The organism is Micromonospora sp. NPDC006766 (genome assembly GCF_040636055.1).
Classification (GTDB): Bacteria; Actinomycetota; Actinomycetes; order Mycobacteriales; family Micromonosporaceae; genus Micromonospora.
Genome location: NZ_JBEYIX010000024.1, coordinates 5,523 through 62,254 on the forward strand (window position 1 = coordinate 5,523; position 56,732 = coordinate 62,254).

Below are 56,732 nucleotides of genomic sequence, written 5' to 3' on the forward strand. Positions count from 1 at the left end.
GTTGGTGTGGCCGGTGAGGGTGGCGATCGGCTGGCCTGTGGCGGCGTTCCACGTCCGCGCCGTCTTGTCGCTGCTGGCGGTGGCGATGGTCTTGCCGTCCGGGCTGAACACCACCGTCTGCACGGTGCGGGTGTGGCCGGTTAGGGTGGCGATCGGCTGGCCTGTGGCGGCGTCCCACGTCCGCGCCGTCCCGTCGTCGCTGGCGGTGGCGATGGTCTTGCCGTCCGGGCTGAACACCACCGTCTGCACGTTGTTGGTGTGGCCGGTGAGGGTGGCGATCGGCTGGCCTGTGGCGGCGTCCCATGTCCGCGCCGTCTTGTCGCTGCTGGCGGTGGCGATGGTCTTGCCGTCCGGGCTGAACACCACCGTCTGCACGTTGTTGGTGTGGCCGGTGAGGGTGGCGATCGGCTGGCCTGTGGCGGCGTTCCACGTCCGCGCCGTCTTGTCGCCGCTGGCGGTGGCGATGGTCTTGCCGTCCGGGCTGAACACCACCGACCACACGGTGTTGGTGTGGCCGGTTAGGGTGGCGATCGGCTGGCCTGTGGCGGCGTCCCATGTCCGCGCCGTCTTGTCGCTGCTGGCGGTGGCGATGGTCTTGCCGTCCGGGCTGAACACCACCGTATGCACATCGTTGGTGTGGCCGGTGAGGGTGGCGATCGGGTTCCCCGTGACGGCGTCCCACGTGCGCGCCGTCCCGTCGTCGCTGCCAGCGGTGGCGATGGTCTTGCCGTCCGCGCTGAACACCACCTTATTCACCCAGCTGGTGTGGCCGGTGAGGGTGGCGATCGGCCGGCCTGTGGCGGCGTCCCACGTCCGCGCCGTCGTGTCGTTGGCGGTGGCGATGGTCTTGCCGTCCGGGCTGAACACCACCTGATTCACCCAGCCGGTGTAGCCGGTGTGGCCGGTGAGGGTGGCGATCGGCCGGCCTGTGGCGGCGTCCCACGTCCGCGCCGTCTTGTCCCTGCTGGCGGTGGCGATGGTCTTGCCGTCCGGGCTGAACACCACCGACAGCACGGTTTCGGTGTGGCCGAGGATTTGGCGTCCTGGGCGGAGCTGGGTGGCGGTCACTGCTGCTTGCGTGTCGGCGTTGTGGTCGAGGCGCCAGCCGATGGCAGCGAGGGTTCGGGAAAGTTGCGGATTGCTGTCGCCGATGTTCTGGCTCTGCGCGGCGAGTTGTCGGGCGGTGGCGATCCGGCGTTGGTCGTTGGCGTCGATGGTGGCGCGGGATGCCATGACCGCTGTGATCATCGCGGTCACGGTGAGCAAGGCGAGTGCACCTGCGGCGGTGCGGCGTGTCCAGGTGCTGCGGGTGGAGGCCCGGTGGGCGTGGGCCAGGAAGTCTGTCGCGACGGGGGGAAGTGCGGGGTAGTCGGCGGGGTAGCGGTGCCAGGTGGTGCCGGCGGTGGCGGTGATGGTGAGGCGGGCGCCGCGGTAGAGGAACGACGGGTCCCGGCCGTGGCTGTCCCATTCGGTGGCGTCGTGGACGAGCTGGCTGTAGAGGACCCGGTCGGTGAGGTGGTCCTGCAGCCAGGCGCGCAGCCGTGGCCATGCCTGCAGGAGGGTGTCGTGGGCGATCTCGATCCCGTGGTCGCCGCGCACGATCAGTCGTCGCGAGGTGAACTCCTCCACGACCACGGCCGCGTCCTTCGCGTTGGTGCCCGCGCCGAGCTCGGTGGTGGGGATCGGGCGGCGGGACAGTTGCCCGTCGTGTGACACGAGGGTCAGGCGGCGGAACACGTCGCGGGCGGTGTCCTGCTGGGCAGGGGAGAGGCTGGAATAGGCGTCCTCGGCGCTGGCCCGAACCGCGTCGGTGACACCGCCGCTGGCGGCGTAACTGCGCCGGGTGAGCCGGTCGCCTTCGCGGTGTTGCCAGGTCCGCAGCATCGCCTGCGACAGCAGCGGCAGCGCGCCGACGCCGAACTGGGCGTCGCGGGCGCGAAGCTCGGCCAGGATGTCGTCGGCCAGCCCGTGCTCTATGTCCAGGCCGGTGGCATGGGCGGGCCCGGTGATCGCGAGCCGCAGATCGTGCTCGCCCATCGGCCCGACGATGAACTGCTGCCGCTGCAGTACCGCCACCAGAGCGGGGAACCCGGCACACCGGTCCACGAAGTCGCCCCGGACCCCGAGCACCACCACCCCCGGTGCCCGGCCACCGGCTGGGCCGGTGGCGATCGCTGTCAGCGCGGCCAGGAACGGCTGTTGCTCCTCACCGTCATCGGCGAGGGTGAACAGGTCCTCGAATTGGTCCACAACCAGCACCAGCCGCCCCTGCTCACGCACCTGCCGGGCGGCGGTGCCCGGGAGCCGGGCGGCGTGCGCCAGAACGACCTGCCGCGCGAGGTCCCCGGCGGCGGCCGGATCGGCGGACACAGACCGGATCACCGACGCGGTGTCCGCCCCCGCCAGCGCCGCGAGGTGGACCGCCAGCTCCCGCACCGGCCGCCCGGTCGGGGTCAACACCAGTGTCGGCCACTCCGCCGACCCGTCCACCGCGATCTGCCCCGTGCTGATCGCGGGCAGCAGCCCCGCCCGCAGCAACGACGACTTCCCCGCCCCTGACGCACCCGTGACCACCACCATCGACACGCCGGTCAGGGACTGCTCCACCACCTCGACCAGCTGCGCGCACACCCGTTCCCGGCCGTAGAACACCCCGGCTTGGTCCTCCTGAAACGGCCACAACCCCCGATAGGGCACCTGCCCCAAACCACCAGGTTCTCTGTCACCGCTGCCGGCACGTGCGTGACCGGCCTGGGCCCGGGTCAACGCTTCGACCGTACGTAGTTGATCGCGGAGGAGGCGGAGCTGGACCCCCTGCCGCCGCGACACCTCATCGCGTGCGCGCTGCTCCGCGCTTTGCACCCGCATTTCGCCCTGCATCTGACCGATGACCGTGTGGACCTGCGCAAGCAAGACACTGAACTCCGCGAACTCCGCACCCAGCCGACCGAACCCCACGGCCAGGGCCTGCAGAAGCTCTTCATCGCCTGACGCGACCGCTGCCTCGACCGCGACCCGAGCCGCTCCGACGTCAGCCAACACCGCCGCGATCTCCGATCGCAGCACGGCCCCATCCGCGCCGCCGTCGGCGAGAACAGCCTCCAGCCGCTGCGACAGCTCAGCGACGACTCCGCTCTCGGTCACCTCGCCGGCGCCGCGAGCGCGCAGGGCGTCTACCGCAGCGGCGACGGCGTCGGTCAAGATGTTGGCCCCTACCGAACCCAGGACCCCGATTCCGGCCGCTACCACCACACCGCTACCCGCAGCCGCTGCTGCCACCGGCGCCAAGGCCGACGCACACAGCATCGCCAGCAACGCACCTCGTGACGCCCCTCGCAGCCCTCCCACCCGCGACACCGCGTTCCGGATACCTCCACGCATCCGATCCAACTGCTGACTGTGACGCCCCAGTCCATCCACGACCACCACTATTGGTTATCGCGGCAACACTCAACATGAACAGAACGGCCACAACAGTCCACCCGGACCGATGCCGGAAGCTTCCTAACGTCCCCGCACCGAGCCGTATAGATCAACTAATTGGCGGCCGGTAGCGAGAGCCTCGCTAACACCTCAGACCAAGATCAAAAATCTGTAGTGTCGGGTCGCATGCGCAAGCGCCGGACCTTCAAACGGCACAAGATCACATCCTTGGCGCTAATTCGCGCAGGTACGACTGGGCTGTTGCTGCGCGCGAAACGTACGAGCTGCAGCCGCACCCTCTGTGTCAGCCTTGGGAAGGCAGGTTAACCTGCTGAAACGTTGACCCGTGAGGGCGAGCAAGGAGCACCGCCCCCGTGACATCGCATGATCCGGTACCCGACCCTGAGGTGCCGGCGAAGCCCCGGACCAGGACGTACACCGCCGCCTACAAGGAGCGGATCCTGGCCGAGTACGAGACCCTGGACAAAGCCGGCAAGGGCGCGTTGCTGCGCCGCGAGGGCCTGTACACGTCGTTGATCGCGGCGTGGAAGCACCAGCGTGACGCGGGCGCGCGTGAGGCCCTGGCCAAGCCCGCCGGTCGGCCGAAGACCGACCCCGCCGTACGGGAGGCCGCCCGGCTGCGGGCGGAGAACGAGCGGCTACGCGCCGAACTGGACAAGGCCCGCAAGGTGATCGAGGTTCAGGGAAAACTCTCCGCGCTGCTGGGTCAACTCGCCACCGACAGCGCGACCGATCAGGGCGAGCCGAGATGATCGACGCTGCTGTCGAGGCGGCGATCGCCGAGTTGGCGCCGCTGGTCGGGGTCCGGGCGGCGTGCCGGGCTACCGGCCGGCCGCAGGCCAACCACTACCGCCGCCACCGCCAGTCCCCGCTACCACCACGCCCGCAACGCCAGCCGAGGCCCCAGCCCCGCGCGTTGAGCGTGACAGGGTGCGGGCGCTGCTCAACAGTCCCGACTTCGTCGACATGGCCCCGGCCGTCGTCTACCACACCCTCCTCGACGAGGGCGTGTACGTGGCGTCGGTGTCGAGCATGTACCGGATCCTGCGTGAACACGGCGAAGTCCGGGAACGCCGCCGCCAAGCCGTCCATCCGCCGAGGATCAAACCGGAGCTGGTCGCCGACGCCCCGAACCGCGTGTGGTCCTGGGACATCATCAAACTGCGCGGGGCGGCCAAGCACGAGTTCTACCACCTGTACGCAGTGATCGACATCTGCAGCCGCTACACCGTGGCATGGTTGATCGCCGAACGTGAGGACGCCGCCCTGGCCGAGCGGCTCCTCGCCGACGCCATCAACAAGCAGGGCATCAGCCGCCAGCAGCTGACCATCCACGCCGACCGCGGCACCTCCATGGCGTCCAAGACCGTCGCGCAGATGCTGGCCGACCTCGGCGTCACCAAGTCCCACTCCCGGCCGAGGTGCAGCAACGACAATCCGTTCTCCGAGGCCCAGTTCAAGACGCTGAAATGCCGGCCGGACTTCCCCGACCGCTTCGGCTCGATCCAGCACGCCCGAGCCCACTGCCGGACCTTCTTCACCTGGTACAACACGATCCACCGCCACTCAGGCATCGGCTGGCACACCCCGCACGACGTCCACCACGGCCACGCCGAACGCATCCGGGACGTCCGCGCCGAGGTCCTGGCCACCGCCTACACCGGCAACCCCGAACGGTTCGTCCGCGGCAACCCCGCAACCACCCGCCCTGCCCGAAACCGCATGGGTCAACAAGCCCCAGGAGAACACAGCTCAGTCAACGAATCCCTGAACCAACCGCCCCGAACTGGTTGACATCTTCCGGGATGAGGCAGGGATCGGGGCGACGCCGCCATGGCGAACGCGGCCTCGGAGGTCAGCCGGTCGTGGTTCTCGCCGGCGCTGACCAGCAGCTGGCCGGCGACCTCGGCGCCGACTCCGTTGGCAGCCAGCAAGGCAGGGTTGATCGCGGCGACGAGAGGCTCGAGCAGCTCGTCGAGGTCGGTGATCTCGGTGGATAGTTGCTGGTGGCGGCGGGCCAGACTGCGCAGGGCGAGCTTGACGGCAGTGACCGGGGCAGCGGCGTCGGCCGGGTCGGGTCGTAGGTTCGCGCAGGTGGCGACCAGCTGCTTGGCGCTCAGGCCGCGCAGTCGGACGCGCAGCTCGTCCGGGGCGGTCACGATCAGGGTCTTGATCTGCCGCTGGGTGTCGGCACGCTGAGCGACCGCGCTGCGCCGGGCCACCCGCAAGTTACGCAGCGCTTCGACCCGGCCGTCGCGCTGTTTGGGGATCCCGGTACGTTCCCCGGCCAGGGCGGTCCTGGCAGCCTGAATCGCATCGATCGGATCGGATTTCCCCTGGAACCGGCGGGTCTTACGGTCCGGCCGGTCGACCTCGATCACGGCGACGTGCTCATCGCGTAGCAGCCGGGCCAGTCCCGCGCCGTAGGCACCGGCGCCCTCGACCCCCACCCGGCCCAGCCGGCCGTGTCCGCGTATCCAGGCCAGCAGGTCGCCGTATCCGGCCGCGGTGGCCGGGAACTGCTGGGTGCCCAGCACCCGCCCGACCGAATCGATCACCGCCGCGGTGTGGGTGTCCTGGTGGGTGTCGACCCCACCGGCGACCTTGATCGCGGGCGTATCTGCCGCACGACCTGCCCCCGAAGTCGGCGACGTACTACTACTTCGCCCTGTGGCGTGACGACGGCACCGACCAGGCGATCCATGACCTGCTGCGCTGCCAGGCCAGGAAGAAGGCCGGCCGCCGGGAGGACCCGACCGCAGTCGCGTTGGACACCCAGTCGATCCGCGCTGCCAACCACGTCCCGGCCGCCACGACCGGCAAGGACGCCGCGAAGAGGGTGCCGGGGCGTAAGCGGGGCTTGGCGGTGGACGCTCTCGGCCTGATCATCGCGGTGGTGGTGACCGCGGCGTCGGTCACCGACAACGCGATCGGCATTCGACTGCTCGACAAGGTCACCGAACACACTCCGACGGTCACCCGCGCCTGGGTCGACGCCGGGTTCAAACAGGACGTCGCGGTCCACGGCGCCGTCCTGGGGTGTCGACGTCGAGATTGTCAAACGCTCCGACACCCGCCAGGGGTTCGTGCCGGTCCGCAAGCGGTGGGTCGTCGAGCAGGTCAACGGCACCCTGATGCTGCACCGCCGTCTCGTGCGTGAGTACGAGAGCCGGCCGGAGTCATCGGTGTCGCGCACCCTGTGGGCGTCGATGGCGAACATGGTCCGGCGGCTGACCGGGACCAGCACCCCGTCCTGGCGGCACCGGTGAACCTTCCGGCGATCCTCGACCTCATCGCCGAACGCGAGGCCACCGCGAGTCAGACCGCCAACCGGCTGCGGGAGCAAATCACCACGCTTACCGCTGAACTCGCCCAGACCGACGTGAGCTGGCCAACCTGGCGACCACCCGCACCACCCTGCGCGGGCTCACCGCAGCCGAGTTCACCGCTGATGATCCGACCATCGCCAGCGCCCCGTACCAGCAGATCCTGACCGTTCTCGACACTGCGGCCACCGGCATGCGAGCCAAGGACACGGCGAGAAACGCGCGATCGGTAGGGGCGAACCGGGTTTTCTCGCCGTGCAGGTGCCGTTCGAGCACTGTGATCTGGTGGCGGAGGGCCAGGATCTCCGCATCCTTGGCGCTGTCGCTCATGGGTAGCAGCCGCAGCAGCGTGAGCGCGTTGGTCACGCCGAGGTAGGCCAAGCAGCACGGCCAGGCATCATCGCCCAGTCGACGCCGACAATCCGATGCATGTCGCAGAATTCGACCAGCGCAACATCCTGCCCCGGTGGTCAGAGTAGCCGTGACCAGAGCGGACGACATTATCGGCACCCGCAGCCGTGCTGCGGGCGCTGGAGCAGCAGGGATTCGAACCTCGCCGCGAAGGTGCCGAGGTTCTGCTCGCCAACTGTCCGATTCATACCCTCGCGCAGCAGCACGCCGAACTCCTGTGTGGCATGAATCTGTTCCTGGTCAGCGGTCTGCTCAACGGCCTCGCCGACACCGGCCTGATCGCCAGACTCGACCCGACGCCGGGCCACTGCTGCGTACGCCTCGGTCAGCGCCCCGACCCCGACCAGCCGGACGCGTGACGGCGCGCTGGCAGCCCCGTCGGAGTGGTACCCCAAGGTGTCCGGGCAGTCTTCACGCGCTTTCGTACATGATCCATGGCCGCACCCCTGCTTCTGTCACGCGGAGGCGTGGGGCGTCAGCCGCGCGCGTTCAGGCCGAGGCCGACCTGGCGGGCCCGGACGATGGCCTGGGCCCGGTCGGTGACCTGGAGCTTCGCGAAGATGTTCGACACGTGGTTGCGGACGGTCTTGTCGGAAAGCGTGAGCCTTCGGGCGATGTCGCTGTTGCTCTTCCCCTCCGCGATGAGATCGAGCACCTCCCGCTCCCGGTCCGTAAGCGCGGGAAACGGATGGCTACCGCGGTCGCCGCGGCGGCCGGCAGCAAGCACCCGCAGCACCCCGACGGCGACATCGGCACCGAAAACCGCTTCGCTGGCCGCGACCGCGCGGATCGCACCCACGATCCGATCACCGCCGGCACCCTTCACCAGATAGCCGCGCGCGCCGGCGCGTAGGGCGGCCACCACCGACTCGTCGTCATCGAACATGGTCAGGACGAGTACCGCCACCCCGGGTAACGCACCGGCGAGCTGCCGGGTTGCCTCGACGCCGTTGACACCCGGCATGTGCAGATCCATCAGCACGAGGTCGGGCTGCAGACTCATGGCCAGGTCGAGGATGTCGGCACCGTTGTCGACCTCGGCGACGACCTCGATGTCGGGTGCGTCGTCGAGCACCGCGGTCAGGCCGGCGCGGAAAACCGGATGGTCGTCGGCGATGAGAACGCGGATCATGACGCCATCACCGGAAGAACCGCCTCCATGCTGGTTCCCTCCCCCTGCCGGAACGTCACGGTGCACGAGCCGCCCAGTTCCTCGGCGCGTTCGCGCATGGAGGCAAGGCCAAGTCCGACCCTGGCCGGCGGAGTCCCGGTCCCGTCGTCGTGGACGGTGATCCGCAGCCCGTCGCGGCTGCTGACGCACACCCGGCAGGTCCGGCCGCCGGAGTGGCGTATGGCATTGGTCATCGCCTCCAGCGCGATCCGGTACGCCGCGACCTCCACCGCGGCGGGCAGCGGCGGCAACCCGTCGTCCTGCCCCTCGACCAGCACCACCGGCGACTCGGCGGGGGCGTTGAGCACGTCCGCGTGCCGCCGCAACGCGTCGACCAGGCGGCCCTGGTCGAGCGCGGGAGGACGCAGGTCGGTCACGATCCGGCGGATCTCCTCCACGCACGCGGCACACTCGTCGTGAAGCCGGGCCAGCAGAGCCACTGCCGGCCCGTCCTGTCCGATACGTCGCACCGCCGTCTCCAGGCCGAGCGTGATGCCGGCCAGTGCCGGCCCCACGCCGTCGTGCAGGTCGCGGCGGATGCGCAGGCGCTCCTCCTCGCGGGCGAGGATGACGCGCTCGCGGGAACGACGCAGGTCGAGCGTCACCCGAACCGCGTGTACGGCGACGCCGGCCTGGCGGGCGAACGAACGCGATGAGCAGGATCGCGGCCAGCCGCGGCAGCAACGGTGACCGCCACATCGCCACCGCCAGCAGCACCGACCCGATCAGGACACCGCCCATGAACATCGCCATGAGCACCGCGCCGGGAATCCCGAAGTCCTTGCTGGCCAGCACGCCGGTCGCGCCCGGTAGGTCGTTCTCCAGCATTCGCCAGTACGCCCCGAGCTCGATCCCGAGCACTGTGGCCAGACCGGTCAGCCCGATGACCATGCAGCCGCCGCCGGTCCACGCGAGCCGCCGCGACGAGCGCCGGGTCAGCGCGACGAGCGCGGCAACCGCGCCGATGAGCAGCGGTACGGACACCAGCCAGAGCGACGTGGTGATTCCCGTAGCGGTGACGTGCGAGGCCCAGTAGGCGACCCGGGTGGCGGGATCTTCTTGCTTGGGCTCCAGCAGTTGCGCCACAAGCTGGGTGAGACCGCCGGCGAGGAAAATGGCGGCGACGCCGTACCGGACTCCGCCGGTGAACACCGGCGCGGGACGCGACGGCGACGCGGGCGCCTCGACCACGATTGACGATGACATGACAGCTCCTCTCGGTGAGCTTTGCTTATGTCTGCAGCCTGCGCGCGTTCGTGTCCCGGATTACAGGGAGCGCGGTCCCGATCTATGGCCGGGACGTCTGCCGGACGGCCCCTGGCGGCGCGGCAGTTCCTCATCGACCTGCCCAGCCAGATCATCGAGGCCGGCATCCGTGCCGAGCCGCTGCGCAGTCATGCCCTATTAGCTAGGGCCCTTCGCGCTGGGCGGCTCCGAGGAAGGCGTAAGTTAGGAGGCCCGTGACCGCCAGGATGGCTGCGATCGCCGCCGCAGGCCGGCTGGTGTGGGGCTGGCCCTGCCACGTGGCGAGGGCGCTCCACGTGCTCGACTGGGGAAACAGGGCGGCGACGACCGTCCAGCCCAGCGGGAGGAACCAGGCGCGGGCCGCGCCGACGACCGTCGCGCACATGGCGGTCAGGCCCAGCAGGCCGGCGGCGTCGCGGAGCACCAGCGCGGCCGGGCCGAAACGGGCGCCAGTGGGCAGGGTGGCGAGCAGCACGACGAGCACGAGCGCCAGCGCGGCCAGCAGGTGCAGGACCCGCCACCAGGGCCAGCGTAACGAAGCTGCGCGTTCCAGGTCCTCGTCCGGGGCGGCCAGTGTGGTCGACAGGACCGCCACCATCAGCACGACCGTCAGCACGACGATCAGGGCCCCGGCGTCGCGGTCGTCGGAGAGGGCCAGCCACAGGGCCCAGATCAGGGCTGCGGCGCCGACGGACGCGGCCAGGGCCAGTGGTACGCGCCGCGCGCGCAGGTAGAGGGTCACCGTGACAGCAATCCGGTGCTGTCCTGGCAGGCCAGGATCGCTTTGCGCACTGCCGCCACGCGGGACAGCGCCTCCGACGACGGCAGCTTCTGCAGGCCCTGCCAGAGCGCGACCGCCTCGGCGTTGAGCTCAGGATCCTCTTCGATCGTCTCGTCGGGTGTGACGCCCACGTCGGGGACCGGCTGGCGGCCGAGCAGGTAGTAGGCGGCTGCCCGTTCCACCGCGCCGCCGCGCTGGCACTGGCCGGTGTTGTCGACGCCGAGGCCGAGGACGATCTCGGGGACCACGGCGGCGGGATAGGCCAGGCCGCCGTGGGCGTCGATCCGTATGGTGATCGTGACGACGTCGCCGTCGCGAGTGGTGGGAAGCGGTTCCCACGCAGCCCACCGTTCCTGGTGCACCTCGGTCGGCGCGTCCGGCAGCTTGGCGAGGACGGCCAGACCCTCGCGGGCGAGCGGGGTCAGCGTGTCGAGCACGTTGGCGTTGACTCGGGTGACGCAGATTTTCGGCACGTCGTAGGTGCAGACGAGCTCGCGGGCGACCGGGTCGATTGGCGCGACGAGGGCGGCCTCGGCGCGGGGGACGATCGCCGCCGCGGCGCCGAAGCCGAGCAGTGCCGGCAGCACGGCGGCCATCCGGACGTGCCGGCTGCGGGCGATCAGCAGCACCGCCCCGGACAGCGCGAGCGCGCCCATCCAGATCGCGAGCGCGCCGGTCACCCGGGGGGCGATGGTCTGGAAGGGGTAGAAGTAGCCGCTGCCGTAGACCGGGGACAGGACCGCGCCCATCCAGTGCGGCCGCATGATCGCGGTGAAGAAGACCAGCAGTACGCCGGCCACGGCGAGCGCGGGGGCGGTCACCAGGGCCGGCAGGAGCCGCCCGATGCCCAGGCCGAGCCAGGCCGCCGCGACCATGGAGAGCACGCCGGTCAGCACGATGACGACGATGTCCGGCGGGAAGTAGGCGGCGGTCGGGGCGATCCGCATCCCGCCCGCGACGATCACGAGCAGATAGGCGAGCCCGAGCGTGGCTCCCATCGCGACGAGGACCGGTAGCATCCGCCGCGCGCGGGACCGAGGTGTGGTGGCGAACAGCTCACCGACCTTGGCCCGGTGCTCGCGGCGGCCCTGCCAGGCGCCGGCGGCCAGGGCGAGCGGCCACAGCAGGATGGTGTATTCCTTCGCGGTCAGCACGAGGGGCATCCAGCCCTCCGACCAGCGTCCCGGATCGATGTAGAGGGCGGCGACGCCGACCGTCAACGCGAGCAGGGCGGCGCCGGCCGCGGCGGAGCGGCGCAGCTCGAGTCCTAGGGTGCTCATCGGACGGCCTCCGCGCGGTGGCGGCGCAGCAGGGCCGAGTAGCCGCGTTCAGCGGGGCTGTCGCCTGTATGGCCGTCGTCGCCGAGCGCGACCAGCGCAGCGGGCGTGCCCTGCCACACCAGCCGGCCGTCGTTGATCAGCACCACCTCGGTGCAGGCGGCGACCACGTCCTCGACCAGGTGGGTGGAGACCAGCACGCAGGCATCCACGCCCAAGTCGCGCAGCAGCTCGCGCAGGTCGAGGCGCTGCTCGGGGTCCAGACCGACGGTCGGCTCGTCCAGCAGCAGCACCTGTGGGTCGTTGACGATGGCCTGGGCGATGCCGGCCCGGCGCAGCATGCCACCGGATAGTGTTCTGAGCCGGGCATCGGCCTTGGCGCTGAGCCCGACGCGGTCGATCGCACGCTGCGTGGCCGCCGGGATGCCGGCCTTCGGCATCTCCTTCAACCAGGCCATGTACGCCACGAACTCGCGCACCGTGAATCGCGGGTAGAAGCCGAAGTGCTGCGGCAGGTAGCCCAGCGCGCGCCGGGCGGGGCGCAGGTCGGCGCGAGCGTCGACCGGGGTGCCGAGCAGGGTCAGCCGGCCGTCGGATGGCTTGAGTACCGTCGCGAAGGCGCGCATCAGCGTGGTCTTGCCCGCGCCGTTGGGTCCCAGCAGGCCGTGGACACCGGTAGCCAGTTTCAGATCGAGCCCGTCGACGGCCAGGTGGCGTCCGGCGCGTACCTTCAGCGCCTCGGCGTGGATGGCCCAGGGATGGGTGGTGGCGACCGTCTCGGCTGTGCTCACCGCTCGCATGGTGGTCCTTTCAGAACGAGGTCAGGCGCCGGAAACTGCCGGCGCGGAGGAGGGTCAGGGCGGCCAGCACGACCGTGGCAAGGGCCCACGGGCCGGTGGCGGCGGGCTCGAGCAGCGCGGGCAGCTCGGCGGTGGCGAGGCTGGGGGCGACCACGGCGGCGGCCCAGGCTGCCATCAGGCCGATCGCGGCGCGGTGTACGCCGACGGCGGAGCCGAGCAGCAGCGTGGCGCCGGTGAAGGCCAGGCAGGGCAGCAGCATCAGCGCGAGATTCGTCCGATTCGCGCTGGCGGTGGCGAACACGGCGAGCACCGGGATGACGAGGACCAGCACCACGGCGGTGCGCCGCAGCAGCATCGTCAGACCGGCCGACGGGGTGCCGGCGATCAGCTCCCAGGCCGGGTCGGCGCGCCTGCTCCAGGCGGCCGCGATCCCGGGCAGCGGCGCCAGGGGCGCGAGCAGCAGCACCAATGAGGGCAGCTCGGGCAGATAGTGCGTGAGCAGGGCGGCGCTGCCGAGTACGGCGGCCGTCATGGCGATCCAGGGCAGCAGCGCCGCCACCAACCAGCGCTGCCGCGCCGGCGTACGGAAAAGGACCCTGGGTTCCGGGACGGGGTTGGCGGTGATCGCGCGGTCGACGGCGATCGCGACCTCGGCGATCAGGGCACGCGAGTCGGTCGTGGTGCTGCCGGCCAGGCGGGCGCGGCAATCCGCGCAGGCCTCCAGGTGCACCTCGATCGACCAGACGGTCACCTCGTCCAGGCCGCTGTCGCCCTGGGCGTAGCGGTGGATTTTGTCGAGGGTGGGATGCGTGCTCATGACAGGGCCTCCCGCAGGGCGATCCGGGCGCGGCGTACCCGGGACTTGACGGTGTTCTCCGGCACGCCCAGCAGCACGGACGTTTCGCGGACGGAGAGGCCGTCGAGAACGGTGGCGCGAAGCGCCTCGCGGACCTCGATCGGCAGGGCGGCCAGGGCCTGTTCGAGCTCCTGCCCCACCCGGCCGGCCATCACCTCGTCCTCGGCGGCGGGCACGACCGTGTCGGCCGGGTGTACCTGCGGCACCGGGGCCTGCCGGGAGCGGCGCCGGAACGCGTCGACCAGGCGGTGTGCGGCGATGGTCCACAACCAGCCGACGGCGCTGCCCTTGACGGAGTCGCCGGCGAAACTGCCGGCCGCCCGCCAGACCGCCAGGTAGGTCTCCTGAAGCACGTCGGCGACCACGTCCGGGTCAGCGCACCGGCGGCGCAGCCGCACCTCCAGCCATGGCGCCGTGCGCCGGTAGAGTTCGTCGAAGGCCCGCCGGTCACCGTGGGCCACGCGGTGTACGAGCTCCTGCTCGTCGGCCCCGTCCAGGCTTTGTCTCACACCGGGTAAGACGACGGTCTCCTCATGGTCCGGTCCGCACAACGGTGTGATCGCCGCCACTGCCGTCGATCAGCCGAACGGCGCACAGTCGTGCAGGCGGCGGATCTGGTCGACGTCGTCGCGCACCAGAAAGGTGTTGCGGCGCGTTCCGCAGGCTGGCCCACCTACCCTACCGGCAGTGCCGAGACGGTCGAGGACGCCGTGCAGAGCCGCGCACCACGTCATGCCGGGCAGGTTCCCGGCTGGCGAGGATCAAGGAGGTGGCGGCAACAGCCGAGCTGGCTGTTGCCGGTGAGGCCGAGGGTGGCGAGCCGGGCCAGGTTGGTGGCGGCGGCCAGGAGTTTGAAGTCGGCGGCGACGCGGTGCAGGGCGCGACGGCCGCCGTGGCGGCGGCGCGCGAGGTGGGCGATCTTGCGTTCGACTTTGGGGCGGGTGGCGCGGTAGTCGGCCCGCCAGCCGGGGTCGGTCTGGCGGGTCCGGGCGGCCGTGAGGTGGGTTTCCCAGCGGCTGATGGTGATCTGCCGGCCGGTCTTCGACTCGGTGCACTGCGCCTGCATGGACGTGGCTGAGGGGTAAGGGCGCGACACCGACCACCAACGAACCACCTGAACTCAGGCGCTACGCAAAGTCATCCATCGTTACGCGGAACGGCTCACTGGCCGTCGTGGTGGATCCCAACGCGGAGGACGTGCTCGATCACGCCGTCGAGCTTGTCCCTGGCCGCAGCCAGCTCCCTGATGCGCTGATCGATGGCGTCACGCTCGTGACGGATCTTGTCGTACATGCTGCCGGTGACCATCCCAGTCGACACGCAAGGCAGAAGATCGACGATGGCGTGGCTGGGCAACCCCGCGGCGTACAACTGCTGGATCAGCTGTACCCGCTCCACAGCGCCCTCCTCATAGATGCGCTGCCCACCCGGCGTACGGGTCGAGTCCAACAACCCCTGCTGCTCGTAATAGCGCAGCGACCGCACGCTCACACCCGCCTGGTCTGCGAGCTCCCCGATACGCATCGTGTCTCTCCCATCACATTCGCACGGTGCAACTTGTCTCTGACGCCAATGTCAGGTTCTAGCGTAGGCGACGGCTTCAGAAGGACGAGGAACCGAACACCGGGCCCGGTCTTCTGATACCGACGGAAGGCACATGCCGGAGTCGGAAGAGAGCAGATCCGCCTGAGGAGGCACATACATCATGAGCAGCGACATCAACGGCACCGACAGCACTGAGGACAGGATCGACCTGAGCGGAAAGAGCGAGCGGTACAAGAAGGGCATCGCCTACTACGAGGCGATCCACGGTGCGGCGGGCGCGAAGTCCTTCGATGCCCTGGAAGCAATCGCTCCGGGGTTCGCGGACCTGCTCATCGAGTTCACCCTCGGTGACATTCACTCCCGCCCCGGCCTGGACGTGAAGACCCGCGAGCTCATCACCGTAGCGGCGTTGACCGCCATGGGCACCGCGAACCTCCAGCTCAAGACCCACGTCGACAGCGCCATGAACGCCGGGTGGACCAAGGAGGAGATCATCGAGACCATCACCCAGATGGCCATCTACGCCGGCTTCCCCGCCGCGCTGAACGGGTTCTTCGCCGCCGCCGAGGTCTTCGCCGCCCGCGAGGCAGCGGCGGCCAGCCAGGAGGCCTGACATGCGTCTCGCAGGACAGACCGCTCTGGTCACCGGCGCGAACAGGGGCATCGGCCGCCGGTTCGTCACCGAACTCCTGAACCGTGACGTGCGCAAGGTCTACGCCGGCATCCGCAACCCGGACACTGCCGACCAAGAGCTGCAGGAGGACCCGCGTGTGGAGATCCTGATCCTGGATATCACCGACACCGCCACTGTTACGGCCGCAGCCGGGCACGCTGGTGACGTCTCGGTGCTGATCAACAATGCGGGCATTTCCACCACCCAGGCCCTCCTCGATCTCAAGGCCCCCGACGCCTTCAGCGCCGTCAAGCGCGAGATCGAGACCCACCTGCTCGGAACGCTCTCCATGGCCCAAGCATTCGCGCCCGCACTCAGGCAGCACCACGGGGCGATGGTCAACATCTTGTCCGCGCTGTCGTGGTTCTCCTACCCTGGCTCAGGCGCCTACTCAGCCGCCAAGGCCGCTCAGTGGAGCCTGACCAACAGCCTCCGACTCGAGCTCGCGCCCGCAGGTGTGCTCGTCCAGGGAGTACACCTGGGCGCGGCCGACACCGACATCAGCGCCGGCTACGACGGACCCAAGATCGACCCTACTGAGGTCGCACGAGCCAGCCTCGACGGCATCGAGGAGAACCAGATCGAGATCCTCGTCGACGACTGGAGTCGGGCCGTCAAAGCCGCACTCACCGGCGAGCCGAACGCCGCACTCACCGCACTACTCAGCTAGAAACCGGTCCCAGGGTTCGTGGCGCGCCAACACCAAGACGCGCCACGAACCACCACCAGCGCCGGGGCCAACCCAAGGCGTCAACCCGGGGCCACCCGACCACATCGACCACCGGCGGACCACCTTTGTTGTTCGCGCGTTTGACCCTGAAACGGCTCTGGCGGCCGCACGAAAGGGCCGGTCAGATCGAAAGCGTGAAGAGGCTCCACGCCCACTCGCCCGTCAGCTCGGCATGTCGTTCGGGGTTCTCGCGGATGGCCGTCACGAGATATCGCAGACCCGTTGCTGGGTAGTCGGCGCTCTCGGCCGCGGCGATCACCTCGTCGAGGAAGGCGCACTGGTCGCCGGTGCCAGCTCCGGCGAGCCATTTTTGCGCGCGGGCGAGCGCCTCGTGCGGGCCTCCGCCGGCGGTCAGCTCATGGTAGAAGCGGGCGGCCATGACCGCTGAGGCGTCCTCGCTGACGGAAAGTAGCGGGGCGACGACCGCGGCGGCGCCGGCGTGAAGGAAGCGGCGGGCGGGCCGAAGGTCTGGTCGGGCAGGCCCGGGTCGGGGCTTGCGGTCTCGCAGCTGGCCAGGAAGACCAGCGGACCGGCCGAGAGGTCGGCGCGCAGGATGTCGGAGGCGCGGATGGCCCCGCCGCCTGGCAGGTATACGGCGGTCTCGACGGCGTCGGCACGCCCCGCCAGTCCGTGCGTGCTGAAGTGCACAACCGAGCGGCCCTCGATCGCGGTCAGCGCGGCGGCCGGTTCCCGCTCGGCCACTGTGGTCGTCGGCGCGTACTGGGAGAGAGCTTCGGCTTCGGCCGTGCGCAGGAAGTTGACGTTGGAGGTGGTGCCTAGAACCGCGACGGCGGAATTACGAGGCGGCGCCGGCGGAATTGCGGCGGCGGTGTGGCCGCTCGCGGCGAGCAGCAGCGGGTGGCCAAGCAGGCGGCGCGCCGCAGCCAGGGGCAGGTCGGCGAACGGGCCGCACGGAACCACAACCAGTGGCGCGTCGTCGGGCACGAGGTCGAGCAGCGGCCCGGCCACGGCCCGGTTCAGCCAGCGGCCGCAGCGTGCGACAGCGGCTGGGAGGCCGGTACGGCGGTCGTACGCGCGGCGCAGCCGTCGCCGTTGCCAGGTGACCGCATTGAGTGTGACCTCGGGCAGCAGACGGACGTCGGCCGTGCCGTCCGAGTAGGTGACGAGGATCGCCCCGCCAGTTTCCGTGCAGATAAGGTACGCCGTGTGCCGGTCGTGGCGGGTGGAGATGTGGACGGGCGGCAGGCCGGGTACACGGTCGAGGGGTTCGTCGCTAGCTGGGCCGCCGCGGTCGAGCCAGGTCTGTATGGCCCGCCTGGCCGCGCGTACGCGTGGATCGGAATCCTCGGGGTCGAGCTGGGCCGCCGCCGACAGCAGGCGCGATTCCCGGGCGCGGAGCATGTCGACCACGCGGGTGGCCGCGGCGGGATCGCCGGAGCGTGCATGCAGCAGCGCCGTGAGCGCGGTCAGCGATTCTGCGTGCTTCTGCCAGTTCCGCTGATCACGGCGCAGCAGCTGGCCGGGCAGGATGACGCCGAGCGCGTCGAGGCCGCGGTGGCAGAAGTCGAGTGCTCGCGCGTCGTCGCCGTCGCGGACCGCCTGGAGAGCGCCCTCGCGGGCCGCTCCGAGAGCACCGATCGCCTCGTAACGCAGGAAGCCCGTGAGCGCCTCGTCGAAGTCCGCGAGCCGCCGGGAAATCTCCGCGCGACCCAGCAGGAGGCCGGGCCGCCCTGACGAGTCCGGCGGTGTCCCGGCGAGGGCCTCGTCGAACAGCGCTTCTGCGGTCGTGGCCGCGCTCGGATCGAGGCGGGCCAGGTCGTGCCAGGCCCAGGCCAGGCTGCCGACCCGGCCGGGCCGGCGGACGTCCGCAGGGCCGGTGAGCGCGAGGGCCTCTTCCTGAAGCGCGATCGCCGCCTGGAGCCCGGCCCGGTCTGGCCGCCAGAGCCGTGTCGTGATCCCCGCGTGCTGGAGAATCATGGCAAGCCGGTCCCGATCACCGGCACGCCGGGCGAGGCGCACCGCCGTCCGGTGCCGGGCGGCGGCCTCGCGAAGGTATGCCCGGTCCAGTGTGATCTCGCCAGCAGTGGCTTCGCCTGGGGTTTGGCGACCTTCCTGGTCGGCCGTTCCGCTGCGGACGCCAGACGAGCCGCTGCCCGGGGGCGGCCTACTGGCACTGGCCACGCTGGTCGCCTGCTTGTTCGTGCTGCTGTCAGTCGTCGCTGGAGCGGGGGATACCTGGAAGACGGCACGTCGGCCGGCTCGAGGGAACCGTGGTTGACAGCTATCGATTCGTGGTGGACCCTCCTGCTACGTTCTACATAATGTTCGGGAGCCCGGGCGGTGAGGAATACGGATGCGGACCATCGACTGGCGGGACGACAGGATCGTCGCGATCGACCAGACCCGGCTGCCGCACGAGGTTGAGTTCCTGGAGATCGACACCGTCGAGGACCTGATCGCCGCGATCCGGTCCCTGGCGATCCGGGGTGCGCCGGCGATCGGCGTCGCCGGTGCGCTCGGAGTGGCCCTTGCCGCCCGTCGGCACCCGGACCCGGCCGAGCTGCGCCGGGCCGTCGACGCGCTCCGCGCCGCCCGCCCCACCGCGGTCAACCTCGCCTGGGGCGTCGACCGGGTCCGCGCCCGCCTCGACGCCGAGGGCGCCGAGGCGGCCCTCGCCGAGGCCCTGGCCGTGCTGGCGGAGGACGTCCGCTGCTGCCGGGAACTCAGCGAACGCGGCGCCCGCTGGTTGGTCGACACCGTCGGGTCGCAGGTGGCGGTGCAAACGCATTGCAACGCCGGAGCACTGGCCACCGTTGAGTGGGGCACCGCGCTCGGGGTCGTCCGGTCCCTCCAGGAGTACGGCGTGCTCACCCACGTGTACGCCTCGGAGACCCGCCCGCTGCTCCAGGGCGCCCGGCTGACCGTGTGGGAACTGGCCCAGATCGGCGCGCCGCACACCCTGGTGGTGGACTCGGCGGCCGCATCGGTGCTCGCTCAGGGCCGGGTCGACGCGGTGGTGGTGGGCGCGGACCGGATCACCGCCAACGGCGACGTGATCAACAAGGTGGGCACGTACCCGCTGGCGCTGGCAGCGGCCCGGGCCGGGGTGCCGATGGTGATCGCCGCCCCGGAGTCCACCGTCGACCTGGCCACCCCGTCCGGTCGGGACGTGCACATTGAGGTACGCGACCCCGAGGAGATCACCGCCCTGGGGGCGGTGGCGCTGGCCCCGAAGGGCACGGGCACGCTCAACTACGCCTTCGACGTGACCCCGGCGGACCTGGTCACCGCCATCGTCACCGAGCGTCGGGTCATCCTGCCGGCCGCCGGCGGTCGCCCCGACGACCCCATCGACCGGAGCTGACCCGCCGACCCCACGAGGAGTCACACTCCGATGCGTAACCGCTGGTCCGCCGCCGATGCCCCGGACGGCTCCTCTCCGATCGCGCGACTCGTGTACGCGTCCCGGCTGCTCGGGGCCGACCCCTGCCTGGTGCTGCACGGCGGGGGGAACACCTCTGTCAAGACGACGGTCACCGACCTCACCGGGGAGCCGGTGGCGGTGCTGCACGTGAAGGGTAGCGGCTCCGACCTGGCGACGATGGACTCTTCCGGGTTCACCGCGCTGCGGCTGGACCGGCTGCGGGCGCTGCTGAGGCTGGAACGCCTCGGCGACAGCGACATGATGAACGAGTTGCGCTGCGCCCGGCTCGACGCGAGGGCACCGGACCCGAGCGTGGAGACGCTGCTGCACGCGCTGCTGCCGCACCCGGTCGTGCTGCACAGCCACGCCGACGCGCTGCTCGCCCTCACCAATCAGCCGGACGGCGCCCGGCTGGTCGATGAAGTTTACGGCGACAGCGTCGTCGTGGTGCCGTACGTCATGCCAGGGTTCGACCTGGCCCGGCGATGCGCGGACCTCTACCCGGCCCACGCTCACGCCGGAACGGTCGGCATGGTGCTGCTCCACCACGGGCTCTTCACCTTCGGCGCGGACGCCGAGGAGGCGTACCGCCGGCACATCGACCTGGTCAGCCGGGCGGAGGAGCGGATGGCGCTGCCGCGGCCCCGGGTCGCGCCGGCCACGCCCCCGCCGGTGGACCGGGTGCGGCTGGCCCGGCTGCGCCGGGACGTCTCCCGCACGGCGGGCGCCCCGATGCTGCTCAGCCGCCATGAGGATCCGGCCGTGCGGGCCTTCCTGGACCGGCCCGACCTGGCGGCGGTCGCCACCCGGGGCCCGGTCACCCCCGACCACGTGCTGCGCACCAAGCGGATCCCGCTGATCGGCACCGACACGGCCGGCTACGCCGACGCCTACCGCCGGTACGTCGAGCAGCACCGCTCCCGGGCGCGGACCACGCTGACCATGCTCGACCCGGCGCCACGGGTGATCCTCGACCCGGAGCTGGGGATGCTTGCCGCCGGTCGGTCGGCGGCCGAGGCCCTGATGGCCCGGGACCTCTACCGGCACACGGTCGACGTGATCGAGGCCGCCGAGGCGGTTGGCGGCTACCGGGCGCTGCCGGCGGAGGACATCTTCGACCTGGAGTACTGGGAGCTGGAGCAGGCGAAGCTGCGGCGGGGCGGACCGGCACCGGAGTTCGCGGGCGAGGTGGCGGTGGTGACCGGGGCGGCCTCCGGCATCGGCCGGGCCTGCGCCGAGGCGCTGCTGGCCCGTGGGGCCTGCGTGGTGGCCCTGGACAGGGACCCGTCGGTCGGCGCGTCCGACGGACCGGCCCGGTTCGGCCTGACCGTCGACGTCACCGACGCCGCGGCCGTGGACGCCGCCCTGGACGCCGCCGTGGATCGCTTCGGCGGGGTGGACATGGTCGTCGCGGCGGCCGGGATCTTCCCGCCGAGCCGGGCGATCGCCGAGCTGGATTTGGCCGAGTGGCAGCGCAGCATGGCGGTCAACGCGGAGTCCGTGGCATACCTCTTCGCCCAAGCCCACCCGCTGCTGGCGCTCGCGCCCCGCGGCGGCCGGGTGGTCGTGGTCGCCTCCCGCAACGCCCTCGCCCCCGGACCCGGCGCGGTCGCCTACTCTGCCTCAAAGGCGGCGGTGACGCAGGTGGCGCGGGTGGCGGCCCTGGAATGGGCGGGCGACGGCATCCGGGTGAACGTGCTGCACCCCGACGCGGTCTTCGACACCGGGCTGTGGAGCCCGGAGGTGCTCGACGCTCGGGCCCGGCACTACGGGCTGACCGTGGCGGAGTACAAGCGACGAAACCTGCTCGGCACCGAGATCACCAGCGTCCGGGTGGGGGAGTTGGCCGCCACGCTCTGCGGGGAGACCTTCGCGGCCACCACCGGGGCGCAGATTAGCGTGGACGGCGGGAATGAGCGGGTGATCTGAGGCCTGTTGTGCGGTCGGCGGAGCGCACTGGGCGGACTGGGGCGATGCCCCCGCGGCGCACGCCGCCGGCGTACCCATGGGTCGTCGCGTTGCTCGTGGCGGCGAACTCCGCTGATGCCCGCCTGGGCACGCGGTCACATTGGCGGCAGGGCGGCGGATGATCAGGTTGTTGGTGTGCAGGCAGGTGGCGAGCTTTTCCGGGTCGGGGCTGCACAGCGCGGGATGGTGGCGGTGTAGTCCGCGGTCGTGTCGGATGCGGTCCAGCAGGTGGTCTTCGCGGATGTAGAGGATCTTCGGTTGGGGAGAGGTCCTGGTGCGGCTGCTGGTGTGGCCGTGCCGGAATCGGTAGCCGGGACGACCGTGGACCCAGTGGGAGTCCATGATTCGCCGCGGAAGCCGCAGCCTACGAGGCCGGCCAGAAGGTAGTGGCGAGAAGCGCCATCAGCGGGGGCAGGCCGGACGCCACGACGACACGATGGCGGCCATGATTGATCAGATCGAGGCCCGCCTCACCTCGTGGTCACCGCTGCCTGAGTCCGCACGACGGTCCGATGCGGATGACCGCACGAGCACGAGCCGAGGCCCTCGGCGTGACGTCCCTGACCGGTAACCCGCCGTCCGGGGCGCAAGCCCGTGGCCATCGGGTGCGATTTCCTGCCCGTGTAGCCCGCGTTCGGGTCGGCTCACCACCGACCCGAACGGCGACCGCGACGGTGGACGGGCTCCGAGCAGCGCCGGAGTCGCCGGCTCACCAAGGCGCGGATCATGGCCAGAGCTCAGCCAGCAACACGGCGGGGAGTCGCCAGGTGGAGTGAGGCGGTCTCGTAGTTGTCCAGGTTCTCGTAGTAGCCCGGGCGGGCCGAGAACACGAGGGTGGTGGGCTCCTCCGAAGGCCCAGATTCCAGCGTCTCTGGCCAGTTCTCCAGCGCCGCCGGCATGTCGTAACGGAATGACACCGGGTCGCTCTCGTACCAGTGAACGCCGTCCTTGTCGGCGTCGTGCCAGCCCGGAGGCAGTTCCCCGTCCGGCTCCACATAGACCTGCCGCGACCAGCCCTCGAACTCGTACAGCGTCTTTGCGAACTCCCGCCATCGCTCGGGGAACGCGGGCACGATCTCCTCGAGCCACCATCGCCGGACCACGTCACGCAGCTCCGGCTGGCTGTGCAGGTCCCGGAGCGCCGCGGCGATGGCCGGCGACTCCGCGAGCAGCGGCAGCTTCGCGCGGAACGCGGCGGCGGCCGGGTCGTCGGACCGCTCGAAGTAGGCCTTGAGACCCAGGATGACCTGGGACTGGGTCATCTCGAGCACGTCGAACAGCGGCCGCCAGACGTGCCGCAGGAACTGCTGCTCCCCGATCACCCGGGCCCAGAACACGAACCGCTGCATCTCCATGTTCTCGGACAAGGTGGAAGTTCGGTTGGCCAGCACGTATTCGAAGTCATCGTCCTCGCCGCGGATCGTGACGAACCCGTGCATCTCCCGGTTCTCCGCGTACGCGGTGTTAGGGAGCACCAACATCGGGTAAACCGCGATCCGGGAGACCTTCTTGGCGAGCCTGTCGTAGCCGCGAAGGAACGACTCCACGGTCTCCCCCGGCGCTCCCCAGATCAGCTCGCCGTAGCATTCCAGACCCTCTTCGTGGAGCCAGTCGGCCATGCTCTCCCACTGGTTGACCTTCATGTTCTTGCGGAGCATGTCGGTCAGCGCCGCGTCGTCCAGGGTCTGCAGCGCCAGCGTGAACAGGCCGTGCAGGCCGTGCTTCTTGAGGTCCCGCACGATCTTGTAGAACCGCGGCGACTTGTTCTTCGCCCAGCTGGTGATCAACGCCTCTGGATAGCCGTACTTCTCCTTGGTCTTGATCACTAGTTCGACGAACTCCTCGTCCGCCTCGAGCAACCCGAAATTGGAGTCGCAGAGCACGAGCGACGGGGCCTTGTAGAAGCCGAACATATCCAACTCGGCGGCGAGCCGCTCGGCGGAGAAGGACCGCATCTTCTGGCCGATCGCGCCGCCCCAGTAGCAGAACGAGCATTTGTACGGACAACCGCGATTGGTCTCCATCAGCGCTACGTCGTAACGGAAGTTCCCGGTGGCGTCGGCCATCGGGATGGCGCCGGTCAGGAAGGGGGACGGCACCACGTCCAGGTCCTCGATCCGGTCGCGGTCGGGCGTGGTGTGGTGCGTGCCGTCCGGCCGCCGGTAGGAGATCCCCCGTACGTGCACCGGGTCGAATTCCCGATGCTCGAGTACGTGGGTCAGCAGCTCATGGAAGGTGTGTTCGCCCTCGCCGTTGACGACGATGTCGACCCACGGGAAATGACGGAAAACCCGTTCGGACTGGTAGGCCACGTGGTTTCCGCCGAACACCACCAGTCCGCGCGGATTTACCTGCTTGAACGTCTCGGCCAGCGCTCCGAAGCTACGGTAGTTCCAACCGAGCACGGAGAACGCCAGCACGTCGGGGATCTCACCACTCAGCAGATCCTTGGCCATTTCCTGCAGCTGCGCACCGCCGCGGAAGTTGGAAATCGTCGCCTCGACCTCCCCGGTGAAGTCGACGTCGGCGTCGATCACCGCCTTCAGATAGCCGACGGCGAGCGGCATCGAGTCGACTGGCATGTCCCAGGCGCCCTGCTGCACTAATCTGACCTTCAACACGGAGGTCACCTCGCTCTTCATGCCCGCTCTCCTGGCGCACGCTTTTCCGCCCTAATGAAAAATGCCAGGCCGATGGACGACTCTTCGCGCACAACGAGCCCGGCCTGGTCCAGCCATCCCTTGAACTCGTCGAGGTCGTACATCTCAAGGCCCTGCTCGGCCTGCGGGAGGTGAATCGAAGCGAGGAAGTGCCGATAGATCGGGTCCTCGGAGTTGCGGAAGCTGTAGATCGTGAACGTGCCTCCAGGCCGCAGGCACCGGCCGATCTCGGCGAAAATTGGGGCGGTGTCCTCGTAGAGAAACGCGTGCGGCCCGTTCCAGCACATCACCGCGCCCAGCGTGTCGTCGCCGAACGGAAGGACCCGCGCATTCGTCACGACTGCGGGCACCTCCGGCAACCGGTCCCGCAGCGAGGCGAGCATCGTCGGCAGCATGTCCAGCGCGATCACTCTCTGATGCCCGACGGCCTGAGCGAGGGCCATCGTGAATCCGCCCGGTCCGGCGCAGAGGTCGAGCACGGGCCCCTCCGCCGGGCGTACGAGCTCGGCGATGCGCTTCGCCTCGAAGGCGGCCGACACCGGCCCATCCCACGTGAAGCCGCACAGCCGCTTGAAATTGGGCCGGGCCGTCGCCTCGATGAAATGGGACATGGTGGGGATCTTCAAGAGCTGGGACTGGAGACCCGCGTCGCCGTCCGGTGCGGTGAAGTAGAGCATCCCCTGCATGATCGGATATTTCTCGGCGCAGCCGGCGCAGCGGGCGAAGCCGGACTCGAACGCCAGACCGCCGCCGCAGCGCGGACAGCGGAATGCCGCCTCGTGCCTGCGGAAGATCTCGATATCCGCTTCCGGCGGATCCGGGTAGCGCGGCGCGAGCGAGTCGGGCTCGATTGGCGTCGGCGCGCCGTTCCGCACCGCCCAATACGCCTTTGCGCCGGTGAATGCCAGCACGGAGGTGGTGTCCTTGTGCCACTGCGCCTCGATCTGCTCGGCGTTCAGCGTCTTGATCTGTGCTCGGTCGTGCGCACGCTCGGACTCGTCCATCTCCCAGGCCGCCGGATAAGGGAACACGCGGCCGATGTTCGGCTCCGGGTCGTTGGGGTCGAACCGGAGCAGGGCACGATCCAGCCGCGCCCGGTCGTCGAATTCGAGGCCGAGCTCGTCGGCTACGGCGAGGACGCGGCGCCGGTCGTCGGGGAAATGCGCGACGAGATACTGCAGGGCAAGCGAAAGCCCCAGCCCCTTCGGGGCACGCCGCCACAGTGCGAGATAGCGGTCGAGTCCGGCGCGGACCGCCGAGTTCAGCTTGCCGCCTGCGGCCGGATTTTCTCCCCCGGCGAGCAGCCCGAGGAGGATCGAAAGGTGCCCCTGCCGCAGTTCGTCCACCTGGTCCAGGCACGCCACAAGGTGCGGTACCGCAGGCAGCGCGAGTTCGGTCGGATCGCCGGGCCGCCACAGCGCACCGACGAGCCGCTGGTATGCCTCCTCTAGCCCGCCTGCGGGCGCGGCGACGAATGAGTCGATCAGTGTGGCGACTGGATTGGGGTCGGAACCAGCCATGACCTCACTCCTTAAATAATCCACCGACGAGAAATCTCACCGAGCCGCCGTACGCGCGGACCGTCCGGCTTGCCATTTCTCCGGGCAACCGTATTGCGATGTTTACACAATCGAACATGCAGCGTCTTCTCCGAAAATGCTTGCTCCCGGTCGGCTTACCTGGCGTCCCCGATTGGGCTCGAATCAACCACAAAATCCTTCTAGATGGCTCATCTCTGCCGCTGGGCTACGGGTGCCGAGCGGCAATTCCCTCGCCCGACACTTCTTCAGTAGCAGCGTCCACGCCGTCGCCGGGATTGGGCACGGGCAGAACGCACGACACGATAAGCGCCCGGGTCTCGGCTATCCGGTCCCGGGCTTCAGCGAACGCCTCCAGCGTGCCATTCGGCGATGGTGTACGGAGAGTTGGCGAGCGACCGAAACAAGCGCCGTCCGCCTCGCGTCCAAGATCTGGCCCGGGGCCTACGCCCCGGACCCCGCATTACTTGATCGCCAGCGGATTGATCGGTGCGGCGACCGCGCGGGACAGGACCATGTGGACCGGCAGAAACACCTCCCGTGGCTCCCCGGCAGCCCTCGATCGCCCAGTTGTCCGAGCACACCGCGGCCACGTCACGGACACGCAGCCACCCACAGCAGCTCAGCCCGAGCCCGGGCTCGCCGGTCATGAATGCGCCAGGTCGTCCGGCGTGATCACCGCGCCGGCTTCCAGCCACTCCACGCCCCTGAGAGCGGTGATGTCTAGCAGCACCCCCGACCGTCGATACCGGCAATGACGGCGCTGACCAACTCCTTCAGCAGCGCGTCGGTCTTCGGCCTGGCGTCGTCTACCACCGCCGTCATCCCGAACATCCCGGACCAGCGGTGACGATGAGGTTGCTCCACAGCTGGCGTGCCCACCACAGATCGCGGTGCGGATCGTCCGGCTCGCGGGTGGCCACCACCGCCCGGGCACGGCCGGGACGGCAGAGAAGCCCTCGAAGCAGTGCCCGCCACTCCGTACGGTGATTCGCTGGCCGGCGGCCACCGCCTCCTCGACCGCTTCGACTACCTGGTCGGTGGAGGTCGGAATCCGCACTGGCTCCGGGGCGGGTCGGAACCGGTGGTCGCGGAGGCCGCCCGCCCGGCGGCCGAAGTCACGGTCATGATCGCACCGTCCATCGTTCTGTCAGTTCACGGCGAACCGGCGCGGTCCCGCCGGGCCGGGCGACTCACCGAGGCAGTCGGCGTTGTAATCGTCAAGCTGTCGCTGCGCCTGCGAGGAGGCCTCGGCGAAGCGCCGGTCCGGGTCAGCGCCGCGGGCCAGCACGTCGTCCATCGCCTGGGTGACCACGTCATGCAGCCCGGCGAGGTCACCCAGCAGGGCACCCCTGGCCGCGTACGAGCCGTTGGAGGCGTCGAGCTGGTCGAGCGCCGCCCGGTGCTGGGGGCTGGCCTCGAACCAGCCCTCGCTGTCGAGGAGATCGACGCTCGACCGGGTGACCGGCATGAACCCGGTTGTCTTGTGCCGGCTGGCGGCATGCTCGGCCGAGAGCAGGTACTGCATGAACGCCAGCGCCCCGTCCCGGGTCGCCTCATCGAGGCCACCGCAGAGCCACAGCGCGTCGCCGCCGACGACGTTCCCGGCGTAGGGGACCTCACCGTTGTGGGGCATCCGGCTGGCCGTGACTTCGAACCCGCTCTGCCGGCCGGCGTCGACCATCCGGTCGGCCTCCACCGACGTACTCAGAACGAAGGCGACCCGCTGCTCGGCGAAGGCCTGATAGTTCCGTTCCCAGGCGTCGCCGGTGCGGTCACCGATCGCGCACACCCCGGAATAGTGGTAGTACCCGCTGCGATGCAGCTGCTGCCACCAATGGACGAACGCGAGCATCGCCTCAGAGTCCAGCTGGACCTGCTGGGCGCGGCCGGTCCGGCCGTTGTCCGGTTCGGCCAGCACGGCCCCCTGCTGCGCCACCGCCTGTTGGAAGATCCAGCCGGCGTTCGGCCAGGTGACCCCGGGGCCGGCGGCGCCGGCCCGACCGGCCAGCTTCCGGCACGCCGCGGTCAGCTCCGACCACGTCCGCGGGATCTCCCGTACGCCGGACTTCGAGAGCAGGGAGTTGTTGGTGTAAAGGAGGGTGGTCGAGGTCAGAAGTGGCATGGCGAGCAGCTCGTCATCGAGCGTGTAGTACGCGTGGATGGCGGGCACCAGGTCGTCGATCACGACCGGGTGGCCGAGGATCTTGGTGCGCCCACCGATCGCCCGCTGCACCGGCGTGAACAGCGGTTCGCCAGTATGGGTACGCATGTCGCGAGCGAGCTGTGTGGAGGTGAAGAGGTACGGCACAATGGCGGGCCGGTGACCGCGCTGGGCCGCCCGGTGCACCTCCTCGGGCAGCGACTGGTATGAGGAACACTCGACTATCTCGATCCGGTAGTCGGGGTGCTCCTGTTCGAAGGCCCTGGCGAGCTCACGTACCTCAGTCAAGAACAGCGGCACTGCCGGATAGCTCGGCATCCATACCTCTACCACCCGGTGCGCCTGATCTGCCGCTGTCCCCATCCGACACTCTCCTCTGCGCTGTCGCCCTGCGAGCACGCCGCCGGGACGGCGTTACGGGTCCCAGGATCGCCCGAGCCGCCGCGATGCGGCATCTTCCCGGATGCGCATCGGTCCCGGATGCGCGTCGGCGTGGCGGTGGGCACAGCCGAAGAAGCACCGTCCGGTCAAAAAGGCTCACTATGTAGCCCGTCACCGGCGCGGTGAAGGCGCGCGTCGACCCGGAAAACCTGTTCCGGCGCGACCACAACATCCCACCCGCACCCGTCTGACGGCGAAGCGGTGGCTGGTCCGTGCCACCCGGTATGCTGCGGTAAAGATCGGCACCATCGTGTCGGTCCAGGCGGCCGTGACCATGCCGGGGAGGGTCCGTGCACACGCACGAGGGGGCGGACTCGCGGATTGTGGAGGTGCTGCGAGAGGCAGCGCCACAGGTGCTCGCGACCATCGTGAGCCGTTACCGGCAGTTCGAGGCCTGTGAGGACGCCGTGCAGGAGGCACTGCTCGCGGCCACCATACAGTGGCCCGACCAGGGGATTCCGGACAACCCGCGGGCCTGGCTCACCACGGTGGCGACGCGCCGGCTCGCCGACCAGTGGCACAGCGACCAGGCGCGACGGCGGCGCGAGGCCACCGCGGTGGCGCTTGGCGCGCCTACTGAGCTGGAGGTTCCCGCCCCGGACGAGGGTCCTCCGGATCGGGACGACACGCTGATGCTGCTGTTCCTGTGCTGCCACCCTGACCTGTCCCCGCCCTCGCAGATGGCACTCACTCTGCGCGCCTTCGGCGGTCTGACCACCGCCGAGATCGCCCGTGCGTTGCTTACGCCGGAGTCGACCGTCGCCCAGCGGATCAGCCGGGCCAAGCAGCGGATCAGGTCCGCCGGCATCCAGTACCCGCTGTCGGGCGAGATGTACACCAGCCGGCTCCGGGTGGTGCTGCACATGCTCTATCTGATCTTCAACGAGGGGTACGCCAGCACCTCAGGGCCGGACCTGTTGCGCAGCGAGCTGACCCGGGAGGCGATCCGGCTGACCCGGATCGTGCACGGGCTGCTACCACACGACGGTGAGGTCGCCGGGCTACTGGCGCTGATGCTGCTCACCGACGCCCGCAGCCAGGCACGGACCGCCCCGGATGGCACCCTCATCCCGCTCACCGAGCAGGACCGCAGCCGCTGGAGCCAGCACGTCATCCAAGAGGGCATAGAGCTCATCACCCGCGCGCTGGCCTCTGGCGGGTCGGTCGGCCAGTACCAGTTGCAAGCGGCGATCGCCGCCGTCCACGCGGAGGCGGCACGGCCGCAGGACACCGACTGGCGCCAGATCTCGGCGCTGTACGAGCTACTCGAGAAGACCTCACCCAGCCCCATGATCACACTTAGCCGAGCCGTGGCGGTGGCGATGGTCCGCGGTCCCGAGGAAGGGCTGGCGCTGCTGGCGCCGCTCGACAGGGACAAGCGGATGCGTGATCACCACCGCTTCCATGCGGTGCGCGGGCACCTGCTGGAGATGGCCGGAGACATCAACGCAGCCCGGGACTGCTACCAGGTGGCTGCGCGGCGTACCAACAGCGTGCCCGAGCAGCGTTACCTGGCCCGCCGCACTGCCGGGCTCGGCGGGTCGACGTCTCGGTAGCGGCATCGACCCGCCCGGCTTCCGATTACCTCGAAGGCGACGTGCCTGGTTGATGGCCCGCACCCGGGGAGTCGTCCGATCCGGTGGCGCCCTGGCCGGCCCCTGCCGCTACCGGGTCGGCGCCTGCCTGCGCACCCGATCCGGCCTCGTCCGCGGGTTCCGCGGCGTCCGCTCCATCGGCACCGTCACCGCGGAACGTGACGATGAGGGCCACGATCAGGGCCACCAGCAACACCGCAGCGATCGCGGCCACGACGTTCAGCCCATTGGTGAACGCGTCGCGCGCTAGTGCGATCAGCCCCGGCTCGCCGCCGACCGTGGCACCGCCGATCGTCTCGCGGGCGCTGTCGGCCAGCTCCCGCGGGTAGGCGCCGAGGTCAGCGTCGGCCATCTGACCGCGGTAGACGGCGGCCCCGGCGCTGCCCAGCAGTGCCAGACCCAGCGATGTCCCGAAGAGGTTGCTGGTCTCGGATATCGACGCCGCGGAGCCGGCACGCTCCGGCGGAGCGGAGCCGACCACGATCCCGGTACCGAGCGCGAACAGCGGCCCGATGCCGAAAGCCACCACGGCGATCGACGCCACCACCCCGATCAGCCAGCCGCTGGTCCCCGCTTGGGTGAGCACCAGCAACGCAATCGCGGAGCCGGCCACGCCCAGAATGATCACGGACCGAGGTCGCAGGCCGCGCACCAGCACCGGCGCGAGCAGGGTGCCCGCCGCAATGCCCAGGCCGGTGAACGACATCCAGAGCCCCGACTCGCCGGGCGAACGGCCGGCGACGCTCTGGATGTACTGGGCGGTGAACATGCTGGTTCCCCCAAACGCGCCGGAGCCGATGAGCATCGCGGGCAGTACCACCCGGATCTTCGGCTGGCGGAGGAGACGCAGTTCCAGTAGGGGGTTGGGCAGGCGGAGTTGCCGGCGGACGAAGAGGAATGCGATGGCCAGGCCGACCACGATGGCGCCCAACGCCACCGGTAGGTCGCCGTCGCTGACGGCGAGGTTCTTGATGCCGTAGATGATCGGCAGGATGGCTGCCAGCGACAGCGCCACGCTCGTCAGGTCGATCCGACCGACCGTCTCAGGGTTGCGGTACTCCGGCAGCAGCAGCGGCCCGGCGACCAGCAGCACCGCCATCACCGGCACCGCCAGTAGGAACACCGAACCCCACCACCAGTGGTCCAGCATGACGCCACCGATCACCGGTCCCAATGCACCGCCACCGAACATGCAGGTCGCCCACAGGGAGATCGCGACGCCACGCTGCCGAGCGTCCCGGAACATGTTGCTGATCAGCGCCAGGGTCGACGGCGACAGGGTGGCCGCCGCGACACCCAGCAGGGCACGGGCGACGATCAGCATCTCCGGGCTGGTCGAGTACGCCGAGACGACCGATGCGAGGGTGAACCCGCCCGCGCCGAGCAGCAGCAGCCGGCGGCGGCCGATCCGGTCTCCCAACGTCCCCATCGTGATCACGAAGCCGCCGAGCAGGAACAGGTAGATGTCGGTGATCCAGAGCTGCTGACTGCTGGTGGCCCCAAGGTCAGCGCTCAGATGCGGCAACGCCAGAAAGAGAACGCCGATGTCGAAGGCCACCAGGAGGGTGGCGACGGCCAGAACGGCCAGGCCGATCCACTCTCGGCGTCCGGCGCGTTGGTTCGGCGCGGCTAAAGTCGCGTCTTGCATTCGAGTCTTCCTCTCGCATTGGCCTCAGTTGGACGAGGCACTGCATCCGTAGATTGGTCGGAGCCGGACTGGCATTTTCGACATGGACCGGGGCGCGACGGTCGCGAAGCGTCCGGCGGTGCGCGTTGCCCGTGCGCTGGGGCGCACTTAGGATTCGCACGTCCCGTCCGGTATGCACACCGGGGAGCCGAGAAGGAGACCAGATTGAAGTACATGCTGCTTATCTACAACGACCCGACCGCTATGGAGCGCCTTTCCCAGGACGAGCAGGACAAGCTCATGGCGGATGTCGGCGGACTCATGGAGGAGCTCAATGCCAACCGCGAGTTGGTCGGTGGCGACGCCTTGGCGGATGCTTCCCAGACCCGGACAGTACGGGTCGTCGGCGGGTCGGTGGCGACGACCGACGGTCCGTTCGTGGAGGTGAAGGAACACCTGGCGGGCTACATCATGGTCGATGTGCCGAGCTTGGAGCGGGCGGTCGAGATCGCCTCGCGTTGGCCGGACGCCCGCTTCGGCGCGATGGAGGTACGCCCGGTAATCGACACGATTGCCACCGACAAGTTGGTGGACGTCGAGGCCGCCGCCGGGATCTGACCGGCGGCGCACCCGTACCGATCGGCGAGCTCGGGCCGGTCCGGGCTGACCCGCCAGTGAACCAATGATGGCTCCCCGCTGTTGACGCCGAGCGCTGACCGGTGACGCGGCGGGCAAGGTCCGAGCCTGGAAGATCACCGCGTCCCGCCACCTCGTCGGCGCAGGGAGCAACGATTGGACGAGCGCGATGACCCCGGCCTTGAACATCCGGTAGCACCGAACGCCGCCAAGATCTGCCCGCTGCGGCGGCGGTGCCCAGCCTGGGCACCGCCGCCGCAGGTGGTCAGCTCGCCGGCGCCTCGTGAGCCGGCTCGTAGTGCAGAATGACCACTCGTGAGTCGACCGTCCGGGCGTCGACCAGCCGAAGGTTGACGCGCTGCTCCGGCTCGCGGAACAGCGGTCTTCCGCCGCCGAGCACGGCCGGATGTACGGCGATGTGGTACTCGTCGATCAGGCCCAGCGCGGTCAGTGCGGCCGGCAGCTCGGAACCGCCGGTGAGCAGCATGTCCTTGCCGGGTTGCCGCTTGAGTGCGGCCACCTCCTCGGACAGGTTGTCGCCGATCACCCGGGTGTTCCAGTCGGCCTTCTCCAGGGTGCGGGAAAAGACGATCTTCGGGGTCTCGCGCCAAATCGGCGCGAACTTCAGGTCGTGCTCATTGTCCGACGTCGACTCCGCGTTTGGCCAGTAGCCAGCCATCATCTCCCACACCCCTCGACCGAACAGGAAGGTATCGGCCCGTTCGTGCAGGCGGTCGCCGTACTCACCGAGCTGCGGGCCGAGCTGCGCCCAGTCGAACTCCGCGTTCGGCCCGTCGATATATCCGTCTACCGACGCATTCACCCACTGGATGATCTTCCGCATCGGGCGTCATCCCTCCTCTGCTGTAGCTGGATCCATCCCGGGAACCCGACCCGCCAGTGCCGGGCACTGCGGATGGTCCCTTAGTTAACTCAGAGCCACCCGGGCTTTTTCGACATCCAGCAGGGTGCAGTCACCTGATCGGGGGCCTCGTCTCCGTGCCCGCCTTTGCGCGGCGGCATCCGGCACGTCATCGGCTGGCACCCTGGTCGCGCTGGTCGCGCTGGTGTTCGGGTTGGTGCAGGGACAGCGGTACGACTGGGACCGGGTGTGGGATCTTGACCGCCAGCCCGGCGATGAGCAGGGTCCGGGCGCCGGGCCGGGTGTCGCCGGCGTGCCGCCCCGAGTACCGGAGGGTCGGCGGCGACGTCGGCGGCCAGTTATTCAAGATTGCTCTCTGCCACCCGGACGCACTGGTCGGTGACCCGCGGAAACCGGGCACCGGAGGGTCGGCACAATCGAAGAAGACGGGCCAGCCCGGCACCGGCATGCTCGACTCGGCCGCGGTCATCCCAGTGGCGCCGGTGGACCGGGCCGAAAACGTGGCCGCGCAAGCATTGCGCGGCCACGTCGGGACGCGCAGGGAGGACGCACGATGACCGGTCGACCCGACCCGATCCGGGACCTAATCGCCGACGGTGACGCGGTCGAGCGGCTGGTCGCCGACCTGACACCGGCACAGTGGGCGACACCGACGTCGGCCCAGGCGTTCCGGGGCCCGGCCGGTCCGGGCCGCCGCCCGGGCCAGTTCGCGCACCTGTCGTGATGTCCCGGGTACGGGTCAACAACTTCTCGGTCTCCCTCGACGGGTACGGCGCCGGGCCCCGGCAGAGCCTCGACAACCCGCTCGGGGTCGGCGGCCACCGGCTGCACGACTGGCTGTTCGCCACCCGGGGCGGCCGGGCCCTGATGGGCCACGACGACGGCGAGGACGGCCTGGACAACCGGTTCTTCCAAGCCGGCGAGGATGGCCTGGGCGCCACCATCATGGGCCGCAACATGTTCGGGCCGTCCCGTGGCCCGTGGCCGGCGGACCCGTGGAACGGGTGGTGGGGTCAAGACCCGCCGTTCCACCACCCGGTCTTCGTCCTCACCAGCCACGCCCGGCCGCCGCTACGGCTGGCCGGAGGTACCACCTTTCACTTCGTCCAGGACGGCATCCACGCGGCTCTGGAGCGCGCCCGGGAAGCCGCCGGCGAGCGGGACATCCGGATCGGCGGCGGCGTGCACACCATCCAGCAGTACCTGCGCGCGGGGCTGATCGACGAGATGCACCTGGCGCTGGTGCCGGTGCTGCTGGGTGACGGGGAGCGGCTGTTCGCCGGCGCCTCACCCGGTGGCGGTCCGCCCGGCTACGACTGTGTGGAGCTCGTCTCCTCCCCTGCGGTGGTACACGTGCGGCTGTGCCGGGCGCCGGTACCCGCCGCCCGGCCGCGCTGAACCGTTCACGGCGGCGCATTTCCGCGATGGCAAGGGGAGTACCTGGCGGTCCGGGAGCCCTTGGCAGAATCAGGTGACCGGCATGCCGGATTCGCGGCGGCTGATCCGACTCTTCCATGAGCCGTACCGTCGGTGCCGAACCGCGAGTGGCCGGACCCCGAGTGGGGCGCCATGAAGGTGCGGCCGATCATGGACGAGGGCGGCCTGGAGATTGACGCGGGCACACCGGGCGCCCTGCGGGTGGGGTCCGCCCGGCGCGCCGGCCGCGTCCGATGCGGTCAGTGGTGGTACTCGCCGCCGTTGACGTCGAGGCACTGCCCGGTGATGGCACGGGCCAGGTCGGAGGCCAGGAACAGCACCGCGTTGGCCACCTCCGCACCCTCCGGCAGCCGGCGCAGGTCCAGGTTCGCCGCGGTCTCCTCGTAGACTTGCGCGGCGGTCACGCCACGCTCGTTCGCCAGGTAGTCGTAGTACTCCTGCAGCGGAGCGGCCCAAATGCTGCCCGGTACCACGACGTTGACCCGGACACCCCGGGGGCCCAGCTCGGTGGCGAGCGTCTGGGCCAGGGCGATCAGCGCACTCTTGGTCATCTTGTACGCCCCGAAGCCCGGCCGGGACAGCCGGGCCGCCACCGAGCTGACCATGACAATCGAGCCACCGGTCGCGGCCAGGTGGTCGGCCATGAGTTGGGTCAGCCGCAGCGCGCCGAACACATCGGTGTCCATCTCCGTGTGCACGTCGGCCGGGTCGACCTCGGCCAGCGGAACGATCGGGGGTACCGCGAACGCGTTGTTCACCAGTACGTCCACCCGACCGAATATGTCCATTGTCGACTGCACGAGGTGGCCCGCCGCGGCCGGGTCGGTGATGTCCGTCGGTACCACGACCGCCTTGCGGCCGGCCTGCTCCACCTCCGCAGCGACCTCTTCCAGGACGGCGTTGCTCCGGGCGGCGAGCACCACGTCGGCACCGGCACGGGCCGCACCCACCGCGACCGCGCGACCGAGACCGGGCCCCACCCCGGAAACCACCACAACCTTGTCCTGTAGCATCGGCAACTCCTCGGCTCGTCTGCTCCCGGCTCGCGCTTTCGTTCGGCGCCTCGGCGTTCCGACCCATCGTGGCACCGCCGGCGAGCCCGGCACGTCTTTCACGTTGCGCGACAGCGGTGGCGGCGTCCGGCCCGCGCAGCCGGCACGCTGGAAGATGCGGCCGGTTCCGGCGGATGTGAATCTCTGGTGGACTGCCTTGAGAGGACGCCATGATCGAGGAACAGACGCATGGGCCGCCGATGGACGCCGCCATCACCGTCACACCCGCCGACGCCCGGTACCCGGGCCTGGTGGAGGGATACAACCACCGGTTCACCGGCCGCCCCGAGTATGTCCGGCTCGCGGGTACCACCACACACGTCGTGGCGGCGCTCAACGAGGCCGTGTCCACCGGCCGGCGGATCGCGGTGCGCAGCGGCGGCCACTGCTTCGAGGACTTCTCCGCCTCGCCCGATATCGCGGTGCTGCTGGACTTGTCGCCGATGACCGGCGTGCGGTACGACCCCCGGATGCGCGCGATCGAAGTGGAGGCCGGTGCCACGCTCGGCCGCGTCTACCCGGCGCTGTACGACGCCTGGGGCGTGACGATCCCGGGCGGTACCTGCTTCGAGGTGGGCATGGGCGGTCACGTGACCGGTGGCGGGTACGGCCACCTGTCCCGCCGGTACGGGCTGGTCGTCGACCACCTGTACGCGGTGGAGGTGGTGGTGGTCAACCCGGCCGGCCGGGCCGAGGTGCTGGTGGCCACGCGCGAGCCGGACGATCCCCATCGGGACCTGTGGTGGGCGATGACCGGCGGCGGTGGCGGCAACTTCGGCGTGGTGACACGGTTCTGGCTGCGCAGCCCGGACACGGACAGCGTCGACCCGTCCCGGCTGCTGCCCCGGGCGCCGGAGCGCATCCGGCGCCGCGACGTGGTGTGGTCGTGGGACGGGATGAGCGAGGCCGCCCTCGCCCGGCTGGTCGCGAACTACTGCGGTTGGCTGGAGCACAACAGCGCGATGGGGACGCCGGCCACGAACCTGTGGAGCAACCTCATCGTGACGCACCGCTCGGCCGGTGTCGTCTCCATGACGGCCGTGGTGGACGACGCGGTACCGGACGCGGAGAAGCTGCTGGAGGGCCAGCTCCAGGCGATCGTCGACGGCACCGGCCTGGCGGCGTCGACCGACGCGCAGGACGTGGTGCCGTGGATGGCCTCCTGGATGCCGTCCTACAGCTGGCCCAGCGATCCGCAGGGGCGGCACAAGCACAAGGCGGGGTACCTGCGGCGGTGCCCCACCGACAGCCAGCTCGCCACGATCGCCCGGTACCTCGGCGACGAGAGCTACACCAACCCGATGGCGTGCGTGGTGCTGACCGCGTTCGGCGGCCAGGTCAACGCGGTGGGCCCGGACGCCACCGCCAGCGCGCAGCGCGACAGCGTCATAAAGGCGTCCTACAGCGCGGGTGGTTGGCAGTCGCCGGGCGACGACGAGCGACACATCGACTGGGTCCGCCGGTTCTACCGGGACGTGTACGCCGACACCGGCGGGGTACCGGTGCCCGGTGCGGTCAGCGACGGGTCGTACATCAGCTACCCCGACGTGGACCTGGCCGACCCGGCGTGGAACACCTCCGGCGTCGCCTGGCACACGCTGTACTACAAAGGCAACTACCCGCGCCTGCAACGGGTGAAGCAGCGGTACGACCCGCGCGACGTGTTCCGGCACCGGCTGTCGGTCCGGCCGCCAGCCTGACTGTGGCCCCTGCCCGATCGATTCGAGTCACGGTCGGAGCCACCACCGCCCCAAACGGCTGCGCGGCGCGTCCGAGGCCGCACGGCGGTCTCTCGTGTCCACACCACGTCGGCCCTGTGGCCGGCGAGGACCACCCGTACGACCGCCGGCGCGCAGCCACGGGGATCACAGCGCTAGGAAGGGAGGCGAGGTGTCCGACGTCGACATCCGCCAGATCGGCGGGCGCATCGGCGCCGAGGTGACCGGGGTCGACCTGAGCAGGGAACTTCCGGATCAGCTCGTCACGCAGCTGCGTCAGGCACTGCTCGACCACAAGGTGCTCTTCTTTCGGAACCAGGACATCACCGACGAGGAGCAACTGACCTTCGCCGGGCACTTCGGCCCGTTGACGGACGTCCACCCGATGATGCGGACGGTCGAGGACAAGCCGCAGGTCATCACGGTTGACGGTGAGGACCAGCGGGCCAACCACTGGCACACCGACATCAGCTTCACCACCCGGCCGTCGCTGGGCACCACCCTGCGTGCGGTGATCCTGCCGCCATACGGTGGGGACACGATGGTCGCCAACGGCGCGGCCGGTTACCGCGACCTGCCGGCGGAACTGCGCGAGATCGCCGACCGGCTGTGGGCGGTGCACACCAACCGCGCGGAGCAGCCGCGGCTCGGCACCGAGCGCGGCGATGAGGTGCGCCGGAAGTTCATGGCGGAGAAGTTCGAGGCGGCCCACCCCGTGGTCCGGGTCCATCCGGAGTCGGGTGAGCCCGCACTGTTCCTCGGCGGGTTCGCGCAGCGCCTGGTCGGCATGACCCTACGGGAATCCCGGCCGATCATCGACGTGCTCCAGTCGTACGTGCGTCGGCCGGAGAACGTGGCGCGCTGGACCTGGCGGCCGGGGGACGTCTTGATTTTCGACAACCGGAACACGCAGCACTACGCGGTCAACGACTACGACGGCCACAAGCGGCTGCTCAACCGGGTCTCCATCACCGGTGACGTGCCGGTCGGTCTGGACGGCCGGCGCAGCTACGTCGTCGAGGAGGACGAATGAGCATCGGACGCCCCGATCCGGGGACCTTCGTGGCCCGCCTGCGCCGTCGGGAACGGCTCGTGGGGTACTGGATCGCCTGCGACAACCCGGTCGGCACGGAACGGATCGCCGGAGTCGGCTACGACTACGTCGGCGTGGACGGGCAGCACGGCGTCCTGCACCCCGCAGGGTGGCAGTCGGCGATGCTCGCGGTGGACGCGATGGGCCGCTCGGCGGGGGTCATCCGGGTGCCGGCGGTGGACCCGATCGCGATCGGCGCCGCGCTGGACGCCGGCGCCCGGGCGGTCATCGTGCCGATGGTGAACGACGCGCGGGAGGCGTCGGTCGCGGTGCGGGCCTGCCGGCACTGGCCGACCGGCACCCGCAGTCTGGGCGGCCCGGTCCGGGCGGAACTGCGGATGGGATCGGTGCCCGGTGACCTCGACCAGGCGGTGGCGTGCATCGTCATGATCGAGACGGCCGGTGCGCTGGAGGACCTGGCGGCCATCTGCGCCGTCCCGGGACTGGACGCGGTGTACGTCGGCCCGGCCGACCTCTCCGTCGCCCTCGGCGCCCGCTACTTCGGCGACCCGGCGGCGGACGAGAGCCTCAGCCGGGCGCTGAAGGAGATCACCGAAACGGCCGCCCGGGCCGGCGTGGCGTGCGGCATCCACTGCCCCGACGGCGCCACTGCGGCGGCCCGGCTGGACGAGGGCTTCACCTTTGCCACCGTGTCCAGCGACATCACCCACCTGCGGGAGGCCGCCGCCCACCACCTCGCCACCGCCCTCGGGGTACCGCGGTGAGCCGCCCCGACCGTCTGCCGGTCCGGTCGCTGGAGGAGCTGGTCGGGAACACACCGATGCTGGACGTACGCCTACCCGGCGTACCGAACGGGGTCCGGTTGCTGGCGAAGCTGGAGATGTTCAACCCCCTGTTCAACGTCAAGGACCGCCCGGTGCTCTATATGGTCCGGGAGGCCGAGCGGACCGGCCTGCTGCCCCCGACCGGCGGCACGGTGATCGAGTGTTCCTCGGGCAGCACGGGCATCTCCCTGGCGGCGGTCTGCGCGGCACGGGGCCACCGCTGCGTCATCGTGATGCCCGACAACGCCACCGAGGAACGCCGGCAGATCCTGCGCGAACTCGGTGCGGAGATCATCCTGACGCCGCACCAGGAAGGGCTCCTGCCCGCCTGGAAGTTCGCCGAGGAGTTGCAACGCGACACCCCGGGCTCCTGGCTGCCGCACCAGGACCAGAACCCGGCCAACGTCCGCGCCCACTACGAGACCACCGGACCGGAGATCCGCCGCGACTGCGGCCAGGTGGACGTCTTCGTGTGCGGGGTGGGAACCGGCGGCACGCTGACCGGGGTGGCCCGCTATCTGAAGGAACACGGGGACGTCCACGTGGTCGCGGTCGAGCCGGCCGGCTCGGCGGTGCTCTCCGGCGGCGACGCGGGGCCGCACGGCATCCCCGGCATCGGGGCCGGCTACGTCTCCCCTCTCACCGACCTCGGCCTGATCAACGAGGTGGTGGCGGTGCCGGACGAGGCAGCCGCGGCAACGCGGCGGGAGATCGCCACGTCCACCGGTCTGCTCGCCGGCGTCTCCGCAGGTGCTGCGGCGTACGCCAGCCGGCTCCTCGCCCAACGTCCGCGCTGGGCGGGATCGACGATCGTCACCATCTTCCCCGATACCGGGGAACGCTATCTGTCCATGGCATCGGGCTAGCGCCCGGTTCGGGGACAACCACGACGCGGGGCCGCACGGCGGACCGACGGAGAGGAAGCCGACATGTGTCGGATTCACGGCTACTTCAACACCACGGCTTCGCTGGCCGAGGTGCGCGACGTCGCCGGCCGCCAGCGGCACGGCGGGCCCGACGCCACCGGCCTGGTCCGGGCCAGCGGCTGGGGGCTCGGCAGCAATCGGTTGGCGATCATCGACCAGGACGGCGGCGCGCAGCCCTACGACCTGGACGGGCGCATCACCGCCGTGTTCAACGGCGAGATCTACAACCACGACGAGCTGCGCCGGGACCTGCAGGGGAGGGGCTACCGCTTTCCGGACCGCTGTGACGGCAGCATCATCCCGGCCCTGTACGACACGTACGGCGAGGAGTTCGTGGACCTCCTCGACGGGATGTATGCCATCGCCCTGGTCGACCGGCGCGACGTGCCGACGCTGCTGCTGGTCACGGACCACGCCGGGATGAAACCGCTGTACCACCGGCAGGATCCGGCGACCGGCGCACTGCACTTCGCCTCGGAGATACCCGCCCTGTTGGGCTTTCGGGGGGCGGGCACCGGCCTGTGGGAGCCGGGCCTCGACGCGTACCTGGCGAGCAAGACCCCGTTCGGCGAGCGGACCATGTTCGACGGCATCCGGGTCCTGCCGCCGGCCGCGACCCTGCGCTGCGCCCTGGGCGGCAGGCCGGTGATGGTCCGCCGGCCGCCCCGGCCCGCCCCACCGTACGACGACCCGCAGCGGGCGCCCGACCAGATCCGGCAGGCCCTGCACACCGAAGTGGGCCGGCTGCTGGTCGCCGACGTGCCGGTCGCGGTGATCACCTCGGGCGGGCTGGACTCCAGCCTGGTGACCGCACTGGCCGCCGAGCACCGCTGGGTGCACTCGTTCACCATCGCCTACCGGGGCACCTGGCCCTTCGACGAGCGGCACTACGCCCGACTGGTGGCCCGGCACGCCGGAACCGTCCACCACGAGGTGGAACTCGACCCGGCCCGGATACCGGACCTGCTCGACGACGTGATCCGGCACCTCGGCCAGCCGAACGCCGACCCGATCACCGTGAGCACCTACGCGTTGTTCGCGGCGGTCCACGACACCGGATTCAAGGCCGCGCTGACCGGCGACGCGGCGGACGAGGGGTTCGGCGGGTACGGCCGGATGCGGGCCGCGCTCGACGATGCCGCCGCCGGCATCGACTGGCGGCCCGGATACGTCGATGCGCTGGCCGTCGCCCCACCCCACCTGCGGCACGCCCTCTACACCGACGAGTACCGCCGGTACGTGCGGGACATCCCGCCGATCCCCACCGAGGCGCTCGGCCGGCTGAGCGACGGCGACGGGACGGTCCTGCAGCGCATCGTCGACTTCGAGTTCGGTCACCGGCTGCCCGCCTACCACCTGCGTCGGGTGGACCACCTGAGCATGGCCAGCTCGGTCGAGGTACGGCTGCCGTTCTGCCAACCCAGTGTCGTCGCGCTCGCGCGGGCGCTGCCCGACCCGCTGCGGATCAGTGCGGGCCGGGTGAAGCGGGCCCTGCACGCCGCCGCCGTCGGGCTGTTGCCGGCCGAGGTGCTGGACCGCCCGAAGCAGCCGTTCACCCTGCCCATCACGGCGATGCTCGCGCCTGGCACCCCACTGTGGACGTACGCGCGGGACGTGCTCGATCCCGTGCGGCTCCACCTCGGCGGCCAGCTCGACCCACGCGCCGTCGCCGATCTCTTCGCCCGGCAGGCCGCCAACCCGGACGACACCACCGCCCTGACGCTCTGGGCGCTGATGACGTACGAGGTGTGGCGCGACCGGTTCCACGGCGCGACCCGGCCGCTGGACCTGGCGGTGCCGGCATGATCGGGCACCTGGCGTACGCCTCCGGCAGCCCCTGCCCCACCCTGGTGCTGGACGCCAGTTGGTTGCCGACGGCACCGGAGCAGATCCGCGCGAGCCTGGCCCGGGTGCGCCGTTTCCTCGCCGGGGCCGGCGGCGGACACGTCCTCAAGATGGCCCTCGTGCGCCCGTCCGGGCATCCGATGTTCGACCTCGACTACCGGTTCGTCCAGGCGCTGCCCCACGCGGTGGACGCCTTCGACCTGCGCGGCTCCTGCGGGCACTCAATCCTGGCGGCGACCGTCGCCGCCGCCCGGATGGGCATGTTGTGCCGGCTGACCGCGGGCGGTCGCACCCGGGTTCGAGTGCTCAACAACGGTGACACCGTGGTGTGCGAGGTCGACCGGATCGACCGGGACCACGTGACGTTCACCATCCACTTCGTCCGGCCCGCCCCGATGCCCGCCCGTCAACTGCTGCTCACCGGTGAACCCCGGACCACGCTCACCGTCGGCCCGGACCGGGACGAGGTGTCGCTGGTGTCGGCGGGCAACGCGTACGTCTTCGTCGACGCCCGCAGCCTCGGTGTCCGCGACCACCACGAGCTGTTCGCCGCGGACGGCGCGTTCTTCGCCCGCCTCAGCCGGATCCGCGCCGCCGCGGCCGAGCGGCTGGGGTGGTCGCCGGAGGGGGTCTTTCCGAAGATCGCGGCGCTGGTGCCGACGGTGGCCGGTGAGATCGCCGCCCGGGCGATCTCCGTCCCGTCGTGGCACCCGACGATCGCGCTCACCGGGGCGGTGTGCCTGGCCTCTGCCACCCGGATCCCGGACAGCGTGCCGTGGCGGATGTGGCAGGAGATGGGCCGGCCCGACGGGCCGATCGGCATCGCCACTCCCGGTGGCCGTACCGCGGTCACCGCCGCCGTCCTGAGCCTGGCCGGCGAACCGGCGTTGAGCTGGGTCTCGGTCGACGGCAAGCAGGTCACCTCGCACGGATCGTTCCCCCTGGAGCCCCCGCCCCACCTGCACCTCGAGGAGATCACCGCATGCCTGGCGACGTCAGCGACATCGGCATGAGCGACGACCTTTCCCCCGGCCTGGAGAAGCGGCTGCGCCAGTCGGCGGAGGACACCGCCGGCACCGGCCGCCCGGACCAGGACTGCCTCACCGAGCTGCGGACGTCCGGGCTGCTCGCCACCGCGGTGCCCCGGGAGTACGGAGGCGTCGGCGGTGACGCGAGCGCGGTCAACCGGGTCGTCGAGCGGCTGGCCTGCCTGAACCCGTCCCTGGCGATCATGGCTTTTCAACACTTCGCGGTGACCTCCCGCATCGTCGAATGGGGCACCACCGAACAGAAGTCCGCGTTGCTGCCCCGACTCGCCGACGGCGTCTACCTCGCCGCGTCGGCATGGAGCGAGCTCGGTGCGGGCGCGGCGAAACGGCTGCTCAGTAGCACCGCGGATCGGCGGCCGGACGGGACCTGGGTGCTGAACGGGGCGAAGTCGTTCACCACCTCCGCCTCGGTCGCCGACCTGTACCTGGTGCTGGTCCGCACCGACGGTCCGGCGCCGGGCACCGACACGGACACCGGCTACGGCGCCGCCGGGCAGACGTTCTTCCTCGTGCCGGCCGGCAACCCGGGGCTGGCCACGGACCTGAGCCTCGACCTGGTCGGCATGCGCGGCTCCGCGACAGGTTTCGTGTCGTTGCGGCAGTGCGTCGTCCACGACACCGACCGGCTCGGTCCGCAGGGCCGGGCCGCGCAGATCATCGCGGGCGTACGGGAGTCCGGGGCGACCCTGGGCGCGGTGGCCCTGGGGGTCGCCCAGGCCGCGCTGGAGCTGCTGGTCGACCATTTCCGACGCGGGGGCCAGTTGGACCGCCCGGTGGTTCGCGACCGGCTGGTCGGTCTCGCCACCGAGGTCGAATCGGCGCGGGCGGTGGTCGAACGGGCGGGACGACGCTCCGCCCCGGACCCGGGTACGGCCACCCTGCACAGCAAGCTCCACGCCTCGGCGGTGGCCGAACGGGTCTGCCTGGAGGTGGCCGGGATGCTCGGCTCGACCGGCTACAACACCGGGTCGGCGGTGAACCGGCTGCTCGCCGACGCCCGCGCGGTGGCGTTGATGGGGCCCACGAACGAGCTGTGCCGAGAGCTGTTGGCGGCGGCATGGCAGGGCTGACGGAGGTGGACCTCGCGGTGCGCGGCCGGCTGGTGACCCCGGCCGGCGTCTGGCCGGGCACGGTGCTGGTCCGGGACGGGCGGATCCGCGCGGTCAGGCCGGACCCCGGCCACCGGCTGCCACCGGGAACCCCGACGATCGACGTCGGCGACCACTACGTCCTGCCTGGCCTGATCGACTCGCACGTCCACTTCCGCACCCCGGGGCTGACCCACAAGGAGGACTGGGAACACGGCAGCCGGGCGGCGGTGGCCGGCGGGGTGACGACCGTCCTGGACATGCCGAACACCGTTCCGCCGACCCTCACCGATGCCTCGGTACGGGCCAAGGCTGATCTGGTCGACGGTCACTCCCTGGTCGACTACCGGTTCCACATCGGGGTCGACCCCGACTACCCCGAGTCGCTGGCGGACCTCGACCCCGGCATCGCCACCAGCGCCAAGATCTTCATGGCTGGCCATCACACCGCCCCCACCGTCTTCCGCGACCCCGCGCAGTTGGACAAGGCGTTCGCCGCCGCCGCGCGGGGCGGCGTCCAGTTGGTGCTGCACGCCGAGGACGGCGAGCTCTTCACGCTGCTCGACGGCTGGTGGGGCGAGCCGGACAGCTACCTCGACTACGAGGCGCGCCGGCCGCGTACCGGCGGGATCGCGGCGGTGGCCCGGGTGATCGAACTGGTCCGCCGGCACGGCACCCGGGCACACGTGCTGCACCTGTCCAGCCGGGAGGAGGCGGACCTGGTGTGTGCGGCGCGCACGGCCGGGCTGCCGGTCACCTTCGAGGTGACCGGACACCACCTGTCGTTCACCGACACCGACACCCGGCGCCTGGGTGCCCGCACCCGGCTGTCCCCGTCGATCCGGCAGCAGGCGGACCAGGACCGGCTCTGGGCGGCGTTGCTGGCCGGCGAGGTCGACACGATCGGCAGCGACCATGCCCCGCACACGGTGGCGGAGAAGACCCGATCGGTGTCGCAGTCCCCGCCCGGGCTTCCCGGGGTGCAGGAACTGGCGGTCGCGGTGTGGACCGGCATGCGTCGCCGCCGGCCGGCAGAGCATCCGGACCTCGCCGCCGCGCGCCTGGCCCGCCACCTGTCGGCCCGTGCGGCCGAGTTGTTCGGCCTGCCCGGCAAGGGACGCATCGCGACCGGGGCGGACGCTGACCTGGCCATCCTCGACCCGTCGCACACGTGGATGCTCTCCGCACGGGATGTACACGCCAAGTGTGGCTGGTCGGCGTACGAGGGGTGGACGATGTCCGGCCGGGTGGTGCGGACGATCCGGCGCGGCCAGGTCGTCTGGGACCTCACCGAGGGGGTCGTCGGCCGGTACGACGGCAGGTGGATCCGGTGAGCGGGCCGCTGACCGCCGTGGTGGCCGGCGGCGGGATCGGCGGACTCGCCGCCGCCACCGCGCTGGCCTCGGACGGGATCGCGGTGACCGTGGTCGAGCGGGCCGCCCGCATCGACGACGTCGGCTCGGGGCTGCTGTTGTACCAGAACGGAATCGCGGCGGCCGATGCGATCAGCACGAGCCTCGGCCGGCGGATCCGCGCGGTCGGCTACGTGGTGCGCCAGGACGACGTCCGGCTGGTGACGGACCCGTCCGGCCGGGTCATCGCCCGGGAGCCGATCGGGGCCGTCGCGGAGCGCGAGGGGCTGCCGCAGGTGCCCATTCTGCGTACCGCCCTGCAGGACGCGCTGATGCGGGAGGCCCGGGCGGCCGGGGCGCACATCCGGTTGGGCACGGCGGTCGTCGGCTACCGCCAGGCCCCCGGGCAGGTGTCGGTCAGGCTGTCGTCGGGCGACACGATCGACGCCGACCTGCTGGTGGGGGCCGACGGCCTGCACTCGGTGATCCGGGCCTCGATGCTGGGCGACGGTCCGCCCCGCTACCAGGGCTACACCTCGGTCCGCGGCCGGGCCATCGGCTGCGAGCTGTATCCCCAGGCCTTCGTGGTCAACGGTCGGGGCACCCAGCTCTTCGTGGCCCCGGCCAACGCCGACACGCTCTACTGGACGGCGAAGGTCACGGCTGGCGCGGGTGTCTGGCCGGCGATGGGGCCGACGGCGGCTCTCGCGGCGCTGGTCGACCGGATCGCGCAGTGGCGCCCCGCGGTCGTCGCCATGGTCCGCGACACGGATCCGGCGGACATCGCGGTGACCGACATCCACGACCGGAACCCGGTACGCCGCTGGGTGCGCGGGCGGGTCGCGCTGCTGGGCGACGCGGCGCACCCAATGGTTCCGGCACTGGGCCAGGGCGCGAACACGGCGCTGGAGGACGCGGTCGTGCTGGCCGACTGCCTGCGCCGCTATCCGGACCCCGACGGGGCGCTGCGCGCGTACGAGGCGGAACGGGTCGAGCGGGCGGCGCGGGTGGTGCTCCACTCCCGGCGGCAGGGCGCGCTCGACCAGGGCGCGGGGCGGCTGCGGGCGCTGCTGCGCGACGCCGGCATGCGCTGGCGCGGCCGCAAGGACGCCGCCACTTTCGACGTCGTCGGGTGGCGGCCACGCGAAGCCGCTACCCGGCCGGGGCCGGGATGATTCCACCCCGCCCAATCCACCCACTCGACAGGAGGCAGGTTGTGAACAGTCGGTCGCGAACCGAGCAGCGTTTTCCGGTGGGCCCGGTCTGGCGTGATGCCAACGTCCGCTCAGGCCCGTCGTTAGGCAGCCCGATCCTGCAACTCCTGCTCCCCGACGAGCGGGTCAGCCACGAGGCTGACGCCTGGGTACGCGGTGACGAGGTCGTCGAAGGAAGCATCGTCAGCGACATCTGGCTGCGACTGGCGCCGGGACACTGGTGCAGCGCGGTGAACTTCCACCAGCCCACCATCGCGGGGATCCCCGCCTCGGCGGAACTGGCCGGCGGCCACGAACGGACCTGACCCGGGGACACGGTCGAACAGTCATTGCGTTAAATCTAGAGATCCTTAGAATAGCGGAATGGACGGTGAAGCGATGAGGCCCTCACCCGGCCTGCTGCGGACCCTCGCCGAGGACCTGCGCACCGTCGTCGCCCGCGACCCCTCCGTACACGGCCGGGCCGAAGCCCTGCTGCACCCCGCGCTCCCCGCCCTCTGGGCGCACCGCGTCGGGCACCGGTGGCACCGACGCGGATGGCGATTGCTGGCCCGCCTGCTCATGACGGTCGTCCGCGCGATCACCGGCGTCGAGATACACCCCGGCGCGGTGCTGGGCCGGCGGGTGTTCATCGACCATGGTGCGGCCGTCGTCATCGGGGAGACCGCCCGCGTCGGCGACGACGTGACGATCTATCACCGGGTGACCCTCGGCGCGGTCGGTTGGTGGCACGACCTGCGGCGACCCGTCGGCGCACGCCGGCATCCGGTCGTCGGCGACGACGTGGTGCTCGGCGCGGGCGCCACCGTGCTCGGGCCGGTGACCGTCGGTGCCGGCGCTGTCATCGGCGCGCAGGCGCTCGTCATCGCCGACGTGCCGGCCGGAGCCCGGGTCCTCGCACCGACCGCGGTCGTGACGGCCAGGTTCGACGGCCCGCCGGTGGTCGAGCTGCTGCGCCGGACCGCGTCGGCAGGTTCGTGGTGACGGCTGCCGCGCCGCTCCATACGACGGGAGGAAGCTCCATGACCGAATCCATCTCACCGGTGCAGCCCCGGGTGCGGCCCCGTATCGCCGAGTCCATCGAGGACCTGGTCGGGAACACCCCGCTGCTGCGGCTGCCGGTCGAGGGCTCGGCACCCGGCACCCGCGTCCTGGCCAAGATCGAGTCCGCCAATCCGCTCGCGAGCGTGAAGGACCGCGCCGCCCTATGGATGTTGCGGGCCGCCGAGGCCGCGGGCCATCTCACCCCCGGCAGCGGCACCGTGGTGGAAGCGACCTCGGGCAACACCGGCATCGCGCTGGCCGCCTTCGCCGCGGCCAGGGGCTACCGCTGCGTCATCGTGTTGCCGGACAGCGCCACCACCGAACGGATCCACCTGCTCGAGGCGCTCGGCGCCGAGGTGGTCCTGACCCCGCACCAACTCCGCTACCAGGGCGCCATCGACCGCGCCGAGGAGATCCACCGCGACACACCCGGCTCCTGGTATCCCCGCCAGCACGACAACATGGACAATGTCTGCGCCCACTACGACACCACCGGGCCGGAGATCTGGGCCGACACCGACGGGCAGGTCGACGCCCTGGTCTGCGGCATCGGCACCGGCGGGACGCTCACCGGCGCGGCCCGCTACCTCAAACAGCACAACCCGGCGCTGCGGGCGATCGCGGTCGAGCCGGAGAGTTCGCCCGTGCTGTCCAAGGGTTACGCGGGCACGCACGCCATCCCCGGGCTGACCGGCGGCTTCGTCGCGCCCACCACGGACGTGACCCTGATCGACGAGATCCTCACCGTGGGCGACGGCGAGGCGATGGACACCGCACGCTGGCTGGTACGGCGGGTCGGCGTCCTCGCGGGCGTCTCGTCGGGGGCCGCCGTGCACGCCGCGGTCCGCGTGGCCCGGCGTCCGGAAAGCGCTGGCTTGACCATCGTGACCGTCCTGCCCGACACCGGCGAGCGCTACCTGAGTCTGTGGTCGCAGCCCACCAACGGCGGGACGGTCCGGTGACCGGACCACTTGTCAATTACCACGATCGAAGGGACGAGCCCGTTGAACCGGGACACCACACTGCTCCTCGTCGGCGGAATCGACGAGACCGTACGCAAGGCCAAACGGCTCGGCCTGCACGTGCTGCTGCTCCAGCACCCCAGCAAGCTGACCGCCGAGCAGGAGGAACTCGCTGACGTCCTGCACGTGCTGGACTTCACCGAGTGGTCGCAGATCGAGCCGGTCGTCGCCGAGTTGTGGGAACGGCCCGGGTTCGCGGTCGCGCTCTCGCTGACCGAGCCGGGGTTGGAGAACGCCGGGCGAATCAACGACAAGTACGGCCTTGGCGGCACGTCGTACGAGGTGGCGCACCGCATCCGGGACAAGTGGGCGATGCGCCGGCACCTGGCCGACGTCGAACCGGCGGTGGCCGCGATGCCGCTGCGGGACCGTGAGGACCTGGACGTCTTCGCCGGGCGCACCGGCTACCCCTTCATCGTCAAGCCGGTCGACGGCACCGCCAGCCTCGGGGTGTTCCGCGTCGACGGGCCCGAGGACGTCGACCGGGTGTGGAGCCGGGTGGACGGGTTGCGCGGCGTCCGGACCGACCGGGTCTCCACCCTCTTCGTGCTCCAGGACTTCCTCATGGAGGAGTACGTCGACGGGCCGGAGTACAGCGTCGAGGCGTTCAGCTTCGCCAGCCGGCACTCGATCGTGGCGGTCACCGAGAAGTTCGTCGACCAGGGCACCTTCGCCGAGCTGGGCCACGTCGTCCCGGCGCGCATTCCCGCCGAGACCGAGGCGCGGATCCGCGCGGCGGTGCGCCGGTTCCTCGACGCGGTAGGGCTGCGCGACGGAGTCAGCCACACCGAGGTGCGGGTGGGCCCGCGCGGTCCGGTGATCATCGAGAGCCACAACCGGATCGCCGGTGACGCCATCACCGATCTGGTCGTAGGGGCGTACGGCATCGACCTCACCACGTACGCCGTCGGCTGGCCCTTCGGCCTGGTCGCCGAACTGCCCGCCGACCCGCAGCCGCACCGCGGAGCGTGCGTCCGGTTCCTGGTCGGCGAACCGGGCCGGGTCAGCTCGGTCGATGGTGTGGACGCGGCGCTGAGCGAGCCGGACGTGCTGGTGGCGCGGGTCAGCGCCAAGCCGGGTGACGAGGTGCGGCCGCTGCGCGACAACTGGGACCGACTGGGGCTGGTCGGGGTCAGCGCCGCGGACAGCACGGCCGCGATCGAGCGGGCCGCCGAGCTGATCCGCGACACCATCGACATCAGAATCGCCGGCGCCGACGGGCGGGAGCACCGGGCCCGGGTCGCCGAGCCGGCGAGCCGGTCGCGTTTGACCGGGAGTGCGGCATGAGCGCCCTGATCCTGCACCGCAACCCGTTCGAGCCCTTCCCGTACGACCGGTGGCTCGCCGACTACGAGGGCGAGCTGGTCGTCCTCGCGGCCCGGGACCGGTTCGAGATGTTCGCCGAGCCCGTCCCGACAGACAATCTCGGCTACACCCATCTGGAAGTCATCGACGCCTTCGACGACGTGGAGCTGGTGCGGGGACGTGCGCTCGCGCTGGCCGAAGAGTTCGACGTGCGCCACGTGGTCGCGCACCACGAGGCCGACGTGCTCCTCGCGGCGAGCCTGCGCGAGCAGCTCGACCTGCCCGGCGCGTGGCCCCGCGACGTCCACCCGTTCCGTGACAAGGCGCTGATGAAACGCCGGCTGCGGGCTGCCGGGATCGAGGTCGCGGAGCACATCGTCCCCCGGACCGCCCGCGACGCGGTGGAGTTCGTCGACCGCCACGGCCTGCCCGTGGTCCTGAAGGACCGCGCCGGATACAACTCCATCGGGCTGCGGATCCTGCGTGAGCGGGACACCGCCGTCGCCGCGTTCGAGCGGGCGTTCGGCGACGCGGAACGGGACGATCTGCTGCTGGAGGCGTACGTCCCCGGCCGGATGTGCCACGTCGACGGCCTGGTGGTCGACGGCCGGATGGTGCTGGCCTGGCCGTCGCAGTACCAGTACGACCTGGCCTCGTACGGCACCGACCCGGGTGCCCGGGTGGACCTGACCCTCGATCACGACGACCCGCTCACCGCACCGCTGATCGACCTGACCGAGCGGGCCCTCGCCGCGCTGTACGAGCCTGATGGACGGCTCCGCGACCACGCCTTCCACGCGGAGATATTCCACACCCCGGATGGCCGGCTGGTGGTGTGCGAGATCGCCTGCCGCCCCGGGGGCGCCAAGGTGCGGGAGGTGCTCGCCGCCATCGTCGGAGTCAACATCGGCGAATACGCGACGCGGGCGGAACTGGGGCTGCATCTGCCCGGCCTGGCGGCCACCCTCGCCGGCGGCGAACGGCTGCGCCCGTCCAGGATGGGCGGTCAGGTCCTGCTGATGAAGCGGCCGGGATACGTCAAGGCGGTGCCTCCGCCGCCGGAGGAGCCCTGGGTTGAGCGGTTCTGGCGGTACGCCGAACCGGGACAGGTGATCCCGCCCGCCAGCGGCTCGTCGGACTTCCTCGCCTGCGCCGTCGCCACCGGGGGCAGCCGGAGCGAGGCCGAGCGGCGGCTCCGGTCGCTGGGTGCCCGCTTCGAGTCGCAGATTGAGATTGTGGAGTTGCCGTGAGGGGTCCCTCGACGCAGGTGCGCTACATGCTGGGCATGGTGGTGGACGCCACCGGAAGCGGCATGTATCTGCCTCTGTCGTTGCTCTACTTCCACCACGTCACCGGGCTGCCGATCGCCCAGGTCGGCGCGATCATGAGCGCCGCCGCGCTGCTGGGTCTGGTCGGCAATCCGGTCACGGGGATCCTCATCGACCGGTTCGGGGCGCGTACCGTCGTGGTGGGCGGCTACGTCCTGCGGGCTGTCGGCTTCGCCGCATACCCGTTCGTCGACTCGGCGGCTTCCATGTTCGTTCTGGTCGCCATGGTCGCGCTCGGGGACGTGTCGTTCTCGCCGTCGATCCAGTCGTTCGTCGCCGAGATCGTCCGGGGTGCCGCGCGGGACAAGCTGCTCGCCGCGCAGCGCAGCCTGCGCAACGCCGGGCTGGGGGCCGGCGGCCTGATCGCCGGGGCCGCCCTGGCCCTGGGCACCGAGGGGGCCTTCACCTCGATCGTCGTCGGCGCTGCCGTGGCGTACGTCCTGGCCGCCCTGCTGATCAGGACGATCCCGGTCCCGGCCGGCGCCGTCCCCGCCGCGGCCCGGCCGAAGCGGGGCTACCGCCTGGTCGCGCGCAACCGGCCGTTCCTCGGGCTGACCCTGCTCAACGTGCCCACCGCGTTCGGCTACATGGTGCTGTCGGTCAGTCTGCCCGTGTACATCACCCAGGAGTTGAACGCGCCCAGTTCGCTGGTGGGTGTGCTGTACGCGGTGAACACCGTCGGCATCGCGCTGCTGCAGATCCCGGCCACCCGGATTCTCACGAACTACCGCCGGACCCGTGCCGCCGCGCTCGGCGGCGCGGTGTTCTGCGCAGCGTTCCTGTGCTTCGCCCTGCTCGGCGTGATCACTACCGGCACGCCGGTGCTGATCGGCGTGTTCGCCGCGACCGCCCTGTTCACGGTGGGTGAGCTGCTGCACGGTGCGACGGCGTCGGCGCTGGTGGCCAGCACGGCCCCGGAGGAGACCCGGGGCCGGCACCTGGCGGTCTACCAGTTGTCCTGGGCCGTCCCGACCGCGTTGGCCCCGGCGGTGCTCACCGCGTTGCTCGCCTTCTCCCCGACCGGTATGTGGGTCCTGCTCGCGGTGGGGGTCGCCGGCTCCGCGCTGGCGTTGGTGCGGCTCGAACCCCGGCTGCCGGCGGACGCCGTCCGGGCCCGGCCGGCACCGGTGCCAGCGGCGGAAACCGCACCGGTCGCCGACCTGTCTGCCTCGCGGGCTCAAAAGGCGTGAAGCGTAGGCTGTGCCCGACGGACGGAGAAGATGAGCGGATTCATCGAACACGAGGTGTACGAGCAACTGGCCCGGATCGGGAAGGTTCTGGCCAACCCGGTCCGGCTCCGCCTGCTCGACCTGCTCGACCGGGGCGAGAGCGACGTGGAGAGCCTGACGACCGCGTCGGGCGTCGGGCTGAAGAACACCTCCGCCCAGCTCCAGCACCTGCGCGCGGCCAACCTGGTCATCACCCGACGACAGGGCAACCGCATCTACTACCGGCTCGCCGGGCCGGAAGTGTCCCATCTGGTCGCGGCCCTGCAGTCGTGCGCGGAGGCCAGGTTGGCGGATCTGCGGGTGGCGATCGGCAACCTCCTGGGTGACCACGGCGGCCTGGCGCCGGTGACCGTCGACGAGCTGCGCGCCCACATCGACGACCCGGGCATTCTGCTGATCGACGTTCGCAGCGCCGAAGAGTACGCCAACGGTCACCTACCGGGTGCCGTGTCGTTCCCGGCCGCGGAACTCGAAGCGAAGATCGACAGCATCCCGCGCGATGTGGAGGTGATCGCCTACTGCCAGGGCCCGTACTGTGTCCTGGCCCCGGACATGGCCCGGCTGCTCCGCGATCACCACATCTCGGCCCGACCGCTGGACGGGGGCATTACCCGGTGGCGGCGGAAGGGCGGGACGGTGCAGCCCGGGGAGCGGGATACGGCCGTCCCCAGTGCCCCGTACGAATGACCGTGCTGCCGAACGCGGCCGAGGGCCGACCGGCCGAGGACGGAACCCGGGCTGAGCCTGCCCGGCCGCCGCCGCCCGGAGTCCAGTGCGCCTTGGCTCGATCAGGCCCCAGTCCCACCGCGAGGGCCAGGCCCGGCCGATGTCCGAGTTGTCGTAGTCAAGCCTCCTGTCGGGTCAATTCAGGGGCTTGCGGACGGTGATGATCGCGTAGCCGACCTGGCCCACCGCCCGTATGAAGTAGGACTCCATCGCCTGTCGGTGTTCGTCGACCCTGGCCTCGCCGAACCGGGCGACCAGCTCGTCGCGCCGCGTATCCAGGGCCTGCAGGTACCTGGGGCCCATCCCGACGACCCGCGGCCCACACTGGAGGTACTCCACCAGCTCGAACCCGGCCTCTCGCAACGGGTCCAGCCACTCGGGCACCGACAGCAGATAGTTCGCACCGGAGCTGACCGCGAACTTGCCGGCGGCCACGACACCGAGCCCCTCCCTGGTGGGCTCGGCCACGGCCAGCCGGCCGCCAGGGCGCAGTACCCGGTGCAGGCCGCGGAGCGCATCCTCGAGGTCGTTGACGTAGACGAGGGACTCCATCGCCACCATCGCGTCGAAGCTGCCGTCCGGGAAGTCCAGCGAGCTGAAATTGACGGACCGGAACGTGACCTGGTCGGCCAACCCGGCCGCCTGGGCGCGGGCACGAGCTTCGGCCACCTGACCGACGCTGAAGTTGACGCCGGTGACCCGTACCCCGTACTCGGAGGCGAGCTGGATCGCCGGGGCGCCGAGGCCGCAACCGACGTCGAGGACCAACTCGCCCTTGCGTAGCCGCAGCGAATCCGCCACTTTGCGGGTTAGCCGCTGCGACGCCTCGACCATCGGGATCTGGTCCTCGTCGTCGTACCAGTAGCCCTGATGGCACTGGCCGTCGTTGAATTCGTCCTGCATGGCGAAGAACTCGTCGAACATCTCGGCCGGTGACCTCTGTGAGCCCGGCGGCGTCGACCAGGATTTCGGGGTGTCGGTCTCGTTCATCTCCGGCATCTCGCCAGTGGTTGTCGCGCTCTCCATGGCTTCCTTTCCCCTCTCGCTCGGACCGGTTCCCCGAGCCCTCGCTTCATGGTCCGGGGAGGTGATCGTGGCAGGCATCTTCATGATTGCGCGGTCGCCACGGAGACGCGCATTCGGTTTATATAGCGTAAGGGGGTCCGTTTTTAGCGCTTCATGGACGACAAGCTGAGCAATCTGGAAGAACTCGGCGACTCCTCCTGGGAATAGCCTGCTCCGCAAACAGCGGAATCAGGGGTGGCTTAGATGAGCGTTGCAGGCGAAGCTAAACCGGGCAGGCTTAATTCCTTGACCGGCCTACGGGCCGTCGCGGCATTCCTGGTCTTCTCCTATCACTGCACGGTGCTGTCCGTGTTCGCCGACACCGGGGTACAGAGTGGCCACGCCTTGGTGGCCTACCACGCAGGTCATATGGGCGTCTCGTTCTTCTTCGTGCTGAGCGGCTTCCTCCTCACCTGGTCCGCCCGGCCGGGCGACCGGCTGCGGCGTTTTCTGCGGCGGCGGGCCTTCAGGATTCTGCCCAACCACTTCGTGGCCTACGTGATCGCTCTCGTACTCCTGCTGGCGGCTGGCGAGACGATACGGGCCGGCTCCGCGGTGACCACTCTCTTCCTGGTGCACGCCTGGATCCCCGACGCCCAACTCATCGGCACCTCGATCAACGGCGTGACCTGGTCCCTCTCCGTCGAGATTGTCTTCTACCTGCTGTTCCCGCTGCTGCTGCCGTTGGTCAACAAGATCAGGGAGAACCGGCTGTGGTACGCGCTCGCGGGGGTAGGTGTGATGGCGCTGCTGGTGCCGGTGGCGGCGCTCACGTTCCTGCCCGGGCAGCCGCCGGGCCCGTTTTCGCCGGACATGTCCTGGCCGCAGATGTGGTTGACGCACTTCTTCCCGCTCGCCCGGGGGATGGAATTCCTGACCGGGATGGTCATGGCCCGGATCGTGCTGAGCGGCCGGTGGATCAACATCGGTATCGCGCCGGCGGCGGTGCTTGCCGGGCTGGACTACCTGCTCTCCCTGCAGCTGCCGACCATCTGGGGGTTCGCCGCGATATATCCGGTGCCGATCAGCTTCGTGATCGCCGCTGCGGCGACTGCGGACGCGCGAGGTCGCCAAATCTGGTTGAACAGCCGCCCGATGGTCCTGCTGGGTGACATCTCCAACGCCTTCTTCCTGCTGCACCTGTTCGTGATACTCAACGTTCACGCCGCGGTGGGGGGCGAGTGGGCCGGGAACGCCGCCTATCACCGGCAGTCGTGGAGCACCCCGGTGGGAGTGCTGTTCCTGCTCGGCGAGCTGCTCATCTGCGTCCTGTTGTCCTGGCTCCTGTACCGGTTCGTGGAAGCACCGGCATTTCGCAGATGGGCCAGGCCGCGACGGCGGGAATCCGATATGGCTCCGGGCGCCTCGCAGGGGACGAGCAGGGTGCCGGCCGTGTCCCCGTAGGCGGGTGGTGCGGACGGACTTCTTGATCGACCAGCCGGTGCGGTCCTCGATCCATGTGCTGACGGCCAGGGCGGCAAAGACGATCGTGGTGGTGGTGGTGGTGGCACGCACCTTCGTGGTCGCGCCGGTCGCCGCGGCGACCGGCGCAAGCCGGCCCAATAAACGTAAGGGCCCGCATTTGGCACTTTTGTGGATGACAAACTGAGCAATCTGAAAGAACTCGGCGACTCCTCCAGGTAATAGCCTGCTCCACAGGCGAATGCGCAGAGAAACGGACATATATGAGCGTCTCCAGTGGGGCTAGAATAGGCAAGCTCGATTCGCTGACCGGCCTGCGATTCATCGCGGCGTTCCTGGTCTTCGTCTCTCACGCCCAGTGGCTGTCCGTGTTCACTAACAACACGCTACAAAACAGCTACAGCTCGGTGGCCAAAAACGCAGGTTCAATCGGCGTTTCGTTCTTCTTCGCGCTGAGCGGCTTCGTCCTCACCTGGTCCGCCCGGCCGGGCGACCGACCGCTGTGGTTCTGGCGGCGGCGGGCCGTCAAGGTTCTCCCCAACCACGTCGTGGCCTGCGTGATCGCCGTCGTGCTCCTACTGGCGGCCGGTGAGTCGATACGGGTCGGGTCTGCGGTTGCCACTCTCTTCCTGGTGCACGCCTGGATCCCAGATCCCCAGTTCATGGCCACCTCGATCAACGGGGTGAGCTGGTCCCTCTCCGTGGAGGTGGTCCTCTACCTGCTGTTCCCGCTACTGCTGCCGCTGGTTAACAAGATCAGGGAGAACCGCCTTTGGCACTCGCTCGCGGCGGCAGGGGTGGCCGCGCTGCTGGTGCCGGTGGTGGCGCTCACGCTCCTGTCCGGGCAGCCGAGCCCGTTTTTTGCGCCGGACATAA

The 56,732-nt window shown here is 70.4% G+C and carries 51 protein-coding genes and 4 pseudogenes (1 of these 55 only partly in view); 33 read left to right on the forward strand and 22 right to left on the reverse strand.

Annotation, left to right across the window (positions count from 1 at the left end; translation table 11 throughout):
- On the reverse strand, window positions 1-2,697 hold a 2,697-nt coding region (locus ABZ671_RS19890; protein ID WP_357860047.1), incomplete at its 3' end, for an AAA family ATPase.
- Between the two features lie 87 nt (window positions 2,698-2,784).
- Between ABZ671_RS19890 and ABZ671_RS19895 the strand changes: the two genes are divergently transcribed.
- Both ABZ671_RS19895 and ABZ671_RS19900 read left to right on the forward strand, forming a co-directional pair.
- A complete protein-coding gene (locus ABZ671_RS19895; RefSeq protein WP_357859862.1) occupies window positions 2,785-2,991 on the forward strand; it encodes a hypothetical protein in 207 nt (68 codons plus the stop codon).
- Between the two features lie 806 nt (window positions 2,992-3,797).
- A pseudogene (locus ABZ671_RS19900) lies at window positions 3,798-5,215 on the forward strand (IS3 family transposase).
- On the opposite strand, the gene ABZ671_RS19905 reads toward ABZ671_RS19900, so the two are convergent.
- Complete coding sequence (locus tag ABZ671_RS19905; RefSeq protein WP_357859865.1) at window positions 5,172-6,002, reverse strand: transposase; 831 nt, start codon at window positions 6,000-6,002, stop codon at window positions 5,172-5,174. The pseudogene ABZ671_RS19900 and the gene ABZ671_RS19905 sit on opposite strands and share 44 nt — an antisense overlap.
- Before the next feature lie 56 nt (window positions 6,003-6,058).
- On the opposite strand from ABZ671_RS19905, the pseudogene ABZ671_RS19910 reads away from it, so the two are divergent.
- Window positions 6,059-6,713 (forward strand): annotated as a pseudogene (locus tag ABZ671_RS19910) (transposase); the annotation flags it as partial.
- An 87-nt stretch (window positions 6,714-6,800) separates the two neighbouring features.
- On the opposite strand, the gene ABZ671_RS19915 reads toward ABZ671_RS19910, so the two are convergent.
- The gene (locus tag ABZ671_RS19915) at window positions 6,801-7,151 is read right to left on the reverse strand and encodes a hypothetical protein (protein ID WP_357859868.1); all 351 of its coding nucleotides are present in this window, start codon (window positions 7,149-7,151) and stop codon (window positions 6,801-6,803) included.
- A gap of 254 nt (window positions 7,152-7,405) precedes the next feature.
- Between ABZ671_RS19915 and ABZ671_RS19920 the strand changes: the two genes are divergently transcribed.
- A complete protein-coding gene (locus ABZ671_RS19920; protein WP_357859871.1) occupies window positions 7,406-7,540 on the forward strand; it encodes a hypothetical protein in 135 nt (44 codons plus the stop codon).
- A gap of 116 nt (window positions 7,541-7,656) precedes the next feature.
- Here the strand turns inward: ABZ671_RS19920 and ABZ671_RS19925 are convergent, their stop codons facing one another.
- Both ABZ671_RS19925 and ABZ671_RS19930 read right to left on the reverse strand, forming a co-directional pair.
- Entirely contained in the window at window positions 7,657-8,313 is a 657-nt protein-coding gene (locus ABZ671_RS19925; RefSeq protein ID WP_357859874.1) for a response regulator transcription factor, read from the reverse strand.
- The gene (locus tag ABZ671_RS19930; protein WP_357859877.1) at window positions 8,310-8,957 is read right to left on the reverse strand and encodes a sensor histidine kinase; all 648 of its coding nucleotides are present in this window, start codon (window positions 8,955-8,957) and stop codon (window positions 8,310-8,312) included. Before ABZ671_RS19930 ends, ABZ671_RS19925 begins: the two co-directional genes overlap by 4 nt.
- 47 nt (window positions 8,958-9,004) lie before the next feature.
- Here ABZ671_RS19930 and ABZ671_RS19935 point away from each other — a divergent pair, with 47 nt between their 5' ends.
- Window positions 9,005-9,388 (forward strand): hypothetical protein, encoded by a 384-nt coding sequence (locus tag ABZ671_RS19935; protein WP_357859880.1) that lies wholly within the window; start codon window positions 9,005-9,007, stop codon window positions 9,386-9,388.
- Window positions 9,389-9,760: 372 nt separating this feature from the next.
- On the opposite strand, the gene ABZ671_RS19940 is transcribed toward ABZ671_RS19935, so the two are convergent.
- The 7 genes from ABZ671_RS19940 to ABZ671_RS19970 all read right to left on the reverse strand — a co-directional run bounded on the left by ABZ671_RS19940 (window position 9,761) and on the right by ABZ671_RS19970 (window position 14,835).
- A complete protein-coding gene (locus ABZ671_RS19940) occupies window positions 9,761-10,339 on the reverse strand; it encodes a hypothetical protein (RefSeq protein ID WP_357859883.1) in 579 nt (192 codons plus the stop codon).
- Window positions 10,336-11,658 carry a hypothetical protein gene (locus ABZ671_RS19945; protein WP_357859886.1) on the reverse strand — a complete coding sequence of 441 codons (1,323 nt, stop codon included), beginning with the start codon at window positions 11,656-11,658 and terminating at the stop codon, window positions 10,336-10,338. The genes ABZ671_RS19940 and ABZ671_RS19945 overlap by 4 nt, the downstream gene beginning before the upstream one ends.
- Entirely contained in the window at window positions 11,655-12,455 is an 801-nt protein-coding gene (locus ABZ671_RS19950) for an ATP-binding cassette domain-containing protein (RefSeq protein WP_357859889.1), read from the reverse strand. The genes ABZ671_RS19945 and ABZ671_RS19950 overlap by 4 nt, the downstream gene beginning before the upstream one ends.
- A gap of 10 nt (window positions 12,456-12,465) precedes the next feature.
- Window positions 12,466-13,272, reverse strand: coding sequence for a hypothetical protein (locus ABZ671_RS19955; RefSeq protein ID WP_357859892.1), 807 nt, complete (start codon window positions 13,270-13,272; stop codon window positions 12,466-12,468).
- Window positions 13,269-13,820 (reverse strand): sigma-70 family RNA polymerase sigma factor, encoded by a 552-nt coding sequence (locus tag ABZ671_RS19960; RefSeq protein ID WP_357859895.1) that lies wholly within the window; start codon window positions 13,818-13,820, stop codon window positions 13,269-13,271. Before ABZ671_RS19960 ends, ABZ671_RS19955 begins: the two co-directional genes overlap by 4 nt.
- A 221-nt stretch (window positions 13,821-14,041) precedes the next feature.
- Window positions 14,042-14,377, reverse strand: a complete 336-nt coding sequence (locus ABZ671_RS19965; protein WP_357859898.1) for a transposase — start codon at window positions 14,375-14,377, stop codon at window positions 14,042-14,044.
- A 95-nt stretch (window positions 14,378-14,472) separates the two neighbouring features.
- Window positions 14,473-14,835 carry a MerR family transcriptional regulator gene (locus ABZ671_RS19970; RefSeq protein ID WP_357859901.1) on the reverse strand — a complete coding sequence of 121 codons (363 nt, stop codon included), beginning with the start codon at window positions 14,833-14,835 and terminating at the stop codon, window positions 14,473-14,475.
- A 181-nt stretch (window positions 14,836-15,016) separates the two neighbouring features.
- Here ABZ671_RS19970 and ABZ671_RS19975 point away from each other — a divergent pair, with 181 nt between their 5' ends.
- Complete coding sequence (locus tag ABZ671_RS19975; protein ID WP_357859904.1) at window positions 15,017-15,469, forward strand: carboxymuconolactone decarboxylase family protein; 453 nt, start codon at window positions 15,017-15,019, stop codon at window positions 15,467-15,469.
- 1 nt (window position 15,470) lies between these two features.
- Entirely contained in the window at window positions 15,471-16,199 is a 729-nt protein-coding gene (locus ABZ671_RS19980) for an SDR family oxidoreductase (protein ID WP_357859907.1), read from the forward strand.
- A gap of 181 nt (window positions 16,200-16,380) precedes the next feature.
- Here ABZ671_RS19980 and ABZ671_RS19985 read toward each other — a convergent pair whose 3' ends face one another.
- Both ABZ671_RS19985 and ABZ671_RS19990 read right to left on the reverse strand, forming a co-directional pair.
- On the reverse strand, window positions 16,381-16,851 hold the full coding sequence (locus ABZ671_RS19985) for a CHAT domain-containing protein (RefSeq protein WP_357860050.1): 471 nt from the start codon (window positions 16,849-16,851) through the stop codon (window positions 16,381-16,383).
- A pseudogene (locus ABZ671_RS19990) lies at window positions 16,767-18,197 on the reverse strand (CHAT domain-containing protein); the annotation flags it as partial. The gene ABZ671_RS19985 and the pseudogene ABZ671_RS19990, both read right to left, overlap by 85 nt.
- 376 nt (window positions 18,198-18,573) lie before the next feature.
- Between ABZ671_RS19990 and mtnA the strand changes: the two are divergent.
- Window positions 18,574-19,584, forward strand: coding sequence for an S-methyl-5-thioribose-1-phosphate isomerase (gene mtnA / locus ABZ671_RS19995; protein ID WP_357859910.1), 1,011 nt, complete (start codon window positions 18,574-18,576; stop codon window positions 19,582-19,584).
- Between the two features lie 30 nt (window positions 19,585-19,614).
- Window positions 19,615-21,573, forward strand: a complete 1,959-nt coding sequence (locus ABZ671_RS20000; RefSeq protein WP_357859913.1) for a bifunctional aldolase/short-chain dehydrogenase — start codon at window positions 19,615-19,617, stop codon at window positions 21,571-21,573.
- Window positions 21,574-22,349: 776 nt separating this feature from the next.
- On the opposite strand, the gene ABZ671_RS20005 is transcribed toward ABZ671_RS20000, so the two are convergent.
- The 3 genes from ABZ671_RS20005 to ABZ671_RS20015 form a co-directional block, all read right to left on the reverse strand.
- Complete coding sequence (locus tag ABZ671_RS20005) at window positions 22,350-24,254, reverse strand: KedN5 family methylcobalamin-dependent radical SAM C-methyltransferase (RefSeq protein WP_357859915.1); 1,905 nt, start codon at window positions 24,252-24,254, stop codon at window positions 22,350-22,352.
- Window positions 24,251-25,792, reverse strand: coding sequence for a class I SAM-dependent methyltransferase (locus tag ABZ671_RS20010; RefSeq protein ID WP_357859919.1), 1,542 nt, complete (start codon window positions 25,790-25,792; stop codon window positions 24,251-24,253). The genes ABZ671_RS20005 and ABZ671_RS20010 overlap by 4 nt, the downstream gene beginning before the upstream one ends.
- Before the next feature lie 1,168 nt (window positions 25,793-26,960).
- Window positions 26,961-28,337 carry an extracellular solute-binding protein gene (locus ABZ671_RS20015; protein WP_357859922.1) on the reverse strand — a complete coding sequence of 459 codons (1,377 nt, stop codon included), beginning with the start codon at window positions 28,335-28,337 and terminating at the stop codon, window positions 26,961-26,963.
- Window positions 28,338-28,534: 197 nt separating this feature from the next.
- Here ABZ671_RS20015 and ABZ671_RS20020 point away from each other — a divergent pair.
- Window positions 28,535-28,606 (forward strand): annotated as a pseudogene (locus ABZ671_RS20020) (BBE domain-containing protein); the annotation flags it as partial.
- A gap of 132 nt (window positions 28,607-28,738) precedes the next feature.
- Window positions 28,739-29,971 (forward strand): DUF6596 domain-containing protein, encoded by a 1,233-nt coding sequence (locus tag ABZ671_RS20025; protein ID WP_357860053.1) that lies wholly within the window; start codon window positions 28,739-28,741, stop codon window positions 29,969-29,971.
- 25 nt (window positions 29,972-29,996) lie between these two features.
- On the opposite strand, the gene ABZ671_RS20030 is transcribed toward ABZ671_RS20025, so the two are convergent.
- On the reverse strand, window positions 29,997-31,658 hold the full coding sequence (locus tag ABZ671_RS20030) for an MFS transporter (RefSeq protein WP_357859925.1): 1,662 nt from the start codon (window positions 31,656-31,658) through the stop codon (window positions 29,997-29,999).
- 213 nt (window positions 31,659-31,871) lie between these two features.
- On the opposite strand from ABZ671_RS20030, the gene ABZ671_RS20035 reads away from it, so the two are divergent.
- Window positions 31,872-32,255 (forward strand): YciI family protein, encoded by a 384-nt coding sequence (locus ABZ671_RS20035; RefSeq protein ID WP_357860056.1) that lies wholly within the window; start codon window positions 31,872-31,874, stop codon window positions 32,253-32,255.
- Between the two features lie 283 nt (window positions 32,256-32,538).
- Here ABZ671_RS20035 and ABZ671_RS20040 read toward each other — a convergent pair whose 3' ends face one another.
- Both ABZ671_RS20040 and ABZ671_RS20045 read right to left on the reverse strand, forming a co-directional pair.
- On the reverse strand, window positions 32,539-33,117 hold the full coding sequence (locus tag ABZ671_RS20040) for a dihydrofolate reductase family protein (protein WP_357859928.1): 579 nt from the start codon (window positions 33,115-33,117) through the stop codon (window positions 32,539-32,541).
- Window positions 33,118-33,304: 187 nt separating this feature from the next.
- Window positions 33,305-33,502 carry a hypothetical protein gene (locus ABZ671_RS20045; RefSeq protein ID WP_357859931.1) on the reverse strand — a complete coding sequence of 66 codons (198 nt, stop codon included), beginning with the start codon at window positions 33,500-33,502 and terminating at the stop codon, window positions 33,305-33,307.
- Window positions 33,503-33,709: 207 nt separating this feature from the next.
- On the opposite strand from ABZ671_RS20045, the gene ABZ671_RS20050 reads away from it, so the two are divergent.
- Both ABZ671_RS20050 and ABZ671_RS20055 read left to right on the forward strand, forming a co-directional pair.
- Window positions 33,710-33,880 (forward strand): hypothetical protein, encoded by a 171-nt coding sequence (locus ABZ671_RS20050; RefSeq protein ID WP_357859934.1) that lies wholly within the window; start codon window positions 33,710-33,712, stop codon window positions 33,878-33,880.
- Window positions 33,880-34,554, forward strand: coding sequence for a dihydrofolate reductase family protein (locus ABZ671_RS20055; protein ID WP_357859937.1), 675 nt, complete (start codon window positions 33,880-33,882; stop codon window positions 34,552-34,554). Before ABZ671_RS20050 ends, ABZ671_RS20055 begins: the two co-directional genes overlap by 1 nt.
- 278 nt (window positions 34,555-34,832) lie before the next feature.
- On the opposite strand, the gene ABZ671_RS20060 is transcribed toward ABZ671_RS20055, so the two are convergent.
- Window positions 34,833-35,606, reverse strand: coding sequence for an SDR family oxidoreductase (locus tag ABZ671_RS20060; protein ID WP_357859940.1), 774 nt, complete (start codon window positions 35,604-35,606; stop codon window positions 34,833-34,835).
- Window positions 35,607-35,815: 209 nt separating this feature from the next.
- Between ABZ671_RS20060 and ABZ671_RS20065 the strand changes: the two genes are divergently transcribed.
- From ABZ671_RS20065 to ABZ671_RS20140, 16 genes are all read left to right on the forward strand, one after another.
- Entirely contained in the window at window positions 35,816-37,345 is a 1,530-nt protein-coding gene (locus ABZ671_RS20065) for an FAD-binding oxidoreductase (protein ID WP_357859943.1), read from the forward strand.
- A gap of 190 nt (window positions 37,346-37,535) precedes the next feature.
- Window positions 37,536-38,396, forward strand: coding sequence for a TauD/TfdA family dioxygenase (locus ABZ671_RS20070; RefSeq protein ID WP_357859946.1), 861 nt, complete (start codon window positions 37,536-37,538; stop codon window positions 38,394-38,396).
- Window positions 38,393-39,181: an aldolase/citrate lyase family protein gene (locus tag ABZ671_RS20075; protein ID WP_357859949.1), complete on the forward strand. Its 789-nt coding sequence runs from the start codon at window positions 38,393-38,395 to the stop codon at window positions 39,179-39,181. The genes ABZ671_RS20070 and ABZ671_RS20075 overlap by 4 nt, the downstream gene beginning before the upstream one ends.
- Window positions 39,178-40,107 (forward strand): cysteine synthase family protein, encoded by a 930-nt coding sequence (locus tag ABZ671_RS20080; protein ID WP_357859952.1) that lies wholly within the window; start codon window positions 39,178-39,180, stop codon window positions 40,105-40,107. The genes ABZ671_RS20075 and ABZ671_RS20080 overlap by 4 nt, the downstream gene beginning before the upstream one ends.
- 63 nt (window positions 40,108-40,170) lie before the next feature.
- Window positions 40,171-41,973, forward strand: coding sequence for an asparagine synthase (glutamine-hydrolyzing) (gene asnB / locus ABZ671_RS20085; RefSeq protein WP_357859956.1), 1,803 nt, complete (start codon window positions 40,171-40,173; stop codon window positions 41,971-41,973).
- Window positions 41,970-43,025, forward strand: coding sequence for a PrpF domain-containing protein (locus ABZ671_RS20090; protein WP_357859959.1), 1,056 nt, complete (start codon window positions 41,970-41,972; stop codon window positions 43,023-43,025). Before asnB ends, ABZ671_RS20090 begins: the two co-directional genes overlap by 4 nt.
- On the forward strand, window positions 42,995-44,131 hold the full coding sequence (locus ABZ671_RS20095; protein WP_357859962.1) for an acyl-CoA dehydrogenase family protein: 1,137 nt from the start codon (window positions 42,995-42,997) through the stop codon (window positions 44,129-44,131). The genes ABZ671_RS20090 and ABZ671_RS20095 overlap by 31 nt, the downstream gene beginning before the upstream one ends.
- Complete coding sequence (locus ABZ671_RS20100) at window positions 44,119-45,483, forward strand: dihydroorotase family protein (protein WP_357859966.1); 1,365 nt, start codon at window positions 44,119-44,121, stop codon at window positions 45,481-45,483. Before ABZ671_RS20095 ends, ABZ671_RS20100 begins: the two co-directional genes overlap by 13 nt.
- Window positions 45,480-46,676 (forward strand): FAD-dependent monooxygenase, encoded by a 1,197-nt coding sequence (locus ABZ671_RS20105; RefSeq protein ID WP_357859969.1) that lies wholly within the window; start codon window positions 45,480-45,482, stop codon window positions 46,674-46,676. Before ABZ671_RS20100 ends, ABZ671_RS20105 begins: the two co-directional genes overlap by 4 nt.
- 41 nt (window positions 46,677-46,717) lie before the next feature.
- Window positions 46,718-47,020, forward strand: coding sequence for an SH3 domain-containing protein (locus ABZ671_RS20110; protein WP_357859972.1), 303 nt, complete (start codon window positions 46,718-46,720; stop codon window positions 47,018-47,020).
- 73 nt (window positions 47,021-47,093) lie between these two features.
- The gene (gene epsC, locus ABZ671_RS20115) at window positions 47,094-47,699 is read left to right on the forward strand and encodes a serine O-acetyltransferase EpsC (RefSeq protein ID WP_357859975.1); all 606 of its coding nucleotides are present in this window, start codon (window positions 47,094-47,096) and stop codon (window positions 47,697-47,699) included.
- A 38-nt stretch (window positions 47,700-47,737) separates the two neighbouring features.
- The gene (gene cysK / locus ABZ671_RS20120; RefSeq protein ID WP_357859978.1) at window positions 47,738-48,721 is read left to right on the forward strand and encodes a cysteine synthase A; all 984 of its coding nucleotides are present in this window, start codon (window positions 47,738-47,740) and stop codon (window positions 48,719-48,721) included.
- 42 nt (window positions 48,722-48,763) lie between these two features.
- Entirely contained in the window at window positions 48,764-50,068 is a 1,305-nt protein-coding gene (locus ABZ671_RS20125; RefSeq protein WP_357859980.1) for an ATP-grasp domain-containing protein, read from the forward strand.
- Window positions 50,065-51,336, forward strand: coding sequence for a hypothetical protein (locus ABZ671_RS20130; RefSeq protein WP_357859983.1), 1,272 nt, complete (start codon window positions 50,065-50,067; stop codon window positions 51,334-51,336). The genes ABZ671_RS20125 and ABZ671_RS20130 overlap by 4 nt, the downstream gene beginning before the upstream one ends.
- Window positions 51,333-52,604 (forward strand): MFS transporter, encoded by a 1,272-nt coding sequence (locus ABZ671_RS20135; protein WP_357859986.1) that lies wholly within the window; start codon window positions 51,333-51,335, stop codon window positions 52,602-52,604. The genes ABZ671_RS20130 and ABZ671_RS20135 overlap by 4 nt, the downstream gene beginning before the upstream one ends.
- 30 nt (window positions 52,605-52,634) lie before the next feature.
- Window positions 52,635-53,330 (forward strand): metalloregulator ArsR/SmtB family transcription factor, encoded by a 696-nt coding sequence (locus ABZ671_RS20140; protein WP_357859989.1) that lies wholly within the window; start codon window positions 52,635-52,637, stop codon window positions 53,328-53,330.
- Window positions 53,331-53,504: 174 nt separating this feature from the next.
- On the opposite strand, the gene ABZ671_RS20145 is transcribed toward ABZ671_RS20140, so the two are convergent.
- The gene (locus ABZ671_RS20145) at window positions 53,505-54,395 is read right to left on the reverse strand and encodes a methyltransferase domain-containing protein (RefSeq protein ID WP_357859992.1); all 891 of its coding nucleotides are present in this window, start codon (window positions 54,393-54,395) and stop codon (window positions 53,505-53,507) included.
- Between the two features lie 285 nt (window positions 54,396-54,680).
- On the opposite strand from ABZ671_RS20145, the gene ABZ671_RS20150 reads away from it, so the two are divergent.
- From ABZ671_RS20150 to ABZ671_RS20160, 3 genes are all read left to right on the forward strand, one after another.
- Window positions 54,681-55,838 (forward strand): acyltransferase, encoded by a 1,158-nt coding sequence (locus ABZ671_RS20150; protein ID WP_357859995.1) that lies wholly within the window; start codon window positions 54,681-54,683, stop codon window positions 55,836-55,838.
- Window positions 55,839-55,842: 4 nt separating this feature from the next.
- Complete coding sequence (locus ABZ671_RS20155) at window positions 55,843-56,043, forward strand: hypothetical protein (protein WP_357859998.1); 201 nt, start codon at window positions 55,843-55,845, stop codon at window positions 56,041-56,043.
- A 76-nt stretch (window positions 56,044-56,119) separates the two neighbouring features.
- Window positions 56,120-56,732: the 5' portion of an acyltransferase gene (locus ABZ671_RS20160; RefSeq protein ID WP_357860001.1), read on the forward strand. The gene runs 593 nt beyond the window's last position; the window shows 613 of its 1,206 coding nt (coding positions 1-613); the start codon lies at window positions 56,120-56,122; its stop codon lies off the right edge, out of view.

Excerpts from the sequence above, each read along its gene's own strand:
- ABZ671_RS19920 (WP_357859871.1), top strand. The coding sequence starts at position 7,406 with ATGAATCTGTTCCTGGTCAGCGGTCTGCTCAACGGCCTCGCCGACACC.
- ABZ671_RS19925 (WP_357859874.1), bottom strand. The coding sequence starts at position 8,313 with ATGATCCGCGTTCTCATCGCCGACGACCATCCGGTTTTCCGCGCCGGC.
- ABZ671_RS19935 (WP_357859880.1), top strand. The coding sequence starts at position 9,005 with ATGAGCAGGATCGCGGCCAGCCGCGGCAGCAACGGTGACCGCCACATC.
- ABZ671_RS19945 (WP_357859886.1), bottom strand. The coding sequence starts at position 11,658 with ATGAGCACCCTAGGACTCGAGCTGCGCCGCTCCGCCGCGGCCGGCGCC.
- ABZ671_RS19950 (WP_357859889.1), bottom strand. The coding sequence starts at position 12,455 with ATGCGAGCGGTGAGCACAGCCGAGACGGTCGCCACCACCCATCCCTGG.
- ABZ671_RS19955 (WP_357859892.1), bottom strand. The coding sequence starts at position 13,272 with ATGAGCACGCATCCCACCCTCGACAAAATCCACCGCTACGCCCAGGGC.
- ABZ671_RS19965 (WP_357859898.1), bottom strand. The coding sequence starts at position 14,377 with ATGCAGGCGCAGTGCACCGAGTCGAAGACCGGCCGGCAGATCACCATC.
- ABZ671_RS19970 (WP_357859901.1), bottom strand. The coding sequence starts at position 14,835 with ATGCGTATCGGGGAGCTCGCAGACCAGGCGGGTGTGAGCGTGCGGTCG.
- ABZ671_RS19975 (WP_357859904.1), top strand. The coding sequence starts at position 15,017 with ATGAGCAGCGACATCAACGGCACCGACAGCACTGAGGACAGGATCGAC.
- ABZ671_RS19980 (WP_357859907.1), top strand. The coding sequence starts at position 15,471 with ATGCGTCTCGCAGGACAGACCGCTCTGGTCACCGGCGCGAACAGGGGC.
- mtnA (WP_357859910.1), top strand. The coding sequence starts at position 18,574 with ATGCGGACCATCGACTGGCGGGACGACAGGATCGTCGCGATCGACCAG.
- ABZ671_RS20000 (WP_357859913.1), top strand. The coding sequence starts at position 19,615 with ATGCGTAACCGCTGGTCCGCCGCCGATGCCCCGGACGGCTCCTCTCCG.
- ABZ671_RS20005 (WP_357859915.1), bottom strand. The coding sequence starts at position 24,254 with ATGAAGAGCGAGGTGACCTCCGTGTTGAAGGTCAGATTAGTGCAGCAG.
- ABZ671_RS20010 (WP_357859919.1), bottom strand. The coding sequence starts at position 25,792 with ATGGCTGGTTCCGACCCCAATCCAGTCGCCACACTGATCGACTCATTC.
- ABZ671_RS20015 (WP_357859922.1), bottom strand. The coding sequence starts at position 28,337 with ATGGGGACAGCGGCAGATCAGGCGCACCGGGTGGTAGAGGTATGGATG.
- ABZ671_RS20030 (WP_357859925.1), bottom strand. The coding sequence starts at position 31,658 with ATGCAAGACGCGACTTTAGCCGCGCCGAACCAACGCGCCGGACGCCGA.
- ABZ671_RS20035 (WP_357860056.1), top strand. The coding sequence starts at position 31,872 with ATGCTGCTTATCTACAACGACCCGACCGCTATGGAGCGCCTTTCCCAG.
- ABZ671_RS20040 (WP_357859928.1), bottom strand. The coding sequence starts at position 33,117 with ATGCGGAAGATCATCCAGTGGGTGAATGCGTCGGTAGACGGATATATC.
- ABZ671_RS20050 (WP_357859934.1), top strand. The coding sequence starts at position 33,710 with ATGACCGGTCGACCCGACCCGATCCGGGACCTAATCGCCGACGGTGAC.
- ABZ671_RS20055 (WP_357859937.1), top strand. The coding sequence starts at position 33,880 with ATGTCCCGGGTACGGGTCAACAACTTCTCGGTCTCCCTCGACGGGTAC.
- ABZ671_RS20060 (WP_357859940.1), bottom strand. The coding sequence starts at position 35,606 with ATGCTACAGGACAAGGTTGTGGTGGTTTCCGGGGTGGGGCCCGGTCTC.
- ABZ671_RS20065 (WP_357859943.1), top strand. The coding sequence starts at position 35,816 with ATGATCGAGGAACAGACGCATGGGCCGCCGATGGACGCCGCCATCACC.
- ABZ671_RS20075 (WP_357859949.1), top strand. The coding sequence starts at position 38,393 with ATGAGCATCGGACGCCCCGATCCGGGGACCTTCGTGGCCCGCCTGCGC.
- asnB (WP_357859956.1), top strand. The coding sequence starts at position 40,171 with ATGTGTCGGATTCACGGCTACTTCAACACCACGGCTTCGCTGGCCGAG.
- ABZ671_RS20090 (WP_357859959.1), top strand. The coding sequence starts at position 41,970 with ATGATCGGGCACCTGGCGTACGCCTCCGGCAGCCCCTGCCCCACCCTG.
- ABZ671_RS20095 (WP_357859962.1), top strand. The coding sequence starts at position 42,995 with ATGCCTGGCGACGTCAGCGACATCGGCATGAGCGACGACCTTTCCCCC.
- ABZ671_RS20100 (WP_357859966.1), top strand. The coding sequence starts at position 44,119 with ATGGCAGGGCTGACGGAGGTGGACCTCGCGGTGCGCGGCCGGCTGGTG.
- epsC (WP_357859975.1), top strand. The coding sequence starts at position 47,094 with ATGAGGCCCTCACCCGGCCTGCTGCGGACCCTCGCCGAGGACCTGCGC.
- cysK (WP_357859978.1), top strand. The coding sequence starts at position 47,738 with ATGACCGAATCCATCTCACCGGTGCAGCCCCGGGTGCGGCCCCGTATC.
- ABZ671_RS20130 (WP_357859983.1), top strand. The coding sequence starts at position 50,065 with ATGAGCGCCCTGATCCTGCACCGCAACCCGTTCGAGCCCTTCCCGTAC.
- ABZ671_RS20140 (WP_357859989.1), top strand. The coding sequence starts at position 52,635 with ATGAGCGGATTCATCGAACACGAGGTGTACGAGCAACTGGCCCGGATC.
- ABZ671_RS20145 (WP_357859992.1), bottom strand. The coding sequence starts at position 54,395 with ATGGAGAGCGCGACAACCACTGGCGAGATGCCGGAGATGAACGAGACC.